The sequence below is a fragment of the Desulfobacterales bacterium genome (assembly GCA_029211065.1).
Taxonomy (GTDB): Bacteria; Desulfobacterota; Desulfobacteria; order Desulfobacterales; family JARGFK01; genus JARGFK01.
In genome coordinates this window covers 1-49,727 of sequence record JARGFK010000024.1, presented here as the reverse complement: position 1 = coordinate 49,727, position 49,727 = coordinate 1, and the positions used below count along the sequence as shown (strand labels likewise).

Sequence of the window (49,727 nt, the reverse complement as noted above, 5' to 3'; positions counted from 1 at the left end):
CCGGTTGTGATGGTAACTGCGCTTGATGATAGAGAGTCGAAAATTCAGGCGATAGAGGCCGGAGCCGATGATTTTATTACCAAACCGCCCCAAAAAGAGGAACTTCTATCGCGGACAAATTCCCTGATAAAGGTTAAGAAACTGAACAATAACCTGGCCAGCATTGAAAACGTTCTCTTTTCGTTAGCAAACGCGGTAGAAGCAAAAGATACGAATACTTTGGGTCATATTGAGCGGGTGTCAAATATGGCAATGACAATCGGCAGAAGAATGAAGCTATCGGACAAAGAGATTGAAGCATTAAAAATCGGTGGTGCATTGCATGATGTTGGAAAGATCGGCATACCGCATGATATTTTAAATAAATCGGATAAAATAGAGCCTGACGAATGGGAAATTATGAAAACGCATATCGCCATCGGCTATAAGATCTGTCAGCTGTTGCAGAATAATTTCGGTCCTGCACTGGATGTGATCTGTTATCATCATGAAAAACTTGACGGCAGCGGTTACCCTTATGGGATGATGGGTGAGGATATCCCCATGGTGGCACGGATTATGGCGGTTGTGGACATCTATGACGCCTTGATTAGTAACCGGCCATACCGCAAAGGAATGTCGAGGGAAGAAGCACTTAAAATCATATATGAAGAAGCTGATAAAAATAAACTGGATAAAGACATTGTACGGTGTTTAGCAGAACTTATATATGAATAAAAATTATATTTGAAGATAAAAAAAACAAAAGCGATCTAACACCGATTTATTAAATAATCAAACAGTCGAATTCGAGGTTTTGAAACAAACAAGTTGCACGCAGATAAGGCAATACACTGAACGACGCTTACTACGAGCGCATCGAAATTGCGACAGGCGTTATTTCGAAGATAGTAACAAACGGCTTGTCTGATACGATCATGACTTTCATACTCAATATGCTTTACTCTTGGAAGTAAAAGGAAAATTTACGATGAAAGATAAAAAAATTCTGGTTATCGAAGATAATAAATTGAATTTGAAGCTGGTGAGAAGCCTTCTGCAGATTGGTAACTACAACATTATTGAGGCCGTCGATGCTGAAACCGGTATCCGGCTTGCCCGTGAAAAAAAACCGGATCTAATTTTGATGGACATTCAGCTGCCGGGAATTGACGGGTTAACTGCAACCCGACTGATACAGAAAGATCAAGAATTAAAAGATATACCGATTATTGCTCTCACATCCTATTCAATGGAGGGCGATGAACAAAAAGCCGCTGAGGCCGGATGCCATGGTTATATTACCAAACCCATTGATACCCGGGCATTCCTGAATCAACTGGAGGAATGGTTCACATGAAAATAAAGAGGAAAGTCAATTCGGTAATAATCAAAAAGGGATAACCGTTGGAACGGCTCGATAAAGATTCATAGACCTCAGGGCGGACTTGACATTTTTACGAAATGGGGATTGCCCGATGGTTCTGGTTTCAAAGTCAAATTCCGTTCAGGGCTTAAGCAAGCTCAAACCGGAATTACAAAACAGAATTTGCTCCCTTTGTTTTTCCCTTCACTTTCAACCCAAATTATACCCCCATGACGCTTTACTAAGTTTTTGGTCAGAGCAAGCCCTAAGCCCGTTCCGTGACTCCCGTGCAGCAACGGACCATCAACTTGTTCAAAGTAATTAAAAATGCGTTCCTGATCTTCTGGCGCTACTCCGATCCCGGTATCCGAGACCGATATTTCCACGCATGTCATACGATCTTTGTCGCCCGTGTCGCCTCTTTTCTCTATGACAATCTTTAAATCCTTCGCATCATCTTTCCTTTGGCCTGGGCGAACAGTACGTTCGATCGTTTTGGCCGTTAAGTTGACCTTTCCACCATCAGGTGTAAATTTAATCGCATTGGATAACAGGTTGTATAGGATTTGCTTTAGTTTGCGATCATCGGCATATATGGTCTCAGGAGCTTCTTTAATGTCTAACAGAAGTTCGATACCATGTTTCAAACGCATTTCCTGTACGACCAAAAAACTGTTCTCCAAAAGCTCCTTCAGTTTGATCGTTTTAGGTTCAAGCTTCATTTTCCCGGCGTCCAATTTAGAAAGATCCAGGATATCATTAACCAGCGACAGCAGGTGTTTGCTGCTTTCAAGGATATCGCAAAGATATTCATGCTGGGTCTCATTTATGTCCCCGAATTTCCTGTCCGCGAGCATCTCCGTAAAACCGATAATATGGTTTAAAGGAGTACGGATTTCATGGCTCATGTTGGCCAAAAAATTGCTTTTGGATGAATTTGCTTTCTCGGCTTCTTCCTTGGCCATTGTCAGTTTTTCTTCTATGCGCTTGGTTGCCGTCACATCTTTTATAATGATACCTGTAAAACCGAATTCCTTAAAGGGTAGAAACTCCGATGTCACGAGATGTTCACTCAGGCTCAAAGGAGCATCTTCAGATATTTTCTGTGTTCTATTGCTTTTTCGTTTCAATAGGTTGTCGACGCGATTGCGATCATTGCCCAAAAATAAATCAATAAAACTTGATCCGAAAAGCTTATGATCGGGTAAATTGAGTAAGGAAAAAACGGATGGATTGGCATAAACAATTCTTCCATCGGCATTAATTTCGATAACGCCTTCAGACATATTTTCCACGATATTTTCAAAATGTCTTTTGGAAATCAGCAATTCCTCTATGACACCTCTTGGGTAAAGCATATCGGCGCCGATCATTTCTTCCGTTAAGATTTGTTTTGCTGAAATATCAAGTTGATGGATTACCTTGAGGATGTGTTTAGCCGTTTCGTCAAACGGTCCTTTGGCAATACAGGCGTTAACTCCCCAGCGGCCGAAGTCTATCCGCTCTTCGGAAGCAATTCCGGAAAGTATAATAATTTTGGCATGATCAAGATTTTTGATATTGCGAATGATCCTGCAGAAACTCCTACCGTCGATATTCGGCATTATTAAATCAACGAATATGATGTCTGGTGTATAGGTCTTCAAAAGATCCAATGCCTGAAGACCATCTTCAGCCATTGCGACCTGGTGCCCCTCTTTTTCGAGCATTCTTTTCATAAGTTTCAGAAAATTTCTATCGTTATCCACCACCATTATGTTTTTCATGTTGTCATCCTAATGAATAAAAATGAATCGGTTCAAGAGATTATAAGGGTTTGCTATCAAGAATAAGTGTGACAGGACCGTCATTGATCAGAGAAACCGCCATCATCGCGCGAAAGCGGCCGGTTTGAACGCCTACCCCTTTCTGGCGGACCTTATCGACAAAGTATGCGTATAACCTATCGGCGACTTCAGGTTCGGCGGCATCTATAAATGAGGGTCGTCTTCCTCTGCGGCAATCCCCCAGCAAGGTAAATTGAGAAACAACCAGCAACTCTGCGCCAATTTCATAAAGGGATCGGTTCATCTTGCTATTTTCGTCTTCAAAAATTCTTAAGTTTATAATTTTATCGGCAAGATAATCAGCGTCGGAGGTCTCGTCTCCTTTTGCAATTCCGAGTAAAACCAGGAGGCCATGGCCGATTTTTGCAATCACTTCATTTTCTACGATAACACTGCTTTCACAGACGCGCTGAACGACGGCTCTCATTATTGTCCCCTTTTGGGCAGAACGCTTTGTGTTTTAAATTAATTTTTTGAAGTTTTATCTAAAAGATCAGAAAATGGATTATGAAATGGCACCTTCTTTTGTTGTTTTGTGTTGCCCTTGTCAAGTTGGCCCGAACGGTGGTGTTGCGGCCGGCTTTGATTTTTGGAAACATCTTTCATGGATAGCGATATCCTGTTCCGTTTCAGGTCCACAGCCAAAACTGTTACCCGTACTTTCTGGTGAACCTTAACAATCTTCATGGGATCTTTAACAAATTGATTCGAGAGTTCACTGATGTGAACGAGACCATCTTGATGGACGCCAATATCGACAAACGCCCCAAAAGCAGTGACATTTGTAATGATGCCGGGAAGTTTCATGCCGGGTTGAAGGTCTTCAATTTTTTCAACGCCGCTTTCAAAGGCAAACGCTTCGAACCGGCTTCGCGGGTCACGCCCCGGTCTTGCCAGTTCGAGCATAATATCCTCTAATGTCGGCATTCCCACCGTGTCGGTAACGTATCTGCTAAGATCAATTTTGTCTTTAAGTGTGGACGCTTTCATCAAATCCGGGATTGAACAGTTGAGATCTTTTGCTATGGTTTCGACGATGCTGTAGCTTTCGGGATGAACGGCACTGGCGTCTAGCGGGTTTGACCCATCGGTAATCCTCAAGAATCCTGCTGACTGCTCGAATGCCTTGGGTCCAAGACGCGGCACCGGCTTCAAATCTTCCCTGGAGCGGAAGGGACCCTTCTCGTTTCTGAAAGAAACGATATTCCTGGCCAGTTGAGGTCCTAATCCGGATATATAGGTTAAGAGTTCGACGCTGGCCCGGTTTACATCCACTCCAACGGCATTGACGCAACTGATGACGATGTCATCCAGTGCCTTTTTTAATGCGGTCTGGTCAACATCGTGCTGATACTGTCCGACACCAATGGCTTTGGGGTCAATTTTTACAAGCTCTGAAAGGGGATCCATCAACCGCCTGCCGATTGAAACGGAGCCGCGAACCGTAAGGTCAAGGTCGGGAAATTCCTTGCGGGCCACATCTGATGCCGAGTAAATTGAGGCGCCGCTTTCATTAACCAACACAACCTGAAGATTAGAAGGCAAATTCAGGCGCTTAAGAAATGCCTCTGTTTCCCTGCCGGCCGTTCCATTACCCACGGCAATGGCTTCAATTTCATACTGTCGGCAAAGATCATGAATCGTCCGGGCCGTTGCGGTTGCTTTTGCGGGAAGGTGCGGACAGATCGTATCATGGTGCAGCAGTTTGCCCTGACAGTCCAGGCAGACAATTTTACACCCCGTTCTAAATCCGGGATCAATCGCCAATACCGGTTTGGATCCCAATGGAGGGGCCAGCAGGAGTTGGCGAAGGTTTTGGGCAAAAATCCGGATGGCTTCATCATCGGCTTTTTCCTTGGTGGCCAGGCGAATTTCGGTTTCAATGGACCGTGACAGCAAGCGCTTATAGCTGTCGTGGACCGCCAGTCGGACCTGCTCGGAATCCTCCCCGGCTCCTTTGACAAAAAGGTCTTCAAGAATTATCAGCGCTTCTTTTTCGTCGGGAGCAATGCTGATATTTAAGATATCTTCCCGTTCACCCCTGCGCATTGCCAGAAGCCTGTGGGAGGGAACCGCGTTTACAGGCTCTTTCCAATCGTAGTAGTCTTTAAATTTAGTGTCATCAGCCTCTTTTTTTTGTACAACCCGGCTGATGATGGAGCCTTTTGTCAGAAAAAGATGGCGCAGGCGGGATCGGGCATCCCGGTCTTCACTGATTTTTTCAGCCAGAATATCACGGGCGCCGCCCAAGGCCGCTTCGATCGATGTCACTTCTTTTTCGGCAGAGAGAAAGGACACTGCCTGGTCAAATGGGTTTAACCCATTTTGACTAAAAATCATCATTGCCAAAGGTTCCAAGCCTTTTTCCTTTGCAATGGTTGCCCGTGTTCTGCGTTTGGGACGATAAGGGAGGTAAATGTCTTCGACTTCAGAAAGGGTTTGGGCTGCGAGGACACTATCATTTAATACATCCGTCAGATGGCCGTGTTCCCCAAGGGATTTTAAAATGGCATCTTTGCGGTTATTGAGTTCTTCGAGTTGGACCAATCTGTCCCTGATGGCAATGATGGCGACTTCATCTAAACTTCGGGTGGCTTCCTTGCGGTAGCGGGCAATAAAGGGAATGGTGGCGCCCTGTTCAAGAAGTGCTGCAACCGCTTGGATCTGGGATTCTTTTAAATTTAACTCATTTGATACCAACGATACATAACTTGCATTCATTTTAGACCAAACACCTCTTTTTTAACTGGTCGCAAGGTGCAAAGGCCGGGATGCGGGATCCGTATTTTATGCCCCTGATCCCTAACCCCCGATCCCTGTCCTTAAGATATTTCAATTTTCGATTTGGGTAGAAATTCAACGGGGTGGTAAGATAATTTAGCCTTGCGCAAACCTTCATCACCGAGGTCCTGTTCCCGATTCACAACCTTGAAGGTTTGAGCTGAATGGGACAAGAACATTTGGTTGATGGCCTGATACACCCCCTTAAATTCTGAACTTGCCTTTTCAAAGTGGATCAACAACATATCTTTTGTCAGCGGTTCCGCCACGGTATAGGCTACCATTTTTTGGTTTACCGTCAAGACGCCGCCGGTCAGCCCGGAAAATCGGTCCCAGTTTTTTAGAACGCGTTCAATCAAACGATTTTCAGCCGACAAATTTTCGGAGGACTCACAGTCCCGCCAGGAGCACCAGTCCGTCTGCATTGCCAGGGCCAATTCGACGGTATCCGGTCCCAACGTGCGGTAGGTGAAGTCGTAATTTTTTTGAAACTGATAAAGCAAATTTTTCTTTTTATGAAAGCGGTTTCCCCGCAGATTGACAAGGTCTGATACCCCATAGAGGTAGTCCCATTGAGCTCTGGTCGATTCTATCTGCAGACGGTCAGCCAGACCGGTCTTCCAGATATGAACCATTTCGTCTGGAATGCGGATAAAAGTGCCGGATGTGATGGCAAGCCTTGTGAATCGTTCAGGCCAATTAATTTCCTGCCAGGCGCCTATCGGCGCCCAGTAGCAAACCTCGGGCTTGGTTTGTTTCAACCAAACCAGATCGTTCTCCCAGGCCCAGCACAGGCCATATTCTTCTGCCCACCCCCAAAGGTTTATAAAACTGTAGTCAGACGTTTTTTGCGGGCAGCGGGAAAAAAATCCATGTATTCGCGCTGTTTTTCAATTGTTATCGGTCTAAAAATCAGCTTCATCTCAAAAATATTTCATTTCCGGGCTTTATATTAACGGTTGTGTAAATCAATTGCGGCTTTTTCAGAAGCATTACGTCACCAGGACGATCCTTAGATCCATGACATTGGTGTTGGTGGGGCCGGTTTTAACCAAATCATTCATTGCTTCGAAAAAATGGTAGGAGTCATTATTGGAAAGGTACTTGATCGGGTCTAAACTCAATTCTTTTGCCCTGCCCAGGGTAAAGGAGTCTGCGGTCGCGCCGGCAGCGTCAGTAGGGCCGTCATTGCCGTCGGTTCCAGCACTAAGGACTACAATATGATCATGGCCGGCAATATCCATAGCCGCCGCCAGAACGAATTCCTGGTTTCTTCCACCAAGACCATTTCCCTGTATGGTAACGGTTGTCTCGCCGCCGGAGAGGATGCAGGCCGGTTTAGCGATGGGGTTGCCGGTTTTTAAAATTTCTCTAGCCAACGTGCCGTGCAATTGGGCAATATCGCGTGTTTCTCCTTGAATCATGGATGAAAGGATGAGGGTTTTGTAACCCAAGGCTTCGGCTTTTTGTTTAGCGGCAGTGATGGATTCAAAGTTGCTTCCGATAATTAGGTTTTGTGTGTTTTGAAAAGCCGGGTTGCCGTTTTTCGGTGTTTCCGGAATTTGCCCGGATAATCCGGCTTTAATTCGGCTGACAACAGCTGATGGTAATTTTTTTTCAATGTTGTATTTGTTGATAATATTCATACAGTCCAGAAATGTACTGGAATCCGGTACGGTCGGGCCTGATGCAATCACATCTAAATCATCTCCCACCACATCCGAGAGCATCAGGGACACAATCCTGGCAGGGTATGCTGCCGCCGCCAGTTGGCCGCCTTTAACACAAGACAAATGTTTTCGGATGGCATTGATCTCATGGATGGTGGCACCACAGGCCAGCAACACATTGGTTGTATCCTGCTTATCCTTAAGGGTCAGCCCTTCCGATGAAAGCGGCAGCAAGGCAGACCCGCCGCCGGAAATCAGGCATATCACAAGGTCCTGTTTCTCAGCTGTTTTTACAAGATTTAAAATGTCTTGGGCGCCATTGCTTCCTTGTTCATCCGGGACCGGGTGGCCGGCTTCAATCAGTTTGATTCTGTTCAACCGGGCGGTATGCCCATATTTAACATTAACCGAACCGCTGGTGATTCTGTCTCCAAGAATTTCTTCTACTGCTGCCGCCATGGGGGCAGAGGCTTTGCCGGCACCGACAACGAACACACGGTTTATTTTTGCAAGATCATACGCCCGGTCGGCAAACATGAGGCGGGTCCCATCGCTTCTGCAGAAACGTTTAACGGCAGTGGCCGGTTCTACAGCCTTCAAACCCTGATAAAAAATTTGGGCGCCATCTTTTCGCATTTTTTCGATCTGTTTTGTAAGAACTGTCATGGTATTAATTTTTTCCCTTTCCCAAAAAGAGGTTGTGATAAACCCGATAGAACTGATTTTGCTAAATCCTATAACATAAGTTTCGTTGGGATCAACCATTTTCAATCTATAAATTTATTTTACAGCAAAAATGGTCCGGCTGCTGTTTGCATGAATCGGAAACGTAATTATAGTATACCGAAGACAGTTAAAAATTGAGGTGTTTTATGACCAACTTGAAGCTCAGCATATCCCATGCAGCACGAAAATTTTGTGTGGATAACGGAATAGATGATGTAACTTTTAACTAATATTATCTTCTTTGGAGAACGGCCTTGTGTTCATGGGCAAGCTTCAGGTAATTTTTTACCGGTCTGTCGAGTGCGTCGTCGTCGGTTTCCGTTAATATTTTTTTAAAAGATGCGGGGGTTCCCGCCACTAGATTGTTCGGACCGACTATTTGCCCCTCTTTGACCACGGATCCGGCTGCCACAATGGACCCGGTTTTTATCAGCGCCGAACTCAATACAACCGCACCGATACCGAATTTTTGTTGTGCCTTATGCCCCTTTCAAATTGGGATGTCAAACAAAAAACGTTTGAATGATTGACAAGAATGGCAAATAAACATAAAAATAATTTAAAAACCTCATCTGGGGCTTGGTGGCTGCGTTGTCCCGAGTTTTAGCGGGACGCCTTTCTCCCAGACTTGATCTGAGGTTTTAGATTGGCTCCTAATCCGACGATACTTGGGGGAAGAAATGAAACTAAATTGCCCGGAATCGCTCAAAGGGCAACTTCTGATAGCCATGCCGGGAATGAACGATCCTAACTTCTTGCTGACCGTCACGTTTATTTGCGAACATACCCAAGCTGGCGCCGTAGGCATTGTTGTAAACCGGGTTCACCCCTCTCTTACCGGAAAAGAAATTTTTGGAGAATTAAACATCGGTTGCAGTCCAGAAGTTTCTTCCCGCCAGATTCATATCGGCGGGCCTGTTCATGTTGGCGAGATTTTTGTATTGCACGGGCCGCCGTTTAACTGGCAAGGGTGCCTTGTGGTTTCCCCTTTTTTGGCCATAAGCAATACCATCGACATTCTGAACGCACTGGCAGCAGGTGCAGGACCCAAATCTTTTTTGATTTCTTTGGGATGTGCCGGCTGGGGGCCCGGGCAGTTGGAGTATGAGATAAAAGCAAATGCCTGGTTGACGGGGGCGGTTTCGGATGAAATCATATTTGACATACCTATTGAAAACCGCTGGGAGGTCGCAGTCCGAAAGATGGGGATTGATCCAAATTCACTTTCCCAAACCGCGGGTCATGCCTGAATAATAATAAAACAATTTATTTAAATTAAAGTGAAAATAAAAGGATTAGTCCGGCTTGATAGAGAGGGGGGCACTGGGGGATTTTAACGAAACTATTTTTTGGATTTGGGCTTTGGTTTCTTTTTTTTTAAGCAGGCTTTATCTTTTCTTGAAAATGCACATAGCTTGGGATTGTAATATTCCTTGCAGTTTAAGGGATTGTATAACGGACATTCAGGATGTTTTTCAGACATAAATCATTTTTCCCCTTATATAAATTGACCCGTCTTTCGCAACAGTCGGTTATTTCTATACCATAAAATCGTACATTTTACAAATTTGTGTTTTTTTCGTTTCAAGATTGACGCTGTATTTTAACGAGGTTTTCTCTCGCAAATTCAATCGAAGGATCAAGGGCTAACGCGAGTTCATAATAGCGGATGGCTTTTTCCGGATCTCCCATATCACGATAATTTGAAGCAATATTGGCGTAATCGATAGCTGAGGCAGGGTTAAGCTGTACCACTTTTTTAAAACTATCGATTGCGAGCTCATATTCTTTCAACTTAAAGTGGCAGAAACCCACCAGGTTATAAATATCAGTTCGTTCTTTGTCGATTTTTTCTCCCTCTTTGAGCACCGTCAATGCCTTGCGGTATTCACCCATATCTTTTAAACAGAGCCCCAAATAGGAATAGATACTGACAAGATCCTGCGGTATGGGGTCAAGGTCGAGCGCCTGACGATAATATGTTATGGCAGCATCCAACTTTCCCAGGGAACGGTAACATGACCCGATATAAAACTTGATATAATATTTTCGGGGAAGCAACCGTTCGATTTTTAAAAGCTCATGCAAGGCTTCCTGGGGCGGCCTGCTTTCGGCCAAAAGCTTGGCGGAGAAGAGTCCCACGCTGGTTCCCAATGCCCGCTCCCTGAAATGGGCTCCGGGGATAATGGTGTAAAAGGCCGGAATTTCAAGCAAAGAATGCATGGTATCAACGACGATTACATCCATGCCTTTTGTTTTAAGGGCGGCGATACAGTTTTGGATTTCAACTTTGATGTTATTGTTGGAAAGGTCCGGCAGGTCGTTGATATTTATTATTTTTTTTTCATGGGTGATGTATTCGGCGTCTGTGAGGGTTTTGAACTTAGGAAGTCCGCTGGCCACGTAATTTGAGCTGCTGTTAAAATCACCGGCTAACTGGGCCACTTCAGTCAAGGCACGGCTTAAAGCCTTTTGAGGGCTCGGCGTTGTGCCAGCGGTCCATACAATTTCACTTTTTTGAGGATATGTCGAGAGATCATAGGCGAGGGCCCCCACGGTGGGGATTCCCATATCCAGCGAAAAATCTGAAAGATGGAGGGTTATCCCGTTGCGGTCATATTTTTCTAACATATTGCGGATCAGGGGGTCAGTTGCAGATTTCGGATCGATGATCGGAACCTGCAAACGATTTTGGCTGATTATCGAGGATACGTGCCGTTCAACGATTTCACAAACACCCTGGCTGATTGCTTCTTCGACACAATTGCCGGCACAAGGCCCATTAAACTCATTTATCATAAAAAACCAGTCAAACGGGATTAAAACTTCTTTTCCACGGGTCAGATTGAATCCTCTTGTCCATTTCAACGGCAGATTTTCAAAAATGGATCTGGTAACCATTCGTTCATCGGAGTCATCATGCACTGACTGCGCGACCATTTCGAAAGGGATAGCGCTTTCTGCAACATTAAGGTAAGTATCAATAATAAAATTTTTCGGATTTTTACAGAAGCTGAAGAAACTGAATCTTTCTGCCAGTTCCATTACCGCACTGGCTTCCGATTGCTGCGGGGTAGCACCCTTTCCCATCTGCTTCTTTGTTCCGGTTATCGATAGGGCATCCTTACCGCAAATACTAAAAAAAATCGGGATGTCCAGACGACCGTTGTCGATCCGGATGGTCTGCTCCAAGATATCAAGATTGCATAATTTAAGCTTTTCCTTAAACCGTTTGACCGTTTCTTCGGGCGGCAGGATTTTGTCCTGATCGATTGTGTATTGTTTAAAAGCGTCTTTAAGCTCGATGTTTTTTTTCATTCACGGCCTCCAATAACCTATGAATACATATTTTCTGATATTAATGAATGGCCGTCAGCATACCACAAAATAGTATAAAATGAACAGTTTTTAAGATGTTTTTTTCAATTTTTCTGACCGGTTTAATAACATGGGCCGGCTGTTAAAGAAATAGGCATCTGCGGTTTTTTGACAAAGAAAGGATGTTTTTATTCCACCTGTTTTGGAGTTTCGTGAAATTTTATGAAAATTTAGAATTTAGAATTGACCGAAGTCTATTATTTTGATAAACAAATTAATTTATATCGTGGGGATGTAGCTCAGTTGGGAGAGCGCGGCGTTCGCAACGCCGAGGTCAGGGGTTCGATCCCCCTCATCTCCACCATTTATTTAAACCCCTTTTGCTGGTATTATCGGTACTTAGGCCCATTGATATTATATAAAATCAAAACAATAGGTTATAATAAAAATGAAACGTTCTGCCGCAGTCGAACGAAAGACAAAAGAAACTGAAATTTCCCTTGAACTGAAAATAAATGGGTCGGGAACCCATAAAATATCCACCGGAATTCCCTTTTTTGACCACATGCTCACACTCTTTGCGGTTCATGGTTTTTTTGATCTTACAGTAAAAGCCAGGGGTGATTTGGAAGTTGATTCTCATCATACGGTTGAAGACGTGGGCCTGGTTTTAGGTGAGGCGCTTGATAAGGCATTAGGGGATCGCAAAGGAATCAAACGCTACGGGCATGCATCGACACCGATGGATGACGCGCTCACCAACGTGAGTATCGATTTGTCTAAAAGACCGTATCTGGTTTGTCATGTTTTGGACACCAAGGGGACGGGTGCGGTTTTTGGCATTACCCTTGCCAGAGAATTTTTCAGGGCTTTTGCCACGCGAAGCGGTATGAACTTACATATTAATGTTGTTTATGGTGAGAATGAACACCATATCATTGAATCCATGTTCAAATCGACCGCCCGGGCACTGGATCAGGCGACCGCGATTGATGACCGCTTGAAAGATGTCCGGTCTTCAAAAGGGGTCTTGTAATTGAATTAGAAAATATCCGTTCATACCGCTTCGGCTTTTTTCCCACTTTCTGCTCAGCGGGTGTTAACGGTTGAGGTGCTTTTAAGATTCAGATGTCCCTCCAAAATAAAAATCGAATACGATCCAAAGTTCAGGTTGTTGCCATTGTTTTTGTGAGCCTTTTTTGGGGTGCCTCTTGTTATAAACATACTGAAATTGTACAGAATACAGAACGGAGGCCATCGGACATACACCGCTTACTGGTGTTGCCGTTTCAGGACGTTTCAAACATCTATGGCGAGAACGTCGGCATCAGGTGTCAATTGTGCGGCAAAGTATATACAACCGGACAAGTAGCGCCGACAGCCACTCAATTCCTGACAAAACAGCTTAAAGAAATGTTAGGCCGGCTTAACAGCTTTAGACTGATTCCGACCTCCCAAGCCCAGGGCGTTATTTCGGGTCTATTGCGGCATAGTGAAAAAGAGCTGCCTGAAATAGATCTTTTTTTGAAAACAGGTCAAGCGCTCAACGCTGATGGGGTGTTGGTGGGTTATGTTTATCAATTTAGGGACCGCGATGGTTCCGACTATTCCGTTGATCTACCGGCAGCGGTCACTTTTCACATGGATATGATACAGGTAAAGGGCGGGCAGGTTGTCTGGAGCGGACACTTCAATGAAACCCAGCGATCGTTGAGCGAGGACCTTTTTCAGTTGGGAACTTTCATCAAGCGCAAAGGACGATGGATATCTGTCGAGGATTTGGCTGTTTACGGACTTGAACAAATATTAAAAACATTGCCCCAGTCATGATTGTAATTCCTGCAGTTGATATCAAGAACGGCAAATGTGTCCGGCTTTCCCAGGGCCGCATGGATGCGGAAACGATTTTTTCCGAAGACCCTGCCGCCATGGCAGAAAAATGGGAAAATGAAGGTGCGGAATTGATTCATGTGGTCGACCTTGACGGCGCCATTGAAAAAGAGCCGCAAAACCTTGCAACCATTAAGGCTATACTGGGGAGGGTTCATGTCCCCATTCAGGTGGGCGGCGGAATACGTACCATTGACACCGTCAAGATGTTTTTGGATATCGGTGTGAGACGTGTGATCATCGGAACGGAAGCAATCAAAAATCCAGAGATGGTCTCAGAGGCATGCCGGTTGTTTCCCGGCCGAATCGTCGTCGGAATTGATGCCCGCAACGGCCTTGTTGCAATTGAAGGATGGACCCACACCACCCAAGTTAAGGCTGTGGAGTTGGCAAGACAATTTGAAGATGTGGGTGTCGCTGCAATTAATTTTACCGATATTTACCGAGACGGTATGCAGACCGGTCCGAACATACCGGAGACCCAACGCTTGGCCGAAGCCATATCAATACCGGTCGTTGCCTCCGGTGGTGTTTCAGTTATTGAGGACATTATTCACCTGCTTCCGCTCGAGTCGGTCGGGGTTACAGGCGTGATAACCGGCAAGGCGCTCTATAGCGGCACGTTGGATCTTAGAAAGGCGATTGAACTCACAAGACCGAATCGTACCGGACCCATTGGATCTCATTGATTATTTTAATAAATTAGCTTGACAAAAATTATTTATGTTATTATATTTCCACTTTTAATAAAGCAATTTGTTTAAATTTAACTTTTATGGGGTTTTTCTGCTGACGCATTATATGCTTCGATGAGCCAAAGGGAAATATTAAAAGATTCAGAAAAACTTCATCCCTTTAAAATCCTACCACGTATTTTTGTCTTCCAAGTTCCTTATTTAGGGGAGGGCGCTCTGTTTGGCAATTTTTATCCCTGAAGATAAGCTTTCAGAAATAAAAAACGCAGCTGATATCGTTGATATTATTTCGGAAGAGGTGGTTTTAAAAAAAACGGGAAGAAATTTTTTGGGTTTATGCCCGTTTCATTCCGAGAAAACCCCTTCCTTTAGCGTCAGCCCGGACAAACAAATCTTCTACTGTTTTGGATGTGCTACGGGTGGAAATGTGTTCAGCTTTTTAATGAAACAGCATGGACTTTCCTTTCCGGAAGCAGCCAAAAATCTGGCGCAGCGCTACGGTATCGAGATATCAACCCAAACCCTGTCACCTGAACAAAAAAGAAGGTTAAATGAAAGGGACGCTATTTTATCTGCCAACAGAGCGGCGACGGAATATTTCCAAAAAACCCTGAACGATCATCCCGAAGCGAAAAAGGCTCGATCCTACCTGAATAAACGCCGGATATCCCAAGAGATTATTGAACGATTTCGTTTGGGGTATGCCCCAACGAGTTGGGAGGGGCTTGTCGGCCTATTTTCCAAAAAACGAATTCCACAAGCAGTAACCGTAAAAACCGGCCTCATCATTCCCAGAAAAAATAAAAACGGCTATTATGACCGTTTCAGGGGCCGGATTATGTTTCCGATTTTTGATATGAGCGCCCAAGTGATTGCCCTTGGCGGCCGCGTTATGGATGATTCCATGCCGAAATACATGAATTCGCCTGAAACACCTGTATATAGCAAAGGGCGATCGCTTTACGGTATTCACCTGGCCAGAAATCAATGTCGTGAAGCGAATTCGGTCTACATTGTGGAGGGTTATTTTGACTTATTGGCCTTGCATCAGCATGGCATCCAAAATACCGTTGCAACGCTTGGAACCGCCTTAACACCAGAGCATGTTCGCATTCTCAAAGGGTTTGTCGGAACAGAGGGAAGGGTCGTGCTGGTATATGATTCTGATGAGGCGGGTTTAAAGGCCGCTCTGCGAAGCATCGAAATATTTGACAAGGGCTATGTGAATGCGCAAATTCTTGTACTGCCTGCCGGCCACGATCCGGATAGTTATATTTTTGAATCAGGGGTAGAAGGCTTTGTTGCGGCTGCTGCCAGGGCAAAGGGTATATTGTCCTTTTTAATTGATTCGGCAGTCGCTAAACATGACCTGACGATCGACGGAAAGCTACGTATTATTGCAGAGCTACAAAGGCCCCTGGCAGCCATTCAGGACAGCGTCGATCGGTCTTTGTACGTCAAGGAACTTGCCGAGAGAATCGGTATTGATGAAGGGGCGATTCTGGAAAAAATAAAGGACAAAACCGAACCCGATAAAATTAAAAAAAGTTCGGAACATTCTTTTAACAAAGAGATGGTTTCGGCTCAAGCCCCATCAAAAAGAATCGAACAACGCGTCATTGCAATGATGCTTCAATTTCCGTCGATTCTGCCGGAGATTCGCGCGCGGGATCTGATTGAACGTTTCGATGATGATATTTTAAAATCGATAGGACGTACTATTTTAGAACTAAGCGGGCATCATAAAGTACAAGCATCTGAAATGATATCTTTAATTGATAAAAAGGAAAATGAATCCATCATCGCTTCGCTCGCAATGGAGGACATCGGCTGGGGTCAGGAGGGGGCTTTAAAGCTGATCCATCAGTTTGAAGCCGGCAAAAGTAGGCGGGGCCAGGGCGTGATTGACAAACAAATAAAGGCGGCTGAGGCTGAAGGAGACGTCGGACGGGTGAATCAGTTGCTGAAGAAAAAACACATTGTCGCAAAAAAATTAGTTAAATAAAATAGTTATTAAATTTAATGGAATATTCCGGTGTAGATAGGAGGCAATTATAAATGGTAAAAAAATCCGCAGCAAAACGGAAAAGCACTAAGAAAACAACTCAAAAGGTAGCGGCAAAAAAAACGGCAAAGCGGCGCACAACCGCCCAGAAAGTTACCGACAAAGGTAAAGCAAAAAAAGCCGCTTCCCCAAAAAAGGATGCCAAAATAGCAACAAAGGCCGCCGCCCGAAAGAAATCTGCACCTAAACGGAACAAGGCTTCGGTACCTCCCATCAGGCCGGTTACCACCGAATCCGTCGAACAGCCGCAAAAGGAGAAAAAAACCAGCAAACAAGCATTAAAGGAGTTGATTTCAAGGGGTAAACAGCAGGGATATCTCACCTATGATGAAATCAATGAAACCCTTCCGGATGATTTGCTTTCCTCGGACCAATTAGATGAAACGCTGATGATATTCGATGACCTTGATATAGAAATTTTATCTGAGGAAAAAAACAAGATTGAGGCCAGCACAGAGAAGATTAAGTCTACTGAAATTATCAAAGATGAAACCATCACGCCTGATTTCGGGACCGTTACCGACCCCGTAAAAATGTATTTGCGTGAAATGGGACTGGTCACGCTATTGAGCAGAGAGGGCGAAGTTGAGATAGCGAAAAAGATTGAAGCGGGTGAGCAGGAAGTGTTGAAAGCATTGCTTGATACAACTACCGGGTTGGAATGTATCCTTGATCTCGGTGATAAAATTGAAGCCGGGGCTCTTCGTCCAAAGCATGTATTAAGAGATGTGGATGAAGGCGATACTTTTGTGGATGAAGTGCTATTGATTGAAAAGTTTCTGAATACCCTTCGATCCATGAAAGAGATCGACCAGGAAAACAGATCCCTACGGGAAAAAATATTTTTCGCAAAAATCGATCCGGAAAAGTTGCGCAGAATCCGAAGAAGCATCACCCGGCGTAACGGCAAAATATTCCTTCTACTCAAAGATTGGCGGCTTGAAGGAGGGGTGATTGATGAGATCGAAAAATTGATTAGAGATCAGATAGACTGGTTTGATTCGATCAATAAGATGTTTTTGATGTGTGCGGATTCAGTCAACTCAAACGTAGGGGAACTGCGTGAGCAGCTACGGACCAAAACAAACTTTATGAAATGGGTGAAGGAACGCTGTGACCTGGATAGGACGGGTATGGCCTTGCTATATTCCGGGCTGAAAAAGATGCAGGGGCAGATAGCTGAAAAGGAACTGGCTATAAAAGCCAAGAACCGGACACTTAAAAGAATTATGGCCAATGTTGAGGAGGGGCGCGCACGAGCCAAGATAGCCAAAAGTGAATTGATTAAAGCGAATCTGCGGCTTGTTGTCAGCATCGCCAAAAAATATACCAACAGGGGCCTACAGTTTTTGGACTTGATTCAGGAAGGGAATATCGGTTTGATGAAAGCGGTCGATAAATTTGAGTACCGCCGGGGCTATAAATTCAGCACCTATGCGACCTGGTGGATTCGACAGGCCATTACGCGGGCGATAGCAGATCAGGCGCGTACCATTCGGATACCGGTTCATATGATTGAAACGATTAATAAACTCATCCGCACATCCAGATATCTGGTGCAAGAACTCGGCCGGGAACCTTCTCCCGAGGAGATAGCGGATAAGATGGAAATTCCCCTGGAGAAGGTCCGAAAGGTTCTTAAAATTGCCAGAGAACCTATTTCCCTTGAAACGCCCATTGGTGAGGAGGAAGACAGTCACCTGGGCGACTTTATTGAAGACAAAAAGTTTGTATTACCCTCAGATGCTGCCGTAAGCCTCAATCTGGCCGAGCAGACCCGCAAGGTTTTGGCGACGCTGACACCGCGTGAAGAAAAGGTCTTGAGAATGCGATTCGGAATTGGTGAAAAGGCGGATCATACCCTCGAAGAAGTCGGGCAGGATTTTGCAGTGACACGGGAACGAATCCGCCAGATAGAGGCGAAGGCTTTAAGAAAATTAAGACATCCGACGCGAAGCCGAAAACTGAAAAGCTTTATTGAAACCTGATACTTGACAAATTAGTCGGTTAAAGTTAGTACCTCAGACGCTTTTGAATCTTTTGGGCCCATAGCTCAGCTGGAAGAGCCACCGGCTCATAACCGGTCGGTCCCTGGTTCGAACCCAGGTGGGCCCATATTATTTAAAGAAAGAATTTAAAGATGCCGTTATAAGGCCTGAATCTTATGACCCTGTTTTTCTCTCTTGAGCATTTGAATCATTAAAGGCGTGGTTGGGATAAGGTACCGCGCCTTTTTTTTAAAATAACCTGCAACTACAAGCCCTGTTACTCATACTGTTGAAAAACCCTATGGCTTAGGCTGGAGACCATGGATCTACAGGTAAAAGACATCGTTGCCATGATGGAAACAATAGCGCCCGCCAACATGGCGGAAGCGTGGGACAATGTGGGGTTACAGGTTGGCGAAAGGAAATGGCCGGTTAAAAGTATCTGGATCGCTCTCGATCCCACCCCTGATGTTGTAACCCAGGCGTGTAAAAAAGGGGCCGACCTTTTGATTACCCATCATCCCTTGATATTCAAGCCGCTGAAATCAATTGATACGGGTACGCCCATCGGCAAAATCATTGAAATGGCGATGCACCATCAAATGGCTATATTTGCGGCCCATACCAATCTTGATAGCGCTGCCAAGGGGTTAAACGAACAATTTGCTGTTCGGATCGGTCTGAAAAATCTCAAAGTGCTCCACAAACAGATTCGAGATGATTTCGTCAAACTGGTTTTTTTTATTCCCCTGAATGATGAGAAAAAAGTCCTGTCGGCACTTTTTGAAACACAGGCAGGCCGAATCGGTGACTACACCAGCTGTTCATTCAGGGTGCAGGGCAAAGGGACTTTCAAACCAGGGCCCTCGGCCAACCCTTTTTCAGGTAAAAGGGGAGAAATTTCCCATGTGGAGGAAATTCGAATTGAAACGGTGTTGCAACGGGACGACATCCATGCTGTTTTAGAACATATTAAGGCTTGCCATTCATATGAAACGATGGCGTATGATATCTATCCGCTCCATATGAATGAAATCAACCAGGGGATAGGAAGAATCGGTGATCTGGAAAAAACCATGAAGCTGTTCGCCCTTGCTGAAAAGATTAAGCAGATACTCGAAATTGAATCCGTCAGAATTGTGGGGCGACCCAAATATAATGTTAAACGTGTGGCGGTGTCCACCGGAAGTGGTTCCGGACTTATAGACAGTTTCTTGTTGTCCGGGGCGGATGTTTTTATCAGCGGAGACCTGCGCTATCATGATGCCAGGGCGGTTGAAGCTGCCGGACTTGCTTTAATCGATATCGGACATTTTGCTTCAGAGCGGATTGTTATCGATATGCTTGCCGAGCGGCTCCGAGAAATTTTAAACAAAAATCGATTGGGTGTTAAATTACATAAATCTAAGATTGAAAAAGACCCCTTTGTCCTTTTATAGCAGGCGTAGACAAGAGACTTATCCGGGAATCTAAGGCTATTTTGCGGGACAGGCCATATCGGCCGAAACTTTGACAATTCCAAAGAGGACCTGCTCTGGGTGAAAATATGACGGAAAAGCTAAAAACCTTGGTAGATTTGCAGCGAGTTGAATCAGAGGTTGCATCTATAAAATCAAAATTAAATAATGTTGCCAACTCTATTGAGGGGCTCGACGCCAGAGTCCTTGATAGAGAAAAGGGGTATCAGGAAATCCAAACTCAGTTGGATGTACTTCAGAAACAATATCGCCTGCTTGAATCGGATATTCAGATGACTCAAACACGGGCAAAGAAAAGCCGGGAAAAGCTGGGATCCGTAAAGAACAATAAGGAATATCAGTCTATTCTTAAAGAAATTGAAGATATGCAGCTAAAGAATTCTATTGTTGAAGATCAAATGATCGCTATTCTGGAAAAGATTGAAACAATTGAGCAGGCGATTCATACAAAAAAATCCGAAATAGAAATAATAAAAGCTCAGGTTGATATCGAGAAAAAAACGATACAGCAGGACATGATCCGGAACCAACAGATACTTGCCCGGCTTGAAACGGACATCGAGAACATTTCCCGACGGGTTGAACCGGAATTGCTAAAAAAATACAGATTGGTAAAAGGTCAAACCCGGGGTGTTGCAATTGCGGCGGTTCAAAACGGGGTCTGCCAGGGGTGCAATTTGAATATTCCCTCTCAGATGTATAATGAACTCCAGCGATATGATACGCTGACCATGTGCCCTCATTGCCAACGAATGATTTATTGGTCGGAAACTGAATAACAGCCTTAAAACACGGTGAGAAAATACCTTTTGTAATGTTGGTAATCCCGTATTATAATGTAGAAGTCATTTCAAAACCCCATCTGAGGCCTGATAGGGGCGTTGTCCCGCAATGGGCGGGACGCCCTGCCCTCAGACCTGATCTGAGGTTTTGAAATGACTTCTAAGTAAATAGTTACCATTTACGGCCAAAGCGGACTAAACGATCGCTGGATTGAACTTGTTGATCCGGAGGAAAGTCCGAACGCCACAGGGCAGGGTGCTCCATAACGTGGAGTCGCGGTAACGTGAAGGAAAGTGCAACAGAAAGTATACCGCCCTGCAATGGGTTCTGAATTTCAGAAATCACTGCAGGGTAAGGGTGAAACGGTGTGGTAAGAGCGCACCAGTTCCTCGGGTGACCGGGGAAGCTTTGTAAACCCCACCCGGCGCAAGACCAAATAGAGGAGTGCTTGAGGATGGCCCGTCCGAGCTCCAGGGTTGGTTGCAAGAGGTGCTTGGCAACAAGCATCCTTAGATGAATGATCGTTACCCGTTTACGGGGCAACCTGAAACGGGAACAGGATTCGGCTTACGGGCCGCTTTGGCCGTTTTTCAATTATTGAAGAAAAACTGATAAAAAACATGAAGGTTCAAAAATCATTTTGTGATTATTCCTTTACTGAAAAGGTAAGACATTTCTCTTACGATTATTTAAGATCCTGTAATTACATTGCAAGCTTTGATGTGTCCCGCTATGTTTTTACAAAAAAACTCTATTCTAGGCTGATTTCCAGCTCGCAGCTGTTGGAAGATTTCCTCGATTTTCACGGAGCCAAAAACAATAAGAACTGGTATTTTTACCGGGAGATGACGGCCGCCGTCAGACACCTGAGCTTGGGGTGCTATTCACAAAAACATATTTCAAATCGACTCGCCTCTTATGGACTTGATGATGTTGAGGATTTTAAATCCCATGGGTATGCGACGCTTGATTTTCTGGCCGGATGTCTTATTCAAATAGCGCCGGTTATTTTGGAAGAAGCCCTTCGGCTGCAGATACCGTTTCCCCAGGAGAGTTTCGAGCCGGCGGATTTCCCCGGAATTGCCACCAGCGAAATGCTTGATTTCGATATCAATGATGAGGCGCCGGATCAGCATAAGAAAGAAATCGTTAAAATTGCCAGTGAGTTGCTGGGTATTACTGCAAATTTTGAACAATTAGGATTTTACGAACCCTATGATTTTTCCGAAATCCTGACCATTGTTCCTCAAAAAATAAACGAAGTTGAAATCAGGCGGTTTGAGATGCTGGTGCACAACCTGCAGTCTTCATTTGATACGTATGTTATCCATGGGGGGTATCGCTACGGAGATAGAAAACTGAAGCAGCTTCGTGGATATATTTCGGTAATATTTCACCTTTTACAAATGACCGGCCGACTTCTTCACTTTTATGAGCGCCACCTGCATGAGGCCGGTTATAAGGACACTTATAAAAAGGTACAGGAACGCTTAGCGGCCCTGATAAATCCGGAGATTCTGCTTGATCGGACGATTAATTACGGACTTTACTATATATGCCACTTTCTGACAAGCGGCAAAGAACTGGCCCGTGAGATATTAAATGAAAATATCGAGAGATCCGCCATTACGGTTAAAGTTCCTGTTAAGCTCGGCTTTCACAGCCGCCCGAGCCTGATGGTTGCCAAAATTGTCCAACATTTCGGCGGACAGGTTGAATTGATTGTAAGGGGAGACCGGTTTGACGCCAGCAGTGTCTTAGACATCCAATGGGCCGGCGGTAAAATTCTAAAGGAAAATCTTTCCGAAGTTGTTTTTGAGGGCGACACCCGTGCCTTAAAAGATATTGCAATCCTTGCCGGCGTAAATTACGGAGAGGATACGATGGGCAAAGGCGTACCCCTTCCGAATGAATTGAAATATCTGCGATAATATCTCTAAACCAGACGGCCCTCACAGGGAATTTTCTTGCTATGGTTTCTGCAATCATTGTTGCGGCCGGTCAAGGCGTCCGCATGGGAGATTCCATTCCCAAACAGTATCTCAGGCTGGGGGATCATCCGATTCTGGCCTATTCCTTGATGGCATTCAGTCTTTGCAGTTCTATTTACAAGCTTTATCTGGTTGTTCCGGAGCCGGATATTGATTATTGTCGCCATAAAGTTGTACTGCCGCTAAAACTTAGCATTGACATTCAACTGGTGCCGGGCGGATCCCAACGTCAGCTTTCGGTTTATAACGGACTCCGCAAAATCGAGGACAAAGAAGGTATCGTGGTGATTCACGATGGTGTCCGGCCCTTTGTGAAGCCCGATTACATACAAATGTGCATACAAGGCGCAAGGGAAATAGGCGCTTGTATCTTAGCTGTTCCCGTTGCGGATACTTTAAAAAAAGTAAATGGATCCGGTTTAATCTGCAGCACCATTGAAAGGAAAGGGGTATGGCAGGCGCAGACACCCCAGGCTTTCGCGTATGATTTACTAACCCGGGCACATGAAAAAGCAAGGGTTGATGGTTTTATCGCATCCGACGATGCATTACTGGTGGAACGTTTGGGTAATAAGGTGAAGATTGTGACGGGGAACAGGAATAACCTTAAAATCACCACCCCCGAGGATCTGCAAATCGCCCAGGCGATGCTTGCGCTATTAAAATAAAAGATTAATTTAGGGCCTTGTTTAGAAGCCATTTCAAAACCCTGACGGAACATATTTTTGACAATACTTTTAAAGTGATACCTATGATGGGGGAGAATTGCGATGACAATTAAGTCTGATAATAAGTCAAATTTAACAGATTCAGCCGAACAGGAATTCTTGAATCAATTAACAAAAACATTCAAGCAGTTGCCGAACGATATCCCCCTTTTTATGTTTACGGAGAAGGGGCGGGATGATATTTTCTGTCAGACAAACAGGCAGACCATTCGGGCTTTCCGGGAGTTGTCACCCAAAATAACATTCAGGGAGTATAATTTGGATCACGAACTGGCCAAAAAATGGAAAGTGGTCCATTCGCCGACGCTCCTGATTGCTCCGGGAAGTTACGACATTCGCTGGCTCGGTGCGCCGATGGGTGAAGAAGGGAGAACTTTTCTGGAAACATTGATTCTCGTCGGCCTTGGAAAAAGTAATTTGAGCGAGCAATCACAAAATACAATCAAAAAAATAGATTCATATAGAAGGGTAAAAGTTTTTGTAAGTGCCACCTGCCCTTACTGCCCCCAGCAGGCGCTTAATGCGGTCAGGGCTGCCATAGAGAAGCCGGAATACATTTCTCTTGAGCTGGTCGACATCCAGTCCCGTCCGGACCTGGCGGATCAATATTCGGCCCATAGTGTTCCCCAAGCCTTTGCCAACGATGTCTTGATCGGGCAGGGCGCCCAGCTGGAGGAAGTGTTTATCCTATCGCTTCTGAAAATGGAGCCACAAACAGTTTTTATTCCGGATAGTGATGCTGAACTTGTGGAGACCGACCTGTTGATTGTGGGTGGCGGGCCGGCTGGACTGACGGCGGGTATATATGCCGTTAGGAGCGGATTAAAGACCGCTGTGGTGGAACGCGGCGTCCTCGGCGGCCAGGTTGCGACAACACCGGTTGTGGAAAATTACCCGGGCTTTAACCAGGTTGGGGGTAAAACCCTGGTGGATATCATGGTGAGTCATGCCCTTGAATATGTTCAAATTTTTCCAGGTGAAGAAATTATGGAGATTAAGCCCGGCAATCCGATTCAGGCTGTTTCCACCCGGCGGGAATTTCGCTCCAAAGCAGTGTTGCTGGCGACAGGGGCCAGTTACAAGCACTTGGGGATTCCCGGTGAGCGGCGGCTGGCCGGCAGGGGGGTGAGTTACTGCAGCACCTGTGACGGGCCTTTGTTCAGAGGCAAAGAGGTCGTTATGGTGGGGGGGGAAATAGTGCCGTTACAGAGGCCCTCCACCTTCATCATCTGGGGATATCCGTTAAGTTGATTCATCGGCGTGATGCATTAAGGGCGCAAGAATATCTGGTAAAAAATCTGACGGATAATCAAATTCCGGTCTTATGGGACACGGAGGTTACGGAAATAAAAGGAAAAGAACGGGTTGAAGAAGTCTTGCTGATCAACAATAAAACCCAAAAAACATCAACATTAAAAATTGACGGTGTATTTATTGCGATTGGTTACATGCCGGCCGTAGACTTGGCGAATAAGATAGGAGTGGAATTGACCGGTGACGGCTATATTCAGCATGACGCCCATCACCGCACCAACATCCCGGGTATCTATTCGGCAGGTGATGTCGAGGGCGGATATAAACAGATTGTCACGGCCGCAGGTCAGGGGTCAGGGGCGGCCCTGAGTATATTTGAGGACCTGATGAATCCCTATTGGCTGCGCAAAAAATAGACCCTAACGTTGCAACGATAGGGTAGGGCGGTCATCTACTCTAATAGTTTTATGGCATTGGATCTTTCGGAAATTCCTTTTGAAATGACCAGTTTTTTTCCTGCTTTTATCCCGGCATTCAATACCGTTTCATCTTGGTTATAGATATTACGGCGGCGTGTTACGGTATGAGGATATTTATAGTCTACGAACGCTCTAAGCTGTGGGTCTTGTTTTGCCACCAGTGCTGTTTGATCGTTGTGGGCTGAAATATTTTTATCTTTTGCCGTAAGTTTGGATCGGAATCCTTCAATGATGCCGACGGCAAAGTCGGTCCGGCGATAACGATTCAGACCTTTATCAAAATTGTATGACTCCCACTGGGAATGAATATAATTTTTGACAAAGTCATATACGTAGCTGGCGATTCTGATATTCTGGGGTGTGCCGCTGATTTCGAGCGCATGTCCCATCCTACCCTTATCCAGCACGTAAGTTGACACCCAGAGACCATGGACAAAGTAAAAATCCTGCAGCAAATGGGCCAGATGATATTCTTCACGGCGGTGACGCAGAGCGGACTTGCCGGCAAATACACTGGTATAGTTTCTGTTGGTATCCTCTTTGAAGAGGTTTATGTTGTATTTTGCAATCAGGTCATGTGCTTTTAACATGGCGGATTCGGATTCGTGCGGATTACAACTCTGGGCGAGGGATAAAAGCTTTTTGATTCGTTGGACAATCTTATCGTTCGTATCCGTGGCTTCATTGGCAAGCCTCTCCCGGAGCGGTTTTGAATGTCCCGATGCCTCCGGGTTGGCACGAAGCCTCCGGCAGGCTTGCTGAAATGCATGGCCGTGGGGGCGTTCGGTATGGGCGCCCAGCACCTGCTCGGCATACTGGTGAGCGATTTCATGCAGGAGCACTTCACGGACAGAGTCCCAACCATGATTCAGAACAAGATCCCGGCTTAAACACAATTCCTTTTGTTGGCCCGACCAGTAACCCCATTTACTCTTTAAATCCCGGATGCTGATTAAGGGCTTTTGGAGCAGCCCGCGTTCATCGGGCTCCAATACCCAAAGCGCAATTTCCCATTCGCAAACGAGGCCGTGGATGATAAGATGCTCGAGTTTTTCCTGAATCCGGATATTTAAATCATGGACCATCAACAACACGATGAGTGCTTCTTTAAAACTTTACCGGCAGCCTGCTTATTAAAGCTTCTATAGGGAGGATCATTCTTGTAAGGCGACAACATAGGCAAAAACGCTTTCGCAAAGCTCCTGAGCTTATTGGTTTAATATATTTTCAAAAGAGATCTGAGCCGGCTGAGTTCGTTTTTGAGATGACCAAGCAAATTTTCATTTTTCAGCGTATCCTTAATTTCACTTATAGCGGCCGATCTTTCCGGATGCGGGTAATCCGCCAATATCAAATGGACTTCCCTGAGTTCCCGCCGGATATCATTCAATAAATTTATATCTATAAAAGGCCTCTCCGCTGTTGTCAATAAAACATCAGGGTGTTTCCGGGTTTTTTTCAGTAGATGCGCCTGATAGGATTCACAAGACGATTGCCATCGGCAACTGTCGCAGACAGCGACATGTTTTTTCTGCTGTCCCTTTCGTCGGGTACAGGTGATATAAATGGATGTATCCGGTTGATCCATGATTGATATTAAAATTATATTCAGTTGCTGTCGATTGTCTGTTTGTTTTCAATTTAGACTTGTGTTAGTGATTAATACAAAAAATTTAGATAGTTTCAATATAAGGGAAACGGATTTCACCCTTTATCGGGGTATAGATACGAAAAAATTTGATTGATGGAAAATATCGGAGTTTTTAGGCCGAAGACAAAAATGGCGGAAGTGCATGGGAATCGAACCCACCCGGGACGGTTTTAGCGCCCCACACCGGATTTGAAGTCCGGGAGCCCCACCAGTGAGCTGTGCACTTCCGATGTAATATTTTGATATAATAAATTATTATTTTTCTTTGTCAATAGAATACTATGGTACGGACAAGTGTTCTGTTGGCCTGCAAGGGAGTCTCTGTATGATAAATAAAGACCGGTTGGCAGAAACCTTCAAACGTTTGGTTGGAATCGATAGTGTTTCAAAAAATGAAGGTGGGATTGCAAAAACACTCAGAGAAATACTGGAATCAATGGGGGCTGAGGTTTTCAGTGACAATGCCGGAAGCAAAACAGGGAGTAACACGGGAAATCTCATCGCAAAAATAAGCGGAAATGTGGATGCGCCGCCGCTTTTGCTGAATGCACATATGGATACGGTCGACCCGGGCAAGGGTGTCCGGGCGGTTTTAAAAAATGGAACGTTTACAAGCGATGGGACCACTATCCTGGGGGCGGATGACAAAAGTGCGATTGCGATATTGCTTGAGGCCATAAAAGTCATCAAGGAAAAGGGCCTGCCCCATGGACCGTTGGAAGTGGTATTGACCATTTGTGAGGAAATCGGTCTGCAGGGGGCGAAAAATCTTGATTATAAATTGATTTCAGCATCTTATGGATTTGCACTGGATGCAACCGACACAGAGGGCATTATCACACGAGCACCCTCCGCAAATCGCTTGGAGTTTAAAATCCATGGCAAAGATGCCCATGCCGGTGCAGCCCCTGAAAAAGGGATCAACGCCATCTGGCTGGCCGGCAAGGCAATTGCCGGGCTCCAAATCGGCCGGATCGACCGGGAGACAACCTGTAATATCGGCGTCATTGAAGGCGGCACGGCGATCAATATCGTCCCGAAACTGGTGACGGTAAAAGGAGAAGTCAGAAGTCACGACGAGGAAAAGCTAAGGTCGGTTACCGACAAGATTGTATCCTCCTTCCGGACAGCCGTTGCCGAATATAAGCCGTCGAATGACGAGGGTGCGCCCCGCCTGGAAGTTAGTGTTAAGCATGATTTTTCCCGCACCCAAATTCCTGACGATCATCCCGTCGTGGTTTTGTCCCGGAAAGCCAGTCAGATCCTCGGCAGAAAGATGATAACCAAGAGCACCGGAGGCGGTGCGGATGCAAACATTTTCTTTGAAAAGGGGATTGTGACCGGCGTGCTGGGTACCGGGATGCGGGATATGCACACGGTGAGGGAATCCATAAAACTGACGGATATGATTCAAACGACTGAACTGATAATAGAAATCATAAAGCTTCATGCCGCAGGAGAAAACAAATAATATGCGGGCCTATTTTGACTGTTTCTCCGGGATCAGCGGAGACATGACGTTGGGCGCCTTTGTTGATCTGGGTGTGCCGGTTCAATGGCTTGTGGATGAACTCAAAAAAATTCCGCTATCCGGCTTTGAACTTTCGGCCACGGAGGTTTCTGTTCATGGAATTTCAGCAAAGAGGGTCAACGTCGATGTTCTGAAGGAATCCGGTTCGAGAAATTACAGCCAGATCCAGTCAATGATTCTCAGCAGCCCTTTTTCACAAAGCGTAAAGGATCGGAGCGGTGATATTTTCGATCGGCTTGCGACGGCTGAGGCCGGGATCCACAATTGCCCCAATGATAGCGTCCATTTTCACGAAGTGGGGGGTGTTGATGCGATTGTCGATATTGTCGGCACGGCACTTTGTCTGGAATTCTTAGGTATTGAAACAATAGAAGTTTCAAAAATCCCTTTGGGGAGCGGATTTGTTAAATGTCGGCACGGCACATTGCCGGTGCCGGCGCCGGCTACGCTTGCAATTCTCAAGGGTGTGCCGGTTTACGGCACGGAAATACCCTTTGAACTGGTGACACCGACCGGCGCAGCCATTGTGGCGGCCTTATCCCGTTCTTTTGGGAAAATGAAAAATATGGTGGTTCAAAAAGTCGGATACGGCGCCGGAACTTACCAGTTGGAATCGACGCCCAACCTGTTAAGGATCATCCTCGGCCAGGAACCGATAGACCCGGAGGAGGTGCAATCCAAATTCGAATCAGACACGATTTTGGTGATCGAAACCGGCATTGACGATATGAATCCGGAAGTTCTGGGATACACCATGGAACGACTGTTTGCCAAGGGCGCTTTAGATGTCTGCCTGTTTCCAGTCTACATGAAAAAAAACAGACCGGGAACGATGCTGCAGGTTCTGTGTCATGAAGATCGGAAAGATGAAATTGTGGGGTGCATTTTGGCGGAAACCACTTCCCTGGGCGTCCGTTATTATGCATCCCATCGGCAGAAACTAAAACGCGAGAAGATTCTGGTGGAAACATCCTTTGGGCCGGTTCAGGTTAAAAAAATAAAGGATCCGTCCGGTGGCGTTCGGATCGTACCGGAGTTTGAGGTTTGTAAGAAAATTGCGTTGGAAAGACATATCCCATTACAACGCGTATATGAAACGATCATAAAGGAAACCTTGCTGAAGTAATTATTTCCATAGGCGCAAACGGGGTGTCGTTGTATGGGCAGTTTGGCGATTTGGGACCGGATCCCAATCAAAGGTTCACGCAGCCGGGAGCTTGAAGCGGCGTAATCGAAACCGGATCTATCCAGGACCATTACGGTTCTCAACAAGACCTTGACAAATATCCTGCTTGATTATAGAGACGGGCCATGAATTTACGGGAAAAAGGGGTTCTGTTCCTATCTTCGGGCGGTTACTTGGGTAACATTCCATTTGCGCCAGGGACATTCGGCTCTCTTTTGGGGCTTCCCTTATGCTTTCTATTGTCAAAAGTAAATTTGTGGGTTTCGTTTCTGTTTATCGTGATATTTGTGGCATTGGCGGTATGGGTTTGCAGCAAGGCGCAGAGACTCATTCAGGAAAAGGACCCGGGCTGTATTGTCATTGATGAAATTTCCGGGATGGTGCTGTCTTTAGCGGGGATACCGTTTAATCCGATATCGGCTGCGGCCGGGTTTATTGTTTTCAGGTTGCTGGATATTTTTAAGCCGTTCCCCATCCGGGCTATTGAAAAAAAAATTTCAGGCGGCATGGGTATCGTTCTGGATGATGTTGCTGCGGGGATCATCTCCAATATGATATTACGGGTTGTTTTTTTCTTATCAGACACAAATTAGGATTTTCCATTTTATAAAAGGTGTTTATAGGATGCAAAGTGCCGGGAAAGGGATACAGGAAAGCAGTTTGAAATCAAACGATTCTTCCGAAAAAGCACTCGGAACAAAAATAAAAAGCGGACTTAGAGAAAACATTGAAGCCATTGCCGTAGCCGTGGTTCTGGCACTGTTTATACGTACTTTCGTTGTCCAGGCATTTAAGATTCCCTCGGGATCCATGAAGCCCACCCTATTGATCGGCGACCACATTTTGGTGAACAAGTTTATTTACGGCATTAAAATCCCCTTCTGGGACAAGGTTGTTATTCCCATAAAAAAGCCGGAGCGGAGCGATATTGTTGTTTTTAAGTTTCCGGAAGATCCCTCAAAGGATTTTATCAAGCGCGTGGTCGGTATTGCCGGGGATGTGATTGAAATTCGCAATAAACAGCTCTATGTCAACCATAAACGCATGGAACCCTATTTCGGCGTCTACCTTGATTCAGCAGTCATTTCCGGCAGTTTACAACCAAGGGACAATTTCGGTCCGGTTACGGTCCCGGCAGCGTCTCTCTTTGTCATGGGAGACAACCGGGACCACAGTTATGACAGTCGGTTCTGGGGGTTTGTTCGATTGGACGCCTTAAAGGGAAAGGCCTTTATCATCTACTGGTCATGGGATAAGGATAATTTTGGCGTCAGGTGGAGCAGGCTGGGCGACCTGTTGAAGTAAATTCAGACGGCTGTGACAGAACAGGGGCAACCGGGCACCGATTAAGCCATTAAGCAGCGGCGGGACTTAAATCAGAGACCCTGACAAAGCGTCTACAACTTGGAATGAACAGGTGAATCATGCCGTTTGAAAAAAAAGATATTCTGGACATGGAATCGCTGTCGGTTGAGGACATCACCATGATTCTGGACACTGCCGACAGGATGAAGGAGATTTCAACGCGGCCCATAAAAAAGGTCCCCACCCTGAGGGGCAAGACCGTCGTGCTTTTTTTTTATGAAGCGAGTACGCGTACCCGCACGTCCTTTGATATTGCCGCCAAGCGCCTGAGTGCCGACAGCCTGTCCATATCCGCCAGCACCAGCAGCATGGTTAAGGGAGAAACGCTCATCGATACGGCAAAAAATCTCGAAGCCATGAATCCCGACGTGATCGTACTCCGGCATACCGCTGCCGGCGCGCCTCATATGCTGGCGCGTTTGTTAAAATCCTCGGTTATTAACGCGGGCGACGGCATGCATGCACACCCTACCCAGGCCCTGCTGGACCTCATGACGATCAGAGAAAAAAAAGGCAGTATTTCAGGTCTTCGCATCGCCATTATCGGAGACATAGCTCACAGCAGGGTGGCGCGGTCAAACAGCATCGGAATGAGAAAGATGGGCGCCGATGTTGTGGTCGCCGGTCCCCCCACCATGATCCCAAAAGGCATCGAGACCCTGGGCGTTTCAGTTACCTATGATATTCATGAGGCCATCAGCGGGGCGGATGTGATTATGATGCTGCGCATCCAGAAAGAGCGCCAAAAAAATTATTTGTTTCCATCGGAAAAAGAATATGCCCGGGTTTATGGCCTTAACGTTGAAAAACTCAAAGCAGCCAAAGACAATGTGCTGATCATGCACCCCGGGCCGGTTAACCGCGGGGTTGAAATTTCCCCGGCGGTTGCCGACGGCCCCTATTCCATCATACTTGATCAAGTGACAAACGGCGTGGCGGTTCGCATGGCTCTTTTATACCTTGTGGCAGGAGGTGCGCGTAATGTTGACGCTGATTAAAGGGGGGAGGGTTGTTGATCCGGGGAATCTGGACGGGGTCATGGACCTGCTCGTTTCGGACGGAAAGATCATAGAAATCCGGAAAAAAGGAGAAAAGAAAGGTTCTTCCCCGGCTGACGGCGACCATGCATTCCTAAATGGGGAAAAATTGCCCATCGATCAGGTGTTTGATGCCACAGGTAAAATCGTAATGCCGGGGCTTATGGACATGCATGTTCATCTGCGCGAGCCCGGTTATGAATATAAAGAAACCATAGAAACCGGATGCAGGGCGGCTGCCCATGGCGGGTTTGCATCCATTTGTGCCATGCCGGACACTAACCCCGTCAACGACAACCGGCAGGTTGCCGAATTTATTCTAAAGAAGGCTGCCGCCCTGGATATGGTTAAGGTATATCCCTTTGCGGCTTTAAGCAGGGGGTTAAATGGAGATATCCTAAATGAATACGGTGAGTTAAAACAAGCAGGGGTGATCGCTCTGACGGACAATCGTCCGATCAGGAATAGCCAATTCATGCGCCGCGCGCTGGAATATGCCAAAGGGTTCGGGTTGCTGGTTATTTCCCACTGTGAAGATCCGGACTTGTCGGCCGGGGGGGTTATGAACGAGGGGGCAATCGCGACGCAATTGGGGCTTTCGGGAATACCCAATGCGGCAGAATGTGTCGGCGTCATGCGGGATATCGCCCTGTGCGAACTCACCGATAGCCGTCTGCATATCGCTCACGTCAGCACAAAAGAATCGGTGCGGGCGATTCAGGCTGCCAAAGGCAGGGGGGTTAAAATAACCGCTGCCACCGCACCCCAGTACTATACCCTTAGCGATAATGCCGTTATCGGTTATAACACCCACACCAAAATGAACCCCCCATTGCGTTCCCGCGATGATGTTCAAGCCATTGCCCAGGGACTCGCCGACGGAACGATAGATGTGATTGCATCCGATCACGCCCCGCATTCTTCCATTGAAAAAGAGGTGGAATTCGATCTGGCCGCAGACGGTATCGTCGGTCTTGAAACATCCGTTCCCCTCGCCCTGAGACTGGTTGAACAGGGAACCCTTTCGCTGGCAGGCCTTGTAGCCAAAATGGCCACGAATCCGGCAAGGATACTCGGCCTTGAGAGCGGCATCAGAATCGGTGCGCCGGCAGATATCACGGTCATTGATCTGGAAAAAAAATATACGGTTAATTCAAACAACTTTCAGTCGCTCGGGCGCAATACCCCCTTTGAAAACCGGCAGATGCAGGGGCGAGCGGTTTTAACCATGGTTGGCGGAAAAGTTGTTTATAAACACCTAAATTAAAAGGCCGATACCATCATGTCCCCCAATGCACATATTCTGGTTGTAGATGATGAACTGAGCATGCGGGAGTTTCTCGAAGTGTTGCTGCAACGTCAGGGCTATCAGGTTACGTGCGCCGAAAACGGCCGCAAAGCGGTTTCACTTCTGGCGACAACGGATTTTGATCTGTTGCTTTGTGATATCAGGCTCGGCGACATCACCGGTCTGGATGTTTTAAGGGCTGCCAAGAAAAAAAACCCGAATACGGTTGTGATCATGATTTCCGCGTATGCCACAACTGAAACAGCGGTTGAAGCCATGAACGAGGGCGCTTATGACTATGTGCCCAAACCCTTTGATAAGGATGAACTTGTCCAAACCCTCGCCAATGCGTTGGCGGTGAAGACGCTGGCCCTTGAAAAGGAGATTTTAGACGGTGAACTAAAAAAGACCATCCATTTCGGGAAGATCGTGGGAAACAGCCCCGGAATGATACGCATCTTTGATATGATCAAACAGGTCGCCGGGACAAACACCAATATCATGATTACCGGGGAGAGCGGAACCGGTAAAGAGTTGATTGCAGGCGCCATCCACGAACAGAGCGACCGCCACGACAAACCCTTTATCGTCATCAACTGCGGCGGCATTCCCGAGTCGTTGATGGAAAGCGAGCTGTTCGGCCACAAAAAAGGCGCATTTACCGGCGCTACCCAGGACAAGAAAGGCCTTTTTGAAATTGCCGACAAAGGGACGGTCTTTCTCGATGAAATTGGAGAAATCAGTCTCAATATCCAGGTAAAGCTGCTTCGGGTTATTCAGGAAAGGGTATTTAAACCCGTGGGAAGCAATGATAATGTTACCGTCGATATCCGGATCATTTCGGCAACCAACAAAAAGCTGGAAGAAGAGGTCATCAATCGACGCTTCAGGGAAGATCTTTTTTATCGCCTGAATGTCATTGAAGTTAAGGTCCCACCATTAAGAGAGCGAAAGGGCGATCTCCGGGCGCTTATCCAGCATTTTCTGGAAAAATATTCGGTTAGAATGGGAAAAGAGATTACCAAAATTTCATCTTATGCCATTGACCTGTTGAACAAATACGATTTTCCCGGAAACATTCGCGAGCTTGAAAACCTGATCGAGCGCAGCGTGGCCCTGACCAGCACGAACATTATCCTGCCCGACAGCCTGGCCCTTTCATTTCATAAGCGAAGATGGATCGAAGGCGCTAAAAACAGGCGCTTTGATCTGGATGAGGTTGCACACGGCGTTTCACTGGATACGATTCTTTCAGAAATTGAGACGGCATACATTGAAAAAGCCTTGGAAGCAGGCGCCGGCAATAAGCAAAAGGCGGCTGAATTGCTGGGTATCAGTTACCGGTCCTTGAGGCACCGTTTCAACAAGCTTGGATTTCAGGATGATAATTAAGGTGGATTTTATATTATTTGACAAATCTTGTCATCTAATGACAAAATTTGTCATTTGCTCAGACTGATTTATTCTTTTTCAAATTGCACCCGGTGACGCAACGGTAAAAATATCTATTGAAAACAAACTTTTATAAAATATAACGAATTTACATGGCGTGTGGCACATTCTTTGCTTTGTAAAGAAGCAAGTTCAATAAAGATGAAAACACAATTTTTTCATTAACCGAAAAATTACAAAAGGGGGTGGGAAAACTCAATCAAAGTGTATTATGTGAAATGAACCTATCAACCGAATTTGGAACGAAACAAAAATTCAACATTACAATTATAAAAAGGAGGTGTACCAATGTTACAGAAACTGAAAATCAATCATAACCAAAAAGGTTTTACCCTGATCGAGTTGATGATCGTTATCGCCATCATCGGTATTCTGGCTGCCATCGCGATTCCGAACTTTATCAGCTACCGCAAAAGAGGCTATAACTCCGCAGCAAAAGCGGATGCTAAAAATGCATATACCGCGGCCCAGGCTTACTTTACCGATGCACCGACTGCCTCGATGGATGCTGCCAAGTTGGAAACTTCAGGTTTTATCAGTACGGACGATGTGGTAGTGACGATCAGTGGCGTACAAAGTACGCTGGCGATAACCACTTCGCACTCAAGCGGCGACAAATTATATACGGTATCTGCTACCGGAGGAATAACCCCATAATTTGTTGATATTTATAATGTTTAGTGGTAAAAAAAAACGGAGAAAGGATGTAATGTCCTTTCTCCTTTTTTTATTCTGCAGAATAACTCGATATGAAACTTATTCCAAAGCGCGGCGGCATTACGCGGTTGCACTATTTGATCTGCCTGTTGCTGGTGGTTGCGACGCTATCTGTCTATTGGCCGGTAAAGGACTTTGAGTTTGTCAACTATGATGACCCGCTGTATGTTGCCGAAAACCGTTATGTCCAGAAAGGGCTTACTTTAGAGACCGTTAGGTGGTCTTTTACGGATGCCACGCGCAAGACCAATTATTGGGTTCCGCTGACCTGGCTGTCGATTTTACTGGACTATGAACTGTACGGGATGAATGCCGGCGGGTACCATCTGACCAATGTGTTTTTTCATGTTCTCAACACGCTGCTGGTGTTTATTGTTTTCCGGCGACTCACCGGCGCTTTATGGCAGAGCGCCTTTGTAGCGGCGCTGTTTGCGCTGCATCCGCTGCATGTAGAATCGGTAGCCTGGGTGACGGAGCGTAAAGATGTGCTGAGCACCTTTTTCTGGCTGCTGACCCTGCTCAGTTACGGCGGGTATGTTGGGCGGCCCGGGGCCGGGCGGTATCTGCTGGCGCTTTTATTATTTATTCTGGGGATGATGTCCAAGCCGATGCTGGTAACGCTGCCGTTTGTGTTGCTGCTGTTGGATTACTGGCCGCTGGGCCGGTTGGGGTCGGGTGGTGTTTTAGCGAATTTAGCGCGACCGGCGACGGTTCTAAAACTAATTTGGGAAAAGGGGCCGTTTTTTATAATCATCGCTATTGCCGGGGTGGCGACTTTTCTGACGCAGCAGGAGGCCGGGGCGGTAAAGTCTCTGGCAGCAATTCCGCTGGAAGTCAGAATCACGAACGTGCTGGTTGCGTACGTGAGTTATATCGGCAAGATGTTCTGGCCGGCACGGTTGTCATTTTTATATCCTCATCCCGGGGCATTGCCGGCGTGGCAATGGTCCGGGGCCTTATTGATTCTGGGGGCAATCACGTATGCGGCATTCAGGTTTGCAAAGGAGCGCCTCTATTTAGCTGTCGGCTGGCTGTGGTATCTGGGGACTCTTTTTCCGGTGAGCGGACTTATTGTAATCGGGCCTCATGCCATGGCGGACCGGTACACGTATGTGCCGCTGATCGGGTTGTATATGATGATGGCCTGGGGTGTTGCGGGAGCAGTGGCGCGGTGGCGATATAAAACGATGGGTCTTGCGCTGACGGCGGCGGTTACGCTGGCGTTCTTTGCAGGGGCGGCCGGCAAGCAGGTCCGATACTGGCAAAACAGCATGACGCTGATGGAACATGCGCTGCATGTGAATGCCGACAGCTTAATCGCTCACAATCTCCTGGGTAATGCTCTGGAAGCACAAGAAAGGATCGATGAGGCGGCCGGCCATTATTTTGAGGCCTTGCGAATTAATCCCGAAAATGCGGAGACACACAATAATATCGGGTATGTCTTTTATCGGCAAGACAGGATGGTAGAAGCGGTAAACCATTTTATAGAGGCCCTGCGGATAGATTCGAATTTAAAGGAAGCCCACTATAACCTGGGGAGTGTCCTGTCGGATATCGGCAGGTTCGATGACGCTATAAACCATTTTTTAGAAGCGCTGCGGATTGATCCTACATATCCGCAGGCGCATAATAATCTGGGAATTGCGCTGGTAAAAAGCGGGCAAGCGGATAGAGCGATGGTCCATTTACAAAAGGCTATACAGATAACTCCTGATTATGCGGCCGCACATTACAATTTAGGCATGCTTTTAGTTCGCCGGGGCATGATTGAAGGCGGTATTCATCATTTGCGCGAGACGCTTCGGATAAAACCTGACCATGCAGATGCCGGCAACAATCTAAACTGGTTGTTGAACGTTCAGAGAAAGATGGATAACGCCGTTGCTAAAATGGATGCTGCATTTTTGATCCATCCGGCCTCACCTGATTTTAAGGAAAACATAACACGCCTTTATAACAGCAAAAAAGAGCTGGATACGGTAATCAATCAGTTTCAAAAAGGGCTGATATCTCTGCCCGGATTTACACCCAATGAATTAAATATGGAAAATTATCCAAATGTATCAGGGGCTAACAGAAAATATGAACGGGTTTGGCCGTTAGCTGAAAAGCTTGATGAACTTGGAGCGGATAGTATAAAATCATATTATTACATTGCCTGTCTGTATGCGTTGCAGAATAAGATTGAAGAATCGGTGAGTTGGCTTGAGAAGGCTGTCAAGGGAGGTTTTCGTGATTGGAATCTGTTGCGGACCGACTCGAATCTGGAGAGGCTTCGGGCGACCGCTTATTATCAGGAGCTGATGCGAAACCACTGAAGGTTTAAGCATGCCGGGTGTAAGACATGGGTTCAGCTATGATCCGTAAGAGTGTCCATCATAAAGTTTTTTCCAGGGTGCGGCCGGACTATTGGGTTTGCCTGCTGCTGGTGGTTGCGACGCTATCTGTCTATTGGCCGGTAAAGGACTTTGAATTTGTCAACTTTGATGACCCGCTGTATGTTGCCGACAACCGTTATGTTCAGAAGGGGCTTACCTTAGAGACCGTTAGGTGGTCTTTTACGGATGCCACGCGCAAGACCAATTATTGGGTTCCGCTGACCTGGCTGTCGATTTTACTGGACTATGAACTGTACGGGATGAATGCCGGCGGGTACCATCTGACCAATGTGTTTTTTCATGTTCTCAACACGCTGCTGGTGTTTATTGTTTTCCGGCGACTCACCGGCGCTTTATGGCAGAGCGCCTTTGTAGCGGCGCTGTTTGCGCTGCATCCGCTGCATGTAGAATCGGTAGCCTGGGTGACGGAGCGTAAAGATGTGCTGAGCACCTTTTTCTGGCTGCTGACCCTGCTCAGTTACGGCGGGTATGTTGGGCGGCCCGGGGCCGGGCGGTATCTGCTGGCGCTTTTATTATTTATTCTGGGGATGATGTCCAAGCCGATGCTGGTAACGCTGCCGTTTGTGTTGCTGCTGTTGGATTACTGGCCGCTGGGCCGGTTGGGGTCGGGTGGTGTTTTAGCGAATTTAGCGCGACCGGCGACGGTTCTAAAACTAATTTGGGAAAAGGGGCCGTTTTTTATAATCATCGCTATTGCCGGGGTGGCGACTTTTCTGACGCAGCAGGAGGCCGGGGCGGTAAAGTCTCTGGCAGCAATTCCGCTGGAAGTCAGAATCACGAACGTGCTGGTTGCGTACGTGAGTTATATCGGCAAGATGTTCTGGCCGGCACGGTTGTCATTTTTATATCCTCATCCCGGGGCATTGCCGGCGTGGCAATGGTCCGGGGCCTTATTGATTCTGGGGGCAATCACGTATGCGGCATTCAGGTTTGCAAAGGAGCGCCTCTATTTAGCTGTCGGCTGGCTGTGGTATCTGGGGACTCTTTTTCCGGTGAGCGGACTTATTGTAATCGGGCCTCATGCCATGGCGGACCGGTACACGTATGTGCCGCTGATCGGGTTGTATATGATGATGGCCTGGGGTGTTGCGGGAGCAGTGGCGCGGTGGCGATATAAAACGATGGGTCTTGCGCTGACGGCGGCGGTTACGCTGGCGTTCTTTGCAGGGGCGGCCGGCAAGCAGGTCCGATACTGGCAAAACAGCATGACGCTGATGGAACATGCGCTGGATGTGAATGCTGACAACACAGCCGCCCACATCAACCTGGGGATTGCATTAGGATCTAAAGGACGGACAGCGGATGCGATCCGGCACTACCGGGAGGCGTTGCGGATAGATCCGAATTATGTAGATGCATACAACAATTTAGGAGTTGTCCTGGACAATCAGGGAAAGACAGCGGATGCGATCCGGCACTACCGGGAGGCCCTGCGGATAGATCCGAATTATGCAAAGGCGCACAATAATTTAGGAAATGCTTTATTGCGGGAGGGCAAGACAGAGGAAGCAATAATGCATTATTTAAAGACAGTTCAGATAGATTCGGGATATAAAGCCGCTTATTATAACCTGGGGAATGTGTTTTTTGCTCAAGGAAATTTCGATGAAGCCATAAACCATTATTTAGTCGCGTTGCGGATTGATCCTACATATGCGGAGGCGCATAATAACCTGGGATCTGCGCTGGCAAAGGAAAACCGGATAGATGAGGCGATTGTCCATTATCAGAAAGCATTAGCAATTGCCCCAGCCTATATTGATGCCGTCAAGAATTTGGCGATGGTATATGCTGCGCTGGGAAAATATGATATGGCCCGCGATTTTTTTCATAAATGGATAGCCATTCGGCCGGATCAATGGCAAGCGTACTATTCCATTGCCGGCACCTATGCCCGCCAGAAGAAGATTGATGAATCCCTTCGCTGGTTGCAAAAGGCGGTGGATATGGGTTTCGACGGCTGTAATTTTTTGGAAAAAGATGAAGATTTTAAAAACATCAGGCAACCTTCATATTGTCAAGATCTTATGAAGAATCATTGAACCCCGAATTCAACCTGGAAGTTGCTTCCTCTTTCGTTGCACTTTGAGTTTGAATTCGGGATTATAATTGTTTTTGATGTGTTAAATATGTTCAAGGAGTCTTGTATGTATCGTGACCAGAAGGTTATTGTTGTCATGCCGGCCTACAATGCAGCCCAGACATTACAAAAAACGTATGATGAGGTCATGGCGCAGGAAATTGTTGATCTGGTCATCGTGGTTGATGACGGCAGTTCGGATGAAACGGTACTGATTGCCAAAACACTACCGAACACGATCGTTTATATTCATAAAAAAAATTGTGGTTATGGTGCCAACCAGAAGTCATGCTACAAGATGGCGCTGGAAGCAGGCGCCGACATTATTATCATGGTGCATCCGGACTATCAGTATACTCCCAAATTAATACCGGCTATGGCGTCGCTGATCGGTAACAAACTGTACCATTGCGTCCTGGGTTCCAGAATTCTTGGGGGGTATGCCATCAAAGGCGGTATGCCGGTCTGGAAATATATTGCCAATCGAATTCTGACCCTGATCGAAAATTTATTGCTTGACGCCAAGCTGTCCGAATATCACACTGGATATCGGGCTTTTTCAAGGGAACTGATACAAAAATTGCCCATTGAAAGCAATTCAGACGATTTCGTTTTCGACAACCAAATGCTTGCCCAGGTCATCTGGTTCGGCCACACCATTGCCGAGGTCAGCTGCCCGACAAAATATTTTGCCGAAGCTTCTTCCATTAATTTGGTGAGAAGCATCCAGTATGGAATGGGTTGCTTGTTGACCGGTTTAACGTTCCGCCTGGTAAAACTGAAAATGACGTCATCGGAATTATTTCCCGAGCTGGAAAAAAATGAGTCGATCCGCTAACAATCGATTTCAAGATTTTTTTGAAGAAGACAAATATATTCTGCTGAAGAATTACCTTTATAATTATCTTCTTCGGAAAAGCGCTGTTGAAAAAAGCCTTCACAAAGAAGATATAAAACTGGCTTTGGAAATAGGCAGCGGAATTTCTCCTGTGATGACAAGGACAAACCGAATCATATATTCAGACGTATCTTTTGGTGCGCTTCAAATTTTAAAACGCGCCCTTGAAAATCAACGATATGTTGTTGCCGATGGCATGAAGCTTCCGTTTAAGCCCGGTGTATTTTCACACGCGATATGTTCTGAGGTGTTGGAACATTTACAGGATGATTGTAAAGCGTTAAATGAGCTGTCCCGTGTGATGAGTCCATCCGGAAGTCTTATTCTTACTGTTCCCCACAGAAAATTATATTATAGCAATGATGACCGTTTTGTTAATCACTTTCGCCGCTATGAAATTTTTGAATTGGAAGAAAAGTTAAAGGCGGCAGGCCTCATGCCGATGCATATTCAAAAAGTGTTGGGCCCGCTGGAAAAGGTGACAATGAGCCTTGTCGTATTTTGTTTTTCGAAACTTCGAAAGTTAAACTCAAAAAGAGTAAAAGCGATTCCAAAATACAGGGCAATTCAATTTTTTGTCCCATTATTTAAATGGGCTAATCGACTCTTCATGGGACTGGTATGGCTTGATGCCAGGATGATGCCGCGTGCCTTTGCAACCGTCCTGCTAATAAAAGCGCAAAAGAAATAATGATATGCCGGTATAAACAGCCATGACAAGCCAGAAAAATATTCACAATATATTTATCCGTACTCGCTCGGAATTCTGGATCTGTCTGTTTTTGATAATGGCAACCCTTGCGGTATATGGTCAGGTGCGGCATTTTGATTTTATAAATTTTGATGATCCCCTGTATCTTAGCGAGAATCCGCATGTAAAGAAAGGCTTGAGCTGCCGAAGCATAATCTGGGCATTTACCACTATCCATGCGGCGAATTGGCACCCCCTAACCTGGCTATCCCATATGCTGGACGTACATTTCTATGGTATGAATCCAGGGCCGCATCATCTGACCAATCTTCAATTTCACATTGCAAACACCCTGTTGGTGTTTTTCGTCTTCAGGCTGATGACCGGGGCGTTATGGCGAAGCGCTGTGATAGCGGTTCTGTTTGCGCTCCACCCGCTTCATGTGGAATCGGTCGCATGGGTTGCTGAACGCAAAGATGTATTGAGTACATTTTTCTGGATGTTAACCTTGCTGCTCTACACCTGGCATGTCAGGCGTCCGGCGACACCCAAATATCTTGCGGTGATTCTGTGTTTTAGCCTGGGACTTATGTCTAAACCGATGCTGGTTACGGTCCCGGTTATATTCCTGCTGCTGGATTGCTGGCCTTTAGGCCGTTTCCAGGACGGGCCTCGGGTTGATGACAAAAATGCGCGGCCGGGTAAAACGTTCCTTTTCTTAGTTTGTGAAAAAATACCTTTCTTTATTCTATCGGCAGCTTCGGGCGTTGTGGCGATTTTGGCTCAACAAAAAGGAGGTTCTTTAAGTGCTCTATATGTAATTCCTATCAGTGCCAGGATCGCCAATGCATTGGTTTCTTATGTCGCATATATCGGGAAGATGATCTGGCCCTCTAAACTTGCTGTTATCTATCCGTATTCCCATAATTTGCCGCTATGGCAGATAACCGCGGCCGGTTTAATCATCATTTCCATTTCCTTAATGGTTTTCAAGGTCAGATGGCGACAGCCCTTCTTTATTTTCGGCTGGTTGTGGTATCTGATAACGTTAATTCCCGTTATTGGTCTGGTGCAGGTAGGCTTTCAGTCAATGGCAGACCGTTACACCTATGTCCCCATTATAGGGCTTTTTATAATGATTGTTTGGGGAATTCCAGATAAGTTTTTCCAGCAGTGTTTTAGCAAAGCAGGTCTGGCAACAGCAGGTTCTGTTCTTCTATTCACGCTGATCGTAGCCACATGGGGACAGATTCGGTATTGGGAAAACAGTATTACGCTTTTTCAGCATGCGCTCAGGGTTACAGATAGAAATTATTTTGCCTACAATAACTTAGGCGTTGCCTTGGATAATCAGGGAAAGACAGAGGCGGCCATTCAGAATTTTATAAAGGCATTACAGATAAATCCTGATTTTGCGCATGCGCATTTTAATTTAGGGAACGCTTTGGCAAAGCAGGGAAAATCAGAGGAAGCAATAAGACATTATTCAAAGGTGTTGCAGTTAGATCCGGGGCATGTCGATGTCCGCAACAACCTGGGTAACATTATGTCGGGAATGGGGAAATTTGCTGAAGCCGCTGTTTATTATGCCCAGGCCTTGCGATTAGATCCGAGTTTTTCTCAAGCACACAATAATCTGGGGGTTGTTCTATCAAAACAGGAAAGGACAGAGGAAGCGATAAAGCATTATTTAAAGGCATTGCAGTTAGACTCTGAATATACGGAAGCGTACTATAATTTAGGAAATACACTGTCAGCCCGGGGTCGGTTCGATGAAGCCATTCATTACTATTCCAAAGTAGTGCATTTAGCTCCTGAGCATATTGAGGCAATCATTAATCTGGGAAATGTGCTGGCCAAACTGGGAAGGTCAAAAGAGGCTATCAGCCAATATAAAAAGGCGCTTCAATTACAACCGGACAACCTGTTGGCAAGTAACAACCTTAGAGAAACGAAGGCGATTCAGGAGAAGATGGATCGTGCGATTGTGAAGTTGCAGAAGGCGATCGCACAAAATCCGGATGATGCTGTTGCACATTATGAACTGGGGCAGATGTATAAAAGCAGGGGAGAACTGGAGATTGCCGCAGTTCATTATCGGGAGGCGTTATCGATTGACCCTGCATTTTTTGGATCTTCGAAGAATCTGGCGATCATCTATGCGATGCAGGGTAACTATGATACGGCCCGTTCCATCCTTAAAGAGAGCATTGCCGTTCGACCGGATCAGTGGGAAGCTTACTATTACATTGCCGGCACCTATGCCCGGCAAAAGAAAATCGAAGAAGCGGTTCAATGGCTCAAGCAGGCCGTTGAAAAGGGATTTGACAACTGGGATCTTCTTAAAACCGATCAGAATCTTGAAAGAACCAGAACAACATCATATTATAAGGAGCTTTTGAGAAATCACTGAATTCAGAGCCATTTTAATACAGACGACGGAACTTTAAACCCCCAAAAGGTTATCGTGTTTTAAGGCCCTTTTCCTCACCAGGGGCTGATAACTTTTAAAATTTATCAATACGAACGATATGATCGATTATCAACACAAAGAACGGGCGGCAACCGGAATGAATCGTTTTGTTAGGCTTATTCTCATTGGCGCATTGTTTATTCTGACTGCTTCTATCGTGATACTTTCATCGGTTCCGCCCGTCAGCCGGGATGCCCTTACCCACCACCTGGCAGTCCCCAAGTTATATCTTAAACACGGCGGGATTTTCGAAATACCCCATGTCGTGTTCTCATATTTTCCAATGAACATTGACCTGTTGTATTTAATTCCGCTTTATTTCGACAATGATATTGCAACCAAATACATACACTTTTCTTTTGCGCTTCTAACCGCCTGGTTGATTTTTAACTATTTGTATAAGCGGTTGGATTTATTCTATGCGCTTTTAGGGGCACTTTTTTTTCTGTCACTACCCTTAATTGTAAAACTGTCGATTACGGTTTATGTCGATTTGGGTCTTGTTTTTTTTTCCACCGCAGCGATCATTTATTTTTTTAAATGGATAGAGAGTCGATTCAAATTAAAACATTTGATGATTTCCGCCTGCTGGTGCGGACTTGCACTTGGAACCAAATACAATGGTTTGGTGATATTGTTTCTGCTGACGCTTTTTGTGCCGTTTGTCTATGTAAGAAAGCGTCCTGCCGGCGGGTTAAATCAAGCCAAGGCAGTGGGGTATGCAGCAATTTTCATGGCCGTGGCACTATTAGTCTTTTTACCGTGGATGATCAGAAATTATCAATGGACACAAAATCCGATCTACCCCCTTTATCATAATTGGTTTTCTCAGCAACAAATAGCTGCGCCTGCTGACATAACGAACGAAAACGATGACAATAATGGAAATACAGGCACCAAATTAAAGGCCGGCTCGACCCGATCCCAAAAGCAGCGGATAGGGCTGTTTGGTTACCGTAAGATCATTTACAACGAATCCTGGTGGGAAATCGCACTGGTGCCTTTAAGAATTTTTTTTACGGGCAAGGATGGAGATCCCCAATATTTTGACGGCCGGCTGAACCCTTTGTTGTTCATATTGCCGTTTTTTGCTTTTATTCTTTCCCCAAAAGCGCATTCTCAGTCTGAAACCGAAAAATGGATATGGCTCGTATTTTCGCTTTTATTTTTAATGATCACGTTTTTTCAAGTCGAGATGCGAATCAGATATGTTGCCCCCATTGTTCCCCCGCTGATTATACTGTCCATGATGGGCTTGCACCAGATATATGTTACGGTCACAGCTCGATACCCCGCCGGTTCGTCGATAATACCCCGCGCGGTCATAACCGCTGTTGCGGGTATGATGCTGCTGATAAATGCGTTCTATATAATGCATCAATTCAGAGAAGTCCAACCGATCGCTTACTTAAGCGGAAGGGTTGGGCGTGATGAGTATATTGAAGCCCGCCGCAAGGAATACCCGGCAGTTCAATTTGCAAATAAGAATCTACCCGCCGCAGCTAAAATTTTAAGTATTTTTCTGGGAAACCGGATTTATCATAGCGATAAAATAATGATTTCCGATCCGAACGTGTTCCTTGGCGCTGTTAAAAAATCAGATTCCCCCCAAGAGATATCGATTGATTTAAGAAAGATAGGTCTGACGCATTTGATTATTCGTATGGATCTGTTTGAAAGCTGGATCGATAATAACTTTAGTGAAAAGAAAAAAGAATTGATAAAACTATTTTTTAAAGAGAATATGCAATTGCTTTATTATAAAAATGGTTATGGTTTGTATGAAGTTAAGGAATAACCCGTTGTTTTTTATGAATCAGAGACCAATTTGTTAATTCCTAAAAATTCTTTATCATCAAATAAAAGCTCAAATGAGTCCGAATTTTTGGATCCATAGAGCTCCATAACCGATTCGGCAATTTTATCGACATATAATCCGATGGGAAACATATTTTCTGTTCTCAACTCGGAAACAAGGGTATCTTTTCCTTGTTTTATGGCGGATCTCATTTTTTTGCCATCATATGTTTCTTTGCATAAAAGGGAGAATGACTCTTTGCTGATATTTATAAATTCCCTGCCCTTGAGCTCTTTATCCAAGAATGCAAATTCTTGGATGGTTAGCTCGTTCTTTTCAATATCCTTGCGAATTATATATTTTTGTTTCATTTTACCCCCCTAAGTGAAAAGATAAATATCCAATAAGATAAAAATTAATATAATTATTACGGCATCTTGTGGAATATTTGAGCAGCTGTGATCAGAATAAAACTATCGAGGACCATTCAACAATAGATTGAATGCAGTATTGTTCATTTCGATTTGCATATGGGCTTGGTATTTTTCTTAATATTTTTCATTATAGATAATAGCAATCGAATATACAACCTTTAAAATTTTAGCAGGGGCCGGTTTCTGACTGACCCCGCTGGTTCTGAATATGGTCATGATTGTAAAAAAACTTCAGCCTTGATAATGATCCGATTGGTTGCCGGGTAATTGCAAATGTTTATCAACTCTGCAGTTGCATAAAAAGCATGACACCCAACAAAAAAAAGGATATTAACGGAGCGCTTGAATAAGTTCGGGCCTGTTCACCGAGCAAATAATGAATTCGTCAATTAATTAATCGGGAATGATACCCGGGTCATATATGAATTCGTATGGAATATAGTATGTTAGTGGATAATGAAAAAATATCCTCCGCGTTAAATTTTTGTCAAAGCTGGAAGGAAATTCTCGCAAAAAGTATCGTTTCGGTGGATCAGCTTGAAAAATATTTTGATATAGATAGCGCCGGACTTCAGAACGTAACCTCCCTTTATCCCATGCGAATCAACCCCTATTTTTTGTCTTTAATTCAGAAAAAAAATGATGCCATCTGGAAGCAGGCTGTCCCCGATGTAAAAGAAATTGAAAGCGATTTTTATTCCGATGATCCGCTTTTTGAAGAAATCCAGTCACCGGTACCGAACCTGATTCACCGTTATCCCGGCCGGGTCCTTTTTATGGTGTCGAACCAGTGCGCAATGTTTTGTCGCTATTGCATGCGCAAGCGCAAACTCGGGAGTTCTCAGCCCATCAACAGCAAAAGCATCAACAATGGAATCGCATACATCAGAAAAAACAATAATATAAACGAGGTCATACTTTCCGGGGGAGATCCGCTCCTGCTGGACGACGATGTCATAAACTGGATTTTAATGCAGTTGCGGGCCATCCCCCACATTGATATTATTCGCATCCATACCCGGACGCCCTCTTCACTGCCGCAACGGGTGACCTTTGCCCTGGTCAATATCATCAAAAAATATCACCCTGTATACATCAACACCCATTTTAATCATCCGACCGAGATTACGGGTGCTGCGGCGGAGGCCTGCATACGGCTCGCCGATGCAGGGATTCCGTTGGGCTGCCAGACTGTTTTGCTGAAAGGGGTAAACGATAACGAGGCGGTCATGAGGGAGCTGATGCTGAAATTATTAAGATTAAGGGTAAAGCCCTATTACCTACACCAAGTCGATCTTGTTAAGGGGGCTGCTCATTTTCGAACATCAGTTCAAACCGGTATTGATATTTTAAAGCGCCTGCAAACCGATGCATCGAGCCTTTGTATTCCGTCTTATATGATTGACCTGCCCGGGGGGTATGGTAAAATCCCGTTGCAGCCGGAATATGTGAAAGATTTAAAGCAGAAAGTTGATTGCCCATAATGTTAAAGATAGTACTTAAGGCGGTAATTCGAGAACAACATTCGTATTGGGGGTAGATTATGATGGATTATCTGTTGTCCGGTAAAGCAAAAAAAATACGTGATGAAATACGTGATTTTGTCCGGTGGGTTCCCCGGGAGATGATTTTGGACATGGACAATGATAAAATACGTTTCCCCAAATCGTTTTTACAGGAAGCCGGCAGGCGCAACCTGATGGGGTGCCGTTATCCCGAAAAATGGGGCGGAAGAGGACTGGACTGGGTTACCACCTGTATGGTAATGGAAGAGGTCGGAACGCTTGGATATATTTTTGCCTGTGTATTTGGGGTTGGGGCGGAGCTGGTTTGCGATGCAATTTGTCAGCACGGTACGGATGAGCAGAAAGAAAAATATATGAGTCCCCTGCTGCGGGGAGAAATTTTTGCAGCCGAATGCCTGACCGAACCCCGCGGTGGCTCTGATTTTTTTGGGACATCGACCATTGCGGAGAATAGGGGCGATTATTTTCTGATTACCGGCCAAAAAAGATTTATTGTCGGAGCTGAAGGTGCGGACTATTTTCTGGTGTATGCCCGCACAGATCCTTCGGCAGAGCCCCATAAGGCGTTGACCTGTTTTATAGTCGACCGAGGTCCGGGAGTTGAAGTCAAATATATTTATGGACTTTTGGGATGTCGGGGCGGGGGTGCCGGACGGCTTGTTTTTAAAAACGTGAAGGTTCCAAAACAGAACATTGTCGGCAGGTTGAATGGCGCCTATGATGTTTTCAATACCATGATGATTCCCGAGCGGCTAGGGACCGCAGCGATGACAGTCGGCGCCGCAAGGCCGGCCTTGGAAATTGCAACCGGCTATACGACCCGAAGAAAGGCTTTTGGCAAAACGATCAATCAGTACCAGGGCGTCAGTTTTCAAATAGCTGAAGCGGCCATGCTGCTGGATGTCTCACGCGCCATGATCTATACGACTTCCCGGGCGGTGGATGACAAAATCGACCCCGGGCGCATCCGCATGTTGGTTTCAGAAACCAAGAAATTCGTAACAGAAGCATGTCAGAAGGTTGTGCATAATTCGATGCAGGTAATGGGCGGCATCGGGTACACCAATATTTTTCCCGTCGAACGCATCTATAGAGATCTGCGGCTGTCCTCTATCTGGACCGGAACAAGTGAGGTGATGGCAATGGTCATCGCAAATGAATGGTATCGGCAATATGGCCAGATGAAAAAGGCCGGCTTATCACGCGATTATGAAAAAGACGCCGGAGAAGCTGATGCTGCTGATGAAAAAATATTTGAATAGCTTATAAACTCGGCGCATTTAAACCAATAAACAAGGAGATGGATATGGATGCTGTTTTCAAAAAGCTGGCGAAACATTTGGATAATTTGCCGGGAGGCTTTCCGGCCACAGAATCCGGAGTCGAAATCAGGATTTTAAAACGGCTGTTTACCCCCCAGGAGGCTGAAGTTGCGGTAAATCTTTCAATGATGCTGGAGCCGGCTTCTGCGATTGCCGAGCGGGTCGGCCTGCCGGAGGCGGAAACGGCCCAACTGCTGGCGGACATGTCAAAAAAGGGGCTTATCCTGCGATCTGCTAAAGGCGGGCAAACCCTGTACATGGCCGCCCAGTTTGTTGTCGGGATATGGGAATACCATGTTAATGATTTAGATGAGGGGTTGATCAAGGACTTCAACGAATATGTACCGCATCTGATGAACACCCAGTTAAAATTAAAAACCCAGCAGCTTCGTGTTATTCCTGTTTCTGCAAGTGTGAGTGCGGAGATGAACATCATGCCGTATGAAAAAGCCGAAGAGATTATCCGGGCTCAGTCAAAAATAATCGTAGCGCCCTGCATCTGCAGAAAAGAGCATAAAATAGTTGGAAAAGGGTGCGACAAACCCGAAGAAACCTGCCTGATTTTCGGCGGCGGCGCCTACTTCTACGAGGAAAACGGAATCGGCCGCTCGATAACCCAGGAAGAGGCCATGGCAATCTTAAAATCCGGAATCGAAGCAGGACTTGTTTTGCAACCCGGCAATTCCAAGAAACCGCTCAACATCTGCATGTGCTGCGGGTGCTGCTGCCAGATTTTAAAAAACTTGCGGTCACTGGATGAGCCGGCGAAGTTTGCATGTACCAGTCAATGTCGTTAACTTAAGCGATTGGCTTATAGCAAATATAAAATTTCCTGGATGATACCCGGTGATTTCGGGGG

40 protein-coding genes, 3 tRNA genes and 1 other RNA gene are annotated in these 49,727 nt (G+C 45.8%); 34 read left to right on the top strand and 10 right to left on the bottom strand.

What is annotated here, in order from left to right:
* On the top strand, positions 1-717 hold a 717-nt coding region (locus tag P1P89_07500; GenBank protein MDF1591341.1), incomplete at its 5' end, for an HD domain-containing protein.
* Positions 718-970: 253 nt separating this feature from the next.
* The gene (locus P1P89_07495; GenBank protein MDF1591340.1) at positions 971-1,339 is read left to right on the top strand and encodes a response regulator; all 369 of its coding nucleotides are present in this window, start codon (positions 971-973) and stop codon (positions 1,337-1,339) included.
* A gap of 164 nt (positions 1,340-1,503) precedes the next feature.
* Here the strand turns inward: P1P89_07495 and P1P89_07490 are convergent, their stop codons facing one another.
* From P1P89_07490 to P1P89_07465, 6 genes are all read right to left on the bottom strand, one after another.
* Positions 1,504-3,111: an ATP-binding protein gene (locus P1P89_07490; protein MDF1591339.1), complete on the bottom strand. Its 1,608-nt coding sequence runs from the start codon at positions 3,109-3,111 to the stop codon at positions 1,504-1,506.
* A gap of 40 nt (positions 3,112-3,151) precedes the next feature.
* Positions 3,152-3,598 carry a D-aminoacyl-tRNA deacylase gene (gene dtd / locus P1P89_07485; protein MDF1591338.1) on the bottom strand — a complete coding sequence of 149 codons (447 nt, stop codon included), beginning with the start codon at positions 3,596-3,598 and terminating at the stop codon, positions 3,152-3,154.
* Between the two features lie 38 nt (positions 3,599-3,636).
* Entirely contained in the window at positions 3,637-5,892 is a 2,256-nt protein-coding gene (locus P1P89_07480; protein MDF1591337.1) for a Tex family protein, read from the bottom strand.
* A 101-nt stretch (positions 5,893-5,993) separates the two neighbouring features.
* Positions 5,994-6,746: a phosphatidylglycerol lysyltransferase domain-containing protein gene (locus P1P89_07475; GenBank protein MDF1591336.1), complete on the bottom strand. Its 753-nt coding sequence runs from the start codon at positions 6,744-6,746 to the stop codon at positions 5,994-5,996.
* Between the two features lie 198 nt (positions 6,747-6,944).
* Positions 6,945-8,288, bottom strand: a complete 1,344-nt coding sequence (locus tag P1P89_07470; protein MDF1591335.1) for a glycerate kinase — start codon at positions 8,286-8,288, stop codon at positions 6,945-6,947.
* A gap of 292 nt (positions 8,289-8,580) precedes the next feature.
* Positions 8,581-8,793: a hypothetical protein gene (locus P1P89_07465; protein MDF1591334.1), complete on the bottom strand. Its 213-nt coding sequence runs from the start codon at positions 8,791-8,793 to the stop codon at positions 8,581-8,583.
* Positions 8,794-9,028: 235 nt separating this feature from the next.
* Between P1P89_07465 and P1P89_07460 the strand changes: the two genes are divergently transcribed.
* Complete coding sequence (locus P1P89_07460; protein MDF1591333.1) at positions 9,029-9,598, top strand: YqgE/AlgH family protein; 570 nt, start codon at positions 9,029-9,031, stop codon at positions 9,596-9,598.
* Positions 9,599-9,932: 334 nt separating this feature from the next.
* Here the strand turns inward: P1P89_07460 and P1P89_07455 are convergent, their stop codons facing one another.
* Positions 9,933-11,666, bottom strand: coding sequence for a YcaO-like family protein (locus tag P1P89_07455; GenBank protein MDF1591332.1), 1,734 nt, complete (start codon positions 11,664-11,666; stop codon positions 9,933-9,935).
* Positions 11,667-11,954: 288 nt separating this feature from the next.
* Between P1P89_07455 and P1P89_07450 the strand changes: the two genes are divergently transcribed.
* The 14 genes from P1P89_07450 (at position 11,955) to P1P89_07385 (ending at position 24,954) form a co-directional block, all read left to right on the top strand.
* Positions 11,955-12,030 (top strand) — tRNA-Ala (locus tag P1P89_07450).
* Positions 12,031-12,114: 84 nt separating this feature from the next.
* Complete coding sequence (hisB, locus tag P1P89_07445; GenBank protein ID MDF1591331.1) at positions 12,115-12,702, top strand: imidazoleglycerol-phosphate dehydratase HisB; 588 nt, start codon at positions 12,115-12,117, stop codon at positions 12,700-12,702.
* A gap of 242 nt (positions 12,703-12,944) precedes the next feature.
* Positions 12,945-13,496 (top strand): hypothetical protein, encoded by a 552-nt coding sequence (locus P1P89_07440; GenBank protein ID MDF1591330.1) that lies wholly within the window; start codon positions 12,945-12,947, stop codon positions 13,494-13,496.
* The gene (gene hisA / locus P1P89_07435) at positions 13,493-14,245 is read left to right on the top strand and encodes a 1-(5-phosphoribosyl)-5-[(5-phosphoribosylamino)methylideneamino]imidazole-4-carboxamide isomerase (GenBank protein MDF1591329.1); all 753 of its coding nucleotides are present in this window, start codon (positions 13,493-13,495) and stop codon (positions 14,243-14,245) included. Before P1P89_07440 ends, hisA begins: the two co-directional genes overlap by 4 nt.
* Before the next feature lie 226 nt (positions 14,246-14,471).
* Positions 14,472-16,256 carry a DNA primase gene (gene dnaG / locus P1P89_07430; GenBank protein MDF1591328.1) on the top strand — a complete coding sequence of 595 codons (1,785 nt, stop codon included), beginning with the start codon at positions 14,472-14,474 and terminating at the stop codon, positions 16,254-16,256.
* Between the two features lie 53 nt (positions 16,257-16,309).
* Positions 16,310-18,304, top strand: a complete 1,995-nt coding sequence (gene rpoD, locus P1P89_07425; protein ID MDF1591327.1) for an RNA polymerase sigma factor RpoD — start codon at positions 16,310-16,312, stop codon at positions 18,302-18,304.
* A 54-nt stretch (positions 18,305-18,358) separates the two neighbouring features.
* Positions 18,359-18,431: transfer RNA gene (locus tag P1P89_07420), tRNA-Ile, on the top strand.
* Between the two features lie 193 nt (positions 18,432-18,624).
* Positions 18,625-19,743 (top strand): Nif3-like dinuclear metal center hexameric protein, encoded by a 1,119-nt coding sequence (locus tag P1P89_07415; GenBank protein ID MDF1591326.1) that lies wholly within the window; start codon positions 18,625-18,627, stop codon positions 19,741-19,743.
* Positions 19,744-19,850: 107 nt separating this feature from the next.
* On the top strand, positions 19,851-20,561 hold the full coding sequence (locus P1P89_07410; GenBank protein MDF1591325.1) for a C4-type zinc ribbon domain-containing protein: 711 nt from the start codon (positions 19,851-19,853) through the stop codon (positions 20,559-20,561).
* A gap of 189 nt (positions 20,562-20,750) precedes the next feature.
* Positions 20,751-21,151, top strand: an RNA gene (gene rnpB, locus P1P89_07405) — RNase P RNA component class A.
* 34 nt (positions 21,152-21,185) lie between these two features.
* Entirely contained in the window at positions 21,186-22,496 is a 1,311-nt protein-coding gene (locus tag P1P89_07400; protein MDF1591324.1) for an HPr family phosphocarrier protein, read from the top strand.
* Between the two features lie 41 nt (positions 22,497-22,537).
* Positions 22,538-23,224, top strand: coding sequence for a 2-C-methyl-D-erythritol 4-phosphate cytidylyltransferase (gene ispD, locus P1P89_07395; protein ID MDF1591323.1), 687 nt, complete (start codon positions 22,538-22,540; stop codon positions 23,222-23,224).
* A 102-nt stretch (positions 23,225-23,326) separates the two neighbouring features.
* Positions 23,327-24,535, top strand: coding sequence for an FAD-dependent oxidoreductase (locus tag P1P89_07390; GenBank protein ID MDF1591322.1), 1,209 nt, complete (start codon positions 23,327-23,329; stop codon positions 24,533-24,535).
* The gene (locus tag P1P89_07385) at positions 24,520-24,954 is read left to right on the top strand and encodes an FAD-dependent oxidoreductase (protein MDF1591321.1); all 435 of its coding nucleotides are present in this window, start codon (positions 24,520-24,522) and stop codon (positions 24,952-24,954) included. The genes P1P89_07390 and P1P89_07385 overlap by 16 nt, the downstream gene beginning before the upstream one ends.
* A 35-nt stretch (positions 24,955-24,989) precedes the next feature.
* On the opposite strand, the gene P1P89_07380 is transcribed toward P1P89_07385, so the two are convergent.
* Together P1P89_07380 and P1P89_07375 are read right to left on the bottom strand one after the other, a co-directional pair.
* The gene (locus P1P89_07380; GenBank protein MDF1591320.1) at positions 24,990-26,102 is read right to left on the bottom strand and encodes a DUF2786 domain-containing protein; all 1,113 of its coding nucleotides are present in this window, start codon (positions 26,100-26,102) and stop codon (positions 24,990-24,992) included.
* Between the two features lie 696 nt (positions 26,103-26,798).
* Positions 26,799-26,896 (bottom strand) — tRNA-Sec (locus P1P89_07375).
* Between the two features lie 97 nt (positions 26,897-26,993).
* Here P1P89_07375 and P1P89_07370 point away from each other — a divergent pair.
* The 14 genes from P1P89_07370 to P1P89_07305 all read left to right on the top strand — a co-directional run bounded on the left by P1P89_07370 (position 26,994) and on the right by P1P89_07305 (position 45,586).
* A complete protein-coding gene (locus P1P89_07370) occupies positions 26,994-28,139 on the top strand; it encodes a M20/M25/M40 family metallo-hydrolase (GenBank protein ID MDF1591319.1) in 1,146 nt (381 codons plus the stop codon).
* Between the two features lies 1 nt (position 28,140).
* Positions 28,141-29,325, top strand: coding sequence for a nickel pincer cofactor biosynthesis protein LarC (gene larC / locus P1P89_07365; protein MDF1591318.1), 1,185 nt, complete (start codon positions 28,141-28,143; stop codon positions 29,323-29,325).
* A gap of 185 nt (positions 29,326-29,510) precedes the next feature.
* Complete coding sequence (locus P1P89_07360; GenBank protein ID MDF1591317.1) at positions 29,511-29,978, top strand: phosphatidylglycerophosphatase A; 468 nt, start codon at positions 29,511-29,513, stop codon at positions 29,976-29,978.
* Between the two features lie 67 nt (positions 29,979-30,045).
* Positions 30,046-30,690: a signal peptidase I gene (lepB, locus tag P1P89_07355; GenBank protein MDF1591316.1), complete on the top strand. Its 645-nt coding sequence runs from the start codon at positions 30,046-30,048 to the stop codon at positions 30,688-30,690.
* A 119-nt stretch (positions 30,691-30,809) separates the two neighbouring features.
* Complete coding sequence (locus P1P89_07350) at positions 30,810-31,748, top strand: aspartate carbamoyltransferase catalytic subunit (GenBank protein MDF1591315.1); 939 nt, start codon at positions 30,810-30,812, stop codon at positions 31,746-31,748.
* On the top strand, positions 31,732-33,054 hold the full coding sequence (locus P1P89_07345) for a dihydroorotase (GenBank protein ID MDF1591314.1): 1,323 nt from the start codon (positions 31,732-31,734) through the stop codon (positions 33,052-33,054). Before P1P89_07350 ends, P1P89_07345 begins: the two co-directional genes overlap by 17 nt.
* Before the next feature lie 15 nt (positions 33,055-33,069).
* The gene (locus tag P1P89_07340) at positions 33,070-34,467 is read left to right on the top strand and encodes a sigma-54 dependent transcriptional regulator (protein MDF1591313.1); all 1,398 of its coding nucleotides are present in this window, start codon (positions 33,070-33,072) and stop codon (positions 34,465-34,467) included.
* Positions 34,468-34,815: 348 nt separating this feature from the next.
* Entirely contained in the window at positions 34,816-35,184 is a 369-nt protein-coding gene (locus P1P89_07335; GenBank protein MDF1591312.1) for a prepilin-type N-terminal cleavage/methylation domain-containing protein, read from the top strand.
* Positions 35,185-35,276: 92 nt separating this feature from the next.
* Positions 35,277-37,565 (top strand): tetratricopeptide repeat protein, encoded by a 2,289-nt coding sequence (locus tag P1P89_07330; GenBank protein ID MDF1591311.1) that lies wholly within the window; start codon positions 35,277-35,279, stop codon positions 37,563-37,565.
* Positions 37,566-37,591: 26 nt separating this feature from the next.
* Positions 37,592-39,688 carry a tetratricopeptide repeat protein gene (locus P1P89_07325; protein MDF1591310.1) on the top strand — a complete coding sequence of 699 codons (2,097 nt, stop codon included), beginning with the start codon at positions 37,592-37,594 and terminating at the stop codon, positions 39,686-39,688.
* A 105-nt stretch (positions 39,689-39,793) separates the two neighbouring features.
* The gene (locus P1P89_07320; GenBank protein ID MDF1591309.1) at positions 39,794-40,564 is read left to right on the top strand and encodes a glycosyltransferase family 2 protein; all 771 of its coding nucleotides are present in this window, start codon (positions 39,794-39,796) and stop codon (positions 40,562-40,564) included.
* Positions 40,548-41,315, top strand: a complete 768-nt coding sequence (locus tag P1P89_07315) for a class I SAM-dependent methyltransferase (GenBank protein MDF1591308.1) — start codon at positions 40,548-40,550, stop codon at positions 41,313-41,315. Before P1P89_07320 ends, P1P89_07315 begins: the two co-directional genes overlap by 17 nt.
* A 22-nt stretch (positions 41,316-41,337) precedes the next feature.
* Entirely contained in the window at positions 41,338-43,728 is a 2,391-nt protein-coding gene (locus tag P1P89_07310) for a tetratricopeptide repeat protein (protein ID MDF1591307.1), read from the top strand.
* A gap of 157 nt (positions 43,729-43,885) precedes the next feature.
* A complete protein-coding gene (locus P1P89_07305) occupies positions 43,886-45,586 on the top strand; it encodes a phospholipid carrier-dependent glycosyltransferase (protein ID MDF1591306.1) in 1,701 nt (566 codons plus the stop codon).
* A gap of 11 nt (positions 45,587-45,597) precedes the next feature.
* Here the strand turns inward: P1P89_07305 and P1P89_07300 are convergent, their stop codons facing one another.
* Positions 45,598-45,957 carry a hypothetical protein gene (locus P1P89_07300; GenBank protein ID MDF1591305.1) on the bottom strand — a complete coding sequence of 120 codons (360 nt, stop codon included), beginning with the start codon at positions 45,955-45,957 and terminating at the stop codon, positions 45,598-45,600.
* Positions 45,958-46,463: 506 nt separating this feature from the next.
* Between P1P89_07300 and P1P89_07295 the strand changes: the two genes are divergently transcribed.
* The 3 genes from P1P89_07295 to P1P89_07285 are packed head-to-tail and all read left to right on the top strand — an operon-like array spanning position 46,464 to position 49,665.
* Positions 46,464-47,504: a KamA family radical SAM protein gene (locus tag P1P89_07295; protein ID MDF1591304.1), complete on the top strand. Its 1,041-nt coding sequence runs from the start codon at positions 46,464-46,466 to the stop codon at positions 47,502-47,504.
* A 59-nt stretch (positions 47,505-47,563) separates the two neighbouring features.
* Positions 47,564-48,808, top strand: coding sequence for an acyl-CoA/acyl-ACP dehydrogenase (locus P1P89_07290; protein ID MDF1591303.1), 1,245 nt, complete (start codon positions 47,564-47,566; stop codon positions 48,806-48,808).
* Positions 48,809-48,852: 44 nt separating this feature from the next.
* Positions 48,853-49,665: a 4Fe-4S ferredoxin gene (locus P1P89_07285; GenBank protein ID MDF1591302.1), complete on the top strand. Its 813-nt coding sequence runs from the start codon at positions 48,853-48,855 to the stop codon at positions 49,663-49,665.
* Positions 49,666-49,727: the final 62 nt, after the last annotated feature.

Bases quoted from the DNA above. Each gene is read 5' to 3' on its own strand.
- P1P89_07400 (MDF1591324.1), top strand. From the start codon at position 21,186: ATGAAGGTTCAAAAATCATTTTGTGATTATTCCTTTACTGAAAAGGTA.
- hisB (MDF1591331.1), top strand. From the start codon at position 12,115: ATGAAACGTTCTGCCGCAGTCGAACGAAAGACAAAAGAAACTGAAATT.
- P1P89_07315 (MDF1591308.1), top strand. From the start codon at position 40,548: ATGAGTCGATCCGCTAACAATCGATTTCAAGATTTTTTTGAAGAAGAC.
- P1P89_07285 (MDF1591302.1), top strand. From the start codon at position 48,853: ATGGATGCTGTTTTCAAAAAGCTGGCGAAACATTTGGATAATTTGCCG.
- P1P89_07310 (MDF1591307.1), top strand. From the start codon at position 41,338: ATGACAAGCCAGAAAAATATTCACAATATATTTATCCGTACTCGCTCG.
- P1P89_07415 (MDF1591326.1), top strand. From the start codon at position 18,625: ATGGATCTACAGGTAAAAGACATCGTTGCCATGATGGAAACAATAGCG.
- P1P89_07295 (MDF1591304.1), top strand. From the start codon at position 46,464: ATGTTAGTGGATAATGAAAAAATATCCTCCGCGTTAAATTTTTGTCAA.
- P1P89_07360 (MDF1591317.1), top strand. From the start codon at position 29,511: ATGAATTTACGGGAAAAAGGGGTTCTGTTCCTATCTTCGGGCGGTTAC.
- P1P89_07490 (MDF1591339.1), bottom strand. From the start codon at position 3,111: ATGAAAAACATAATGGTGGTGGATAACGATAGAAATTTTCTGAAACTT.
- dtd (MDF1591338.1), bottom strand. From the start codon at position 3,598: ATGAGAGCCGTCGTTCAGCGCGTCTGTGAAAGCAGTGTTATCGTAGAA.
- P1P89_07390 (MDF1591322.1), top strand. From the start codon at position 23,327: ATGACAATTAAGTCTGATAATAAGTCAAATTTAACAGATTCAGCCGAA.
- ispD (MDF1591323.1), top strand. From the start codon at position 22,538: ATGGTTTCTGCAATCATTGTTGCGGCCGGTCAAGGCGTCCGCATGGGA.
- P1P89_07460 (MDF1591333.1), top strand. From the start codon at position 9,029: ATGAAACTAAATTGCCCGGAATCGCTCAAAGGGCAACTTCTGATAGCC.
- P1P89_07495 (MDF1591340.1), top strand. From the start codon at position 971: ATGAAAGATAAAAAAATTCTGGTTATCGAAGATAATAAATTGAATTTG.
- P1P89_07290 (MDF1591303.1), top strand. From the start codon at position 47,564: ATGATGGATTATCTGTTGTCCGGTAAAGCAAAAAAAATACGTGATGAA.
- P1P89_07350 (MDF1591315.1), top strand. From the start codon at position 30,810: ATGCCGTTTGAAAAAAAAGATATTCTGGACATGGAATCGCTGTCGGTT.
- larC (MDF1591318.1), top strand. From the start codon at position 28,141: ATGCGGGCCTATTTTGACTGTTTCTCCGGGATCAGCGGAGACATGACG.
- P1P89_07345 (MDF1591314.1), top strand. From the start codon at position 31,732: ATGTTGACGCTGATTAAAGGGGGGAGGGTTGTTGATCCGGGGAATCTG.
- P1P89_07325 (MDF1591310.1), top strand. From the start codon at position 37,592: ATGGGTTCAGCTATGATCCGTAAGAGTGTCCATCATAAAGTTTTTTCC.
- P1P89_07480 (MDF1591337.1), bottom strand. From the start codon at position 5,892: ATGAATGCAAGTTATGTATCGTTGGTATCAAATGAGTTAAATTTAAAA.
- P1P89_07330 (MDF1591311.1), top strand. From the start codon at position 35,277: ATGAAACTTATTCCAAAGCGCGGCGGCATTACGCGGTTGCACTATTTG.
- rpoD (MDF1591327.1), top strand. From the start codon at position 16,310: ATGGTAAAAAAATCCGCAGCAAAACGGAAAAGCACTAAGAAAACAACT.
- P1P89_07455 (MDF1591332.1), bottom strand. From the start codon at position 11,666: ATGAAAAAAAACATCGAGCTTAAAGACGCTTTTAAACAATACACAATC.
- P1P89_07335 (MDF1591312.1), top strand. From the start codon at position 34,816: ATGTTACAGAAACTGAAAATCAATCATAACCAAAAAGGTTTTACCCTG.
- P1P89_07370 (MDF1591319.1), top strand. From the start codon at position 26,994: ATGATAAATAAAGACCGGTTGGCAGAAACCTTCAAACGTTTGGTTGGA.
- P1P89_07300 (MDF1591305.1), bottom strand. From the start codon at position 45,957: ATGAAACAAAAATATATAATTCGCAAGGATATTGAAAAGAACGAGCTA.
- P1P89_07305 (MDF1591306.1), top strand. From the start codon at position 43,886: ATGAATCGTTTTGTTAGGCTTATTCTCATTGGCGCATTGTTTATTCTG.
- P1P89_07410 (MDF1591325.1), top strand. From the start codon at position 19,851: ATGACGGAAAAGCTAAAAACCTTGGTAGATTTGCAGCGAGTTGAATCA.
- P1P89_07380 (MDF1591320.1), bottom strand. From the start codon at position 26,102: ATGGTCCATGATTTAAATATCCGGATTCAGGAAAAACTCGAGCATCTT.
- hisA (MDF1591329.1), top strand. From the start codon at position 13,493: ATGATTGTAATTCCTGCAGTTGATATCAAGAACGGCAAATGTGTCCGG.
- P1P89_07470 (MDF1591335.1), bottom strand. From the start codon at position 8,288: ATGACAGTTCTTACAAAACAGATCGAAAAAATGCGAAAAGATGGCGCC.
- P1P89_07320 (MDF1591309.1), top strand. From the start codon at position 39,794: ATGTATCGTGACCAGAAGGTTATTGTTGTCATGCCGGCCTACAATGCA.
- P1P89_07340 (MDF1591313.1), top strand. From the start codon at position 33,070: ATGTCCCCCAATGCACATATTCTGGTTGTAGATGATGAACTGAGCATG.